The sequence below is a fragment of the Paenibacillus sanfengchensis genome (assembly GCF_036864765.1).
GTDB classification, from domain to species: Bacteria; Bacillota; Bacilli; order Paenibacillales; family Paenibacillaceae; genus Fontibacillus; species Fontibacillus sanfengchensis.
This window is the reverse complement of the sequence record NZ_JBAGJC010000001.1, coordinates 519,044-576,714: the sequence shown is the minus strand read 5'-3', so window position 1 is coordinate 576,714 and position 57,671 is coordinate 519,044. Positions and strand designations below refer to the sequence as shown.

The 57,671-nt window shown below is 51.9% G+C and carries 44 protein-coding genes and 2 pseudogenes (2 of these 46 running past the window's edge); 36 read left to right on the top strand and 10 right to left on the bottom strand.

Annotated features, from left to right (window positions below; all coding sequences use genetic code 11):
• The 10 genes from nifB to V4U84_RS02625 all read left to right on the top strand — a co-directional run.
• Nucleotides 1-1,249: the 3' portion of a nitrogenase cofactor biosynthesis protein NifB gene (gene nifB, locus V4U84_RS02670; RefSeq protein ID WP_334076734.1), read on the top strand. It extends 155 nt beyond the left edge of the window; only the last 1,249 of its 1,404 coding nucleotides appear in the window; its start codon lies off the left edge, out of view; its stop codon occupies nucleotides 1,247-1,249.
• The gene (gene nifH, locus V4U84_RS02665) at nucleotides 1,246-2,118 is read left to right on the top strand and encodes a nitrogenase iron protein (protein WP_148450257.1); all 873 of its coding nucleotides are present in this window, start codon (nucleotides 1,246-1,248) and stop codon (nucleotides 2,116-2,118) included. Before nifB ends, nifH begins: the two co-directional genes overlap by 4 nt.
• Nucleotides 2,119-2,178: 60 nt before the next feature.
• A complete protein-coding gene (gene nifD / locus V4U84_RS02660) occupies nucleotides 2,179-3,627 on the top strand; it encodes a nitrogenase molybdenum-iron protein alpha chain (RefSeq protein WP_334076733.1) in 1,449 nt (482 codons plus the stop codon).
• Entirely contained in the window at nucleotides 3,624-5,159 is a 1,536-nt protein-coding gene (gene nifK, locus V4U84_RS02655) for a nitrogenase molybdenum-iron protein subunit beta (RefSeq protein WP_334076732.1), read from the top strand. Before nifD ends, nifK begins: the two co-directional genes overlap by 4 nt.
• Before the next feature lie 54 nt (nucleotides 5,160-5,213).
• Nucleotides 5,214-6,581: a nitrogenase iron-molybdenum cofactor biosynthesis protein NifE gene (gene nifE / locus V4U84_RS02650; protein WP_334076731.1), complete on the top strand. Its 1,368-nt coding sequence runs from the start codon at nucleotides 5,214-5,216 to the stop codon at nucleotides 6,579-6,581.
• Nucleotides 6,571-7,899, top strand: coding sequence for a nitrogenase iron-molybdenum cofactor biosynthesis protein NifN (gene nifN / locus V4U84_RS02645; protein ID WP_334076730.1), 1,329 nt, complete (start codon nucleotides 6,571-6,573; stop codon nucleotides 7,897-7,899). The genes nifE and nifN overlap by 11 nt, the downstream gene beginning before the upstream one ends.
• On the top strand, nucleotides 7,877-8,290 hold the full coding sequence (gene nifX, locus V4U84_RS02640; RefSeq protein WP_334076729.1) for a nitrogen fixation protein NifX: 414 nt from the start codon (nucleotides 7,877-7,879) through the stop codon (nucleotides 8,288-8,290). The genes nifN and nifX overlap by 23 nt, the downstream gene beginning before the upstream one ends.
• Nucleotides 8,271-8,804, top strand: a complete 534-nt coding sequence (locus V4U84_RS02635) for a DUF269 domain-containing protein (protein WP_334076728.1) — start codon at nucleotides 8,271-8,273, stop codon at nucleotides 8,802-8,804. Before nifX ends, V4U84_RS02635 begins: the two co-directional genes overlap by 20 nt.
• A 38-nt stretch (nucleotides 8,805-8,842) precedes the next feature.
• Nucleotides 8,843-9,622 carry a HesA/MoeB/ThiF family protein gene (locus V4U84_RS02630; protein ID WP_334076727.1) on the top strand — a complete coding sequence of 260 codons (780 nt, stop codon included), beginning with the start codon at nucleotides 8,843-8,845 and terminating at the stop codon, nucleotides 9,620-9,622.
• 83 nt (nucleotides 9,623-9,705) lie between these two features.
• Nucleotides 9,706-10,866: a homocitrate synthase/isopropylmalate synthase family protein gene (locus V4U84_RS02625; RefSeq protein WP_334076726.1), complete on the top strand. Its 1,161-nt coding sequence runs from the start codon at nucleotides 9,706-9,708 to the stop codon at nucleotides 10,864-10,866.
• A gap of 560 nt (nucleotides 10,867-11,426) precedes the next feature.
• Here the strand turns inward: V4U84_RS02625 and V4U84_RS02620 are convergent.
• The gene (locus V4U84_RS02620) at nucleotides 11,427-12,440 is read right to left on the bottom strand and encodes an alpha/beta fold hydrolase (RefSeq protein ID WP_334076725.1); all 1,014 of its coding nucleotides are present in this window, start codon (nucleotides 12,438-12,440) and stop codon (nucleotides 11,427-11,429) included.
• A 101-nt stretch (nucleotides 12,441-12,541) separates the two neighbouring features.
• Here V4U84_RS02620 and V4U84_RS02615 point away from each other — a divergent pair, with 101 nt between their 5' ends.
• Entirely contained in the window at nucleotides 12,542-13,156 is a 615-nt protein-coding gene (locus V4U84_RS02615) for a TetR/AcrR family transcriptional regulator (protein ID WP_334076724.1), read from the top strand.
• Between the two features lie 54 nt (nucleotides 13,157-13,210).
• On the opposite strand, the gene V4U84_RS02610 is transcribed toward V4U84_RS02615, so the two are convergent.
• Nucleotides 13,211-13,918: an N-acetylmuramoyl-L-alanine amidase family protein gene (locus V4U84_RS02610; protein WP_334076723.1), complete on the bottom strand. Its 708-nt coding sequence runs from the start codon at nucleotides 13,916-13,918 to the stop codon at nucleotides 13,211-13,213.
• Nucleotides 13,919-14,101: 183 nt separating this feature from the next.
• On the opposite strand from V4U84_RS02610, the gene V4U84_RS02605 reads away from it, so the two are divergent.
• Nucleotides 14,102-14,302: a YqzE family protein gene (locus V4U84_RS02605; protein ID WP_334073212.1), complete on the top strand. Its 201-nt coding sequence runs from the start codon at nucleotides 14,102-14,104 to the stop codon at nucleotides 14,300-14,302.
• 44 nt (nucleotides 14,303-14,346) lie between these two features.
• On the opposite strand, the gene V4U84_RS02600 is transcribed toward V4U84_RS02605, so the two are convergent.
• The 3 genes from V4U84_RS02600 to V4U84_RS02590 form a co-directional block, all read right to left on the bottom strand.
• Entirely contained in the window at nucleotides 14,347-15,330 is a 984-nt protein-coding gene (locus V4U84_RS02600) for a hypothetical protein (protein WP_334076722.1), read from the bottom strand.
• Nucleotides 15,331-15,517: 187 nt separating this feature from the next.
• On the bottom strand, nucleotides 15,518-16,450 hold the full coding sequence (locus tag V4U84_RS02595; protein ID WP_334073210.1) for a YqhG family protein: 933 nt from the start codon (nucleotides 16,448-16,450) through the stop codon (nucleotides 15,518-15,520).
• A gap of 6 nt (nucleotides 16,451-16,456) precedes the next feature.
• On the bottom strand, nucleotides 16,457-18,238 hold the full coding sequence (locus tag V4U84_RS02590) for a DEAD/DEAH box helicase (RefSeq protein WP_334076721.1): 1,782 nt from the start codon (nucleotides 18,236-18,238) through the stop codon (nucleotides 16,457-16,459).
• Between the two features lie 506 nt (nucleotides 18,239-18,744).
• Here V4U84_RS02590 and V4U84_RS02585 point away from each other — a divergent pair.
• Nucleotides 18,745-21,408 carry an adenosylcobalamin-dependent ribonucleoside-diphosphate reductase gene (locus tag V4U84_RS02585; RefSeq protein WP_334076720.1) on the top strand — a complete coding sequence of 888 codons (2,664 nt, stop codon included), beginning with the start codon at nucleotides 18,745-18,747 and terminating at the stop codon, nucleotides 21,406-21,408.
• Between the two features lie 447 nt (nucleotides 21,409-21,855).
• Here the strand turns inward: V4U84_RS02585 and V4U84_RS02580 are convergent, their stop codons facing one another.
• Entirely contained in the window at nucleotides 21,856-23,211 is a 1,356-nt protein-coding gene (locus V4U84_RS02580) for a TolC family protein (protein ID WP_334076719.1), read from the bottom strand.
• 233 nt (nucleotides 23,212-23,444) lie between these two features.
• Here V4U84_RS02580 and V4U84_RS02575 point away from each other — a divergent pair, with 233 nt between their 5' ends.
• The 5 genes and pseudogenes from V4U84_RS02575 to V4U84_RS02555 all read left to right on the top strand — a co-directional run bounded on the left by V4U84_RS02575 (nucleotide 23,445) and on the right by V4U84_RS02555 (nucleotide 31,197).
• Complete coding sequence (locus V4U84_RS02575) at nucleotides 23,445-24,854, top strand: efflux RND transporter periplasmic adaptor subunit (RefSeq protein ID WP_334076718.1); 1,410 nt, start codon at nucleotides 23,445-23,447, stop codon at nucleotides 24,852-24,854.
• Nucleotides 24,851-28,015, top strand: coding sequence for an efflux RND transporter permease subunit (locus V4U84_RS02570; protein WP_334076717.1), 3,165 nt, complete (start codon nucleotides 24,851-24,853; stop codon nucleotides 28,013-28,015). Before V4U84_RS02575 ends, V4U84_RS02570 begins: the two co-directional genes overlap by 4 nt.
• Before the next feature lie 143 nt (nucleotides 28,016-28,158).
• The gene (locus V4U84_RS02565; RefSeq protein ID WP_334076716.1) at nucleotides 28,159-29,370 is read left to right on the top strand and encodes a sensor histidine kinase; all 1,212 of its coding nucleotides are present in this window, start codon (nucleotides 28,159-28,161) and stop codon (nucleotides 29,368-29,370) included.
• Nucleotides 29,371-29,372: 2 nt separating this feature from the next.
• A pseudogene (locus tag V4U84_RS02560) lies at nucleotides 29,373-30,024 on the top strand (response regulator transcription factor).
• An 87-nt stretch (nucleotides 30,025-30,111) separates the two neighbouring features.
• A complete protein-coding gene (locus V4U84_RS02555) occupies nucleotides 30,112-31,197 on the top strand; it encodes an AI-2E family transporter (RefSeq protein WP_334073202.1) in 1,086 nt (361 codons plus the stop codon).
• Nucleotides 31,198-31,688: 491 nt separating this feature from the next.
• On the opposite strand, the gene V4U84_RS02550 is transcribed toward V4U84_RS02555, so the two are convergent.
• Both V4U84_RS02550 and V4U84_RS02545 read right to left on the bottom strand, forming a co-directional pair.
• Complete coding sequence (locus V4U84_RS02550) at nucleotides 31,689-32,567, bottom strand: carbohydrate ABC transporter permease (protein ID WP_334073201.1); 879 nt, start codon at nucleotides 32,565-32,567, stop codon at nucleotides 31,689-31,691.
• Nucleotides 32,568-32,587: 20 nt separating this feature from the next.
• The gene (locus V4U84_RS02545) at nucleotides 32,588-33,445 is read right to left on the bottom strand and encodes an ABC transporter permease (protein ID WP_334076779.1); all 858 of its coding nucleotides are present in this window, start codon (nucleotides 33,443-33,445) and stop codon (nucleotides 32,588-32,590) included.
• A gap of 327 nt (nucleotides 33,446-33,772) precedes the next feature.
• On the opposite strand from V4U84_RS02545, the gene V4U84_RS02540 reads away from it, so the two are divergent.
• From V4U84_RS02540 to V4U84_RS02530, 3 genes are all read left to right on the top strand, one after another.
• A complete protein-coding gene (locus tag V4U84_RS02540) occupies nucleotides 33,773-35,449 on the top strand; it encodes an extracellular solute-binding protein (RefSeq protein ID WP_334076715.1) in 1,677 nt (558 codons plus the stop codon).
• Nucleotides 35,450-35,534: 85 nt separating this feature from the next.
• The gene (locus tag V4U84_RS02535; RefSeq protein ID WP_334076714.1) at nucleotides 35,535-37,277 is read left to right on the top strand and encodes a sensor histidine kinase; all 1,743 of its coding nucleotides are present in this window, start codon (nucleotides 35,535-35,537) and stop codon (nucleotides 37,275-37,277) included.
• Between the two features lie 22 nt (nucleotides 37,278-37,299).
• The gene (locus V4U84_RS02530) at nucleotides 37,300-38,922 is read left to right on the top strand and encodes a response regulator (RefSeq protein WP_334076713.1); all 1,623 of its coding nucleotides are present in this window, start codon (nucleotides 37,300-37,302) and stop codon (nucleotides 38,920-38,922) included.
• A gap of 90 nt (nucleotides 38,923-39,012) precedes the next feature.
• Here V4U84_RS02530 and V4U84_RS02525 read toward each other — a convergent pair whose 3' ends face one another.
• Nucleotides 39,013-39,723: a GntR family transcriptional regulator gene (locus V4U84_RS02525; protein ID WP_334076712.1), complete on the bottom strand. Its 711-nt coding sequence runs from the start codon at nucleotides 39,721-39,723 to the stop codon at nucleotides 39,013-39,015.
• 207 nt (nucleotides 39,724-39,930) lie between these two features.
• Between V4U84_RS02525 and V4U84_RS02520 the strand changes: the two genes are divergently transcribed.
• The 15 genes and pseudogenes from V4U84_RS02520 to V4U84_RS02450 all read left to right on the top strand — a co-directional run bounded on the left by V4U84_RS02520 (nucleotide 39,931) and on the right by V4U84_RS02450 (nucleotide 57,468).
• Entirely contained in the window at nucleotides 39,931-40,905 is a 975-nt protein-coding gene (locus V4U84_RS02520; protein WP_334076711.1) for an SIS domain-containing protein, read from the top strand.
• A gap of 37 nt (nucleotides 40,906-40,942) precedes the next feature.
• A complete protein-coding gene (locus V4U84_RS02515) occupies nucleotides 40,943-41,812 on the top strand; it encodes a fructoselysine 6-kinase (RefSeq protein ID WP_334076710.1) in 870 nt (289 codons plus the stop codon).
• Nucleotides 41,813-41,937: 125 nt separating this feature from the next.
• Nucleotides 41,938-43,254: an anaerobic C4-dicarboxylate transporter gene (locus tag V4U84_RS02510; protein WP_334073192.1), complete on the top strand. Its 1,317-nt coding sequence runs from the start codon at nucleotides 41,938-41,940 to the stop codon at nucleotides 43,252-43,254.
• 44 nt (nucleotides 43,255-43,298) lie between these two features.
• Nucleotides 43,299-44,129, top strand: a complete 831-nt coding sequence (locus V4U84_RS02505; protein WP_334076709.1) for a sugar phosphate isomerase/epimerase family protein — start codon at nucleotides 43,299-43,301, stop codon at nucleotides 44,127-44,129.
• 36 nt (nucleotides 44,130-44,165) lie between these two features.
• Entirely contained in the window at nucleotides 44,166-44,579 is a 414-nt protein-coding gene (locus V4U84_RS02500) for a cupin (RefSeq protein WP_334076708.1), read from the top strand.
• Nucleotides 44,580-44,735: 156 nt separating this feature from the next.
• Nucleotides 44,736-46,571: a cache domain-containing sensor histidine kinase gene (locus tag V4U84_RS02495; RefSeq protein ID WP_334076707.1), complete on the top strand. Its 1,836-nt coding sequence runs from the start codon at nucleotides 44,736-44,738 to the stop codon at nucleotides 46,569-46,571.
• Nucleotides 46,559-48,139 (top strand): response regulator, encoded by a 1,581-nt coding sequence (locus tag V4U84_RS02490; protein WP_334076706.1) that lies wholly within the window; start codon nucleotides 46,559-46,561, stop codon nucleotides 48,137-48,139. The genes V4U84_RS02495 and V4U84_RS02490 overlap by 13 nt, the downstream gene beginning before the upstream one ends.
• A gap of 116 nt (nucleotides 48,140-48,255) precedes the next feature.
• On the top strand, nucleotides 48,256-49,575 hold the full coding sequence (locus tag V4U84_RS02485; protein WP_334073187.1) for an extracellular solute-binding protein: 1,320 nt from the start codon (nucleotides 48,256-48,258) through the stop codon (nucleotides 49,573-49,575).
• A gap of 70 nt (nucleotides 49,576-49,645) precedes the next feature.
• Nucleotides 49,646-50,515: a carbohydrate ABC transporter permease gene (locus tag V4U84_RS02480; protein ID WP_334073186.1), complete on the top strand. Its 870-nt coding sequence runs from the start codon at nucleotides 49,646-49,648 to the stop codon at nucleotides 50,513-50,515.
• A gap of 68 nt (nucleotides 50,516-50,583) precedes the next feature.
• The gene (locus V4U84_RS02475; protein ID WP_334073185.1) at nucleotides 50,584-51,384 is read left to right on the top strand and encodes a carbohydrate ABC transporter permease; all 801 of its coding nucleotides are present in this window, start codon (nucleotides 50,584-50,586) and stop codon (nucleotides 51,382-51,384) included.
• Nucleotides 51,385-51,405: 21 nt separating this feature from the next.
• A pseudogene (locus tag V4U84_RS02470) lies at nucleotides 51,406-52,890 on the top strand (alpha-N-arabinofuranosidase).
• A gap of 48 nt (nucleotides 52,891-52,938) precedes the next feature.
• Nucleotides 52,939-53,568, top strand: coding sequence for a polysaccharide deacetylase family protein (locus V4U84_RS02465; protein WP_334073183.1), 630 nt, complete (start codon nucleotides 52,939-52,941; stop codon nucleotides 53,566-53,568).
• Nucleotides 53,565-55,088 (top strand): glycoside hydrolase family 43 protein, encoded by a 1,524-nt coding sequence (locus tag V4U84_RS02460; protein ID WP_334076705.1) that lies wholly within the window; start codon nucleotides 53,565-53,567, stop codon nucleotides 55,086-55,088. The genes V4U84_RS02465 and V4U84_RS02460 overlap by 4 nt, the downstream gene beginning before the upstream one ends.
• A gap of 134 nt (nucleotides 55,089-55,222) precedes the next feature.
• Nucleotides 55,223-55,999, top strand: a complete 777-nt coding sequence (locus V4U84_RS02455; RefSeq protein WP_334073181.1) for an alpha/beta hydrolase — start codon at nucleotides 55,223-55,225, stop codon at nucleotides 55,997-55,999.
• Between the two features lie 38 nt (nucleotides 56,000-56,037).
• Nucleotides 56,038-57,468: a family 43 glycosylhydrolase gene (locus V4U84_RS02450; RefSeq protein WP_334073180.1), complete on the top strand. Its 1,431-nt coding sequence runs from the start codon at nucleotides 56,038-56,040 to the stop codon at nucleotides 57,466-57,468.
• 81 nt (nucleotides 57,469-57,549) lie between these two features.
• Here V4U84_RS02450 and V4U84_RS02445 read toward each other — a convergent pair whose 3' ends face one another.
• On the bottom strand, nucleotides 57,550-57,671 hold the 3' end of the coding sequence (locus tag V4U84_RS02445) for an NmrA family NAD(P)-binding protein (protein ID WP_334076704.1). It continues 838 nt past the right edge of the window; 122 of the gene's 960 nt are visible here — the last part of the coding sequence; the start codon falls outside the window, past its right edge; it ends in the stop codon at nucleotides 57,550-57,552.

The window sequence follows — 57,671 nt, the reverse complement described above, 5'->3', positions numbered from 1 at the left end:
CTGTGTCAACGAGAGCCGCCCCGGCGTCGTAAGCGAAGTGCTGTCGCCGGAGCAGGCGGACAAAAAGGTTAAAGGAGTTGCCGCTCAACTGATGCAGCTATCCGTCGTCGGGATTGCCGGCCCCGGCGATCCGCTTGCGAACGCGGACCGGACTTTTGAAACGTTCCGCAAGGTCAAATCAAGCGTGCCCGGCGTAAACCTGTGCCTTAGCACCAACGGATTGACGCTGCTTCAGCATTTGGACGAAATCGAGGAATTAGGAATCAAGCATGTGACCCTTACCATCAACGCGATTGATCCCGAAATCGGCAGCGGGGTTTATGCCTGGGTGGTAGAGAATGGTGTCCGGTATGAAGGGAAAGAAGCCGCGGAATTGCTGATTTCCCGACAATTAGCCGGCCTGAAAGCCTTAAGCGAGCGGGGGGTATTATGCAAAATCAATTCCGTATTGATCCCGGGGATCAACGATGCCCATCTCCCGGAGGTGTCCAAAGCCGTGAAGTCGCTGGGCGCGGCCCTGCACAATGTAACGCCGCTCATCGTCGCGCCGGGCAGTCAATACGAGCAAGAGGGACAGCGGGCTCCCCGGCCCAAGGAGCTGCATGCTCTTCAGGAGAGCTGCGGACGGGCGGGAATGAAGATCATGCGGCACTGCCGTCAGTGCCGCGCCGACGCCATCGGCTTGCTTGGCCAGGACCGGAGCGCGGATTTTACCTGGGAGAGCATTGAGCAGGCGCCTCCCCTGAATTTGGAAGTGAGGGAGCAGTTGCAAGCCCAACTGGAGGAGAAAATCAGGCAGCGGCGGCTGAGGAGGGAGGAAGGGCAAGGTTCGTCCGCGGAGATATCGGAAGTTGCGGCGGCCCGGCGATTCGTTACCCGAGTTGCGGTCGCTACCCGAGGTTCGGGGAAAGTGAATTTGCATTTTGGCCATGCGCGGGAGTTTTTGGTTTACGAGTGCGATGGTCAGACCGTCAGTCTGTTGGGCGTACGGAAAGTCCAATCCTACTGTCACGGGCGCGCGGAATGCAACGGCGACAAGGAAGCAACGCTGCGGGAGATCGGCTCCATCCTGAAGGACTGCCAGATTCTGCTCTGTTCCGGCATCGGCGATCATCCCCGGAAGCAACTGCAACGAGCCGGCATCGTGCCGATCGTGCGAAGCGGGGACGCGGAGCAGCTTATTCTCGAAAGCTGCCGATACAGCTATTACTTTCAAAACAACTTATTTCGAAAGGATGATGTAACATGAGGCAAATCGCTTTTTACGGGAAAGGCGGCATCGGTAAATCGACGACTTCGCAAAACACGTTAGCCCAGTTGGCCACCAAATTCGGCCAGAAGACGATGATTGTCGGCTGCGATCCGAAGGCGGATTCGACCCGGTTGATTTTGAATACGAAGGCGCAGCAAACGGTGCTCCATCTTGCCGCGGAACGCGGGACGGTCGAAGATCTGGAGCTGGAGGATGTGGTGCAGCAAGGGTTCGGAGACATCGCTTGCGTGGAATGCGGCGGACCGGAGCCGGGCGTAGGCTGCGCGGGCAGAGGCATTATTACGGCGATCAACTTTCTGGAGCAGGAAGGGGCCTATGACGGACTGGATTTCGTATCCTATGATGTGCTCGGCGACGTCGTTTGCGGCGGGTTTGCGATGCCGATCCGCGAGAATAAGGCGCAGGAAATCTACATTGTTTGCTCCGGCGAAATGATGGCCATGTACGCCGCGAACAATATCGCCCGCGGTATTCTCAAATATGCCAATAGCGGTGGGGTTCGCCTGGGCGGATTGATCTGCAACAGCCGGAACACCGACCGGGAAGATGAGCTTATTACGGAACTGGCCCGGCGTCTGAACACGCAGATGATTCATTTCCTGCCGCGGAACAACGTCGTGCAGCATGCCGAGCTTCGCCGAATGACGGTGGCTCAATATGCACCGGAGCATGCGCAGGCGAATGAATATGAAATTTTGGCGGGGAAAATTTTGCACAATGACATGCTGACGATTCCGACCCCCATTTCCATGGAGGAGCTGGAGGATCTGCTTATCAACTTCGGCGTGATCGAGGATGAAGAGACCCAGCTCAAAAAACTGAACGGCCAGCAAAAAGCGGTTTAAACCGAAATAACGGAAGCCGGATACGAATTCATTGGCACACTGAATAGGGGAGGGGAAAAGATGAGTACGGACCTCGGCGGCAGACAGAGCCTGATCGACGACATCCTGGAAGCCTATCCCGATAAGGCGAGGAAGGATCGAAGCAGGCATTACGAAATCAATGACGAGAATTTGATCAACTGCGGCAAATGCGCCATCAAATCCAATATGAAATCCCGCCCGGGGGTCATGACGGTCCGGGGCTGCGCTTATGCCGGTTCCAAAGGCGTGGTGTGGGGGCCGATCAAGGACATGGTTCATATCAGCCATGGACCGGTCGGCTGCGGTCAATACAGTTGGGGCACCAGGCGGAATTACGCCGGCGGGGCGCTGGGGATCGACAATTTTACGGCCATGCAAATCACGAGCGACTTTCAGGAGAAGGATATCGTGTTCGGCGGAGACAAAAAGCTGGAGGAGATCTGCCGGGAGATCAAGGAGATGTTCCCCTTGGCGAAAGGCATCTCGATCCAGTCGGAATGCCCGGTGGGGCTGATTGGAGACGACATCGAGGCGGTGGCCAAAAAGATGTCCGCGGAAATCGGGATTCCGATCATCCCTGTCCGCTGCGAAGGCTTTCGCGGGGTGAGCCAGTCGCTGGGACATCACATCGCCAACGATGCGATCCGCGATTTCCTGATGGGACGCCGGGAACTTGAGGAGAGTGGGCCCTACGATGTCAGCATTATCGGCGATTACAATATCGGCGGGGACGCCTGGGCGTCCCGGATTTTGCTGGAGGAGATGGGCCTTCGGGTGATCGCCCAGTGGTCCGGAGACGGGTCCCTCAACGAGCTGGCGATCGCCCATAAATCGAAGCTGAATCTGATTCATTGTTTCCGTTCGATGAACTACATGTGCACGACCATGGAGCGCGAGTATGGCGTACCGTGGATGGAGTACAATTTCTTCGGACCGTCCAAAACGATCGAGAGTCTGCGGGCGATCGCGGACCGGTTCGACGATCAAATCCGCGACAATTGCGAGAAAATGATCTCCAAATACCAGGTTCAGATGGACGCGATCATCCGCAAATACAGGCCTCGTCTGGAAGGCAAAAAAGTGATGCTCCTGATCGGCGGACTCCGTCCGCGCCATACGATCGGAGCTTATGAGGACCTCGGGATGGAAATCGTGGCGGCCGGGTATGAATTCGCCCACAAGGACGATTATGTCCGGACTTTTCCCGAGTTAACGGAAGGCACGATCATTTACGACGATCCGTCCGCTTATGAACTGGAGGAGCTGGCTCAGAAGCTGGACATCGATCTGATGGGAGCCGGCGTCAAAGAGAAATACGTCTATCACAAAATGGGCATCCCGTTCCGTCAGATGCACTCCTGGGATTACAGCGGCCCGTATCACGGCTTCGACGGTTTTAAAGTGTTTGCGAGAGATATGGATATGACCGTAAACAGCCCGGTGTGGAAACTGCTGGAGCATCCGCAAGAAGAGGCGGTGGGCGTATGAGTGTGGAGCGAGAAATTCAAGATTTCAACGATCTGTTTCGAAAAGAGGAATATAAGGACCTCCTGGAGCGGAAAAAAGCGTTCGAAGCTCCATGCACCCAGGCCGAGGTGGCAGAGGCGGCCGCTTACTCCAGAACCGACGCCTATAAGGACAAAAATTTCGCGAGAAATTCCCTGGTCGTGAATCCGGCCAAGGCGTGCCAGCCGCTCGGCGCGGTGATGGCCGCGCTCGGATTCGAGAAGACGCTGCCTTTCCTGCACGGCTCGCAAGGCTGCACGGCGTATTTCCGCAGCCATCTGTCGCGGCATTTTAAGGAGCCGGTGCCGGCGGTGTCCTCTTCCATGACCGAGGACGGCGCGGTGTTCGGCGGCATGAGAAACCTGATCGAAGGCCTGGAGAACAGCATGGCGCTGTATAGGCCCGGGATGATCGCCGTGTCCACGACCTGCATGGCGGAAGTCATCGGCGACGACCTGAACGCCTTCATCGAAACCGCACGGCAGGAAGGCGCGGTCGCCATGGATATCCCCGTTCCCTATGCGAATACGCCAAGCTTTGTCGGTTCGCATATTACGGGATATGACGCGATGTTGAAGTCGATTCTGAGCTACTTGTACGATCGCAGCGAAGGGGACCCGGATATACCTCAGGCGAACTCCCCCACATTGAATGTGTTGCTCGGCTTTGAACCGTACACCGGCAATTTTGCCGAACTGAGGAGGATTCTCGGTTTTTTTGGCGGCGGGTATACGATCCTTGGCGATCACAGCGGCAATTTCGATTCGCCGGCGGCGGGGGAATACAGCTATTACTATGGTGGGACCAAACTGTCCGATGTGCCGAAGGCGGCCAAGGCCGTAGGAACCCTTTCGCTGCAAAAATATGCGGTAAAGAAAAGTCTGGAATATATCGAAAGCGGCTGGGGGCAGCGGGTCGTCTCCATGCCGACACCGATCGGCATCTCTGCCACGGACCGGCTCATCCGGGCGATTTCCGGGCTCACGGGCTTGGAGGTGCCGAAGGAGCTCGTCAACGAACGCGGGCGAATCGTCGATGCCATGACCGATTCCCATAATTATTTGCACGGAAAAAGGGTGGCCATGGCCGGAGATCCCGATCTGCTGCTCGGACTGATCGGTTTTTGCCTGGAGGTGGGGATGGAACCGGTACACATCGTCTGTACCAACGGGGACAAGGAATTCCAACAGGAAGCGGAGCAATTGCTGGCGTCCAGTCCGTACGGAGAAGAGGGGACTGTGTATATCGGACGTGATTTATGGCACATGCGGTCTCTGCTGATCAGCGATCCGGTGGATTTGGCGATCGGAAGCTCGCACTTGAAATACGCGGCCAAAGATGCGGATATCCCGCTGGTGCGGCTGGGATTTCCGGTCTTTGACCGGCACCATATGCACCGCTACCCGATCATCGGGTATCAGGGAACCCTCAACGTACTAAGTCTGATCGTGAATACGGTGCTTCAGCGATTGGATGACCGTGCGCCGGAATACGGCTTTGATTTGGTGAGATAAAGGTTCGTTAGGCAAACAAGTTTGACCAACATGGAGTCAGGGGAGTGGTGAAGGATGGAGGCGGCCCCAAAAATAATTGCGCACGATACGGATTGTTTGAACCTTTGCCCGAAATCCCAAGCCTGTCCGCGCCCGAAACCGGGAGAGTCCGCCGGAGGCTGCGCTTTTGACGGGGCACAAATCACGCTGCTGCCGATTGCCGATGCCGCCCATTTGGTCCACGGGCCCGCGTCTTGCATCGCAAACAGCTGGGAGAGCCGGGGGAGCTTGTCCAGCGGTCCCCGGCTGTCGGATTACGGATTCGGCACGGCGCTCAGCGAGCGGGAAATAATCTTCGGCGCCGAAGGCAAGCTGGCGGCGGGCATCGATTATATCGCGGGGCGGTTCGCTCCGCCCGCCATATTTGTGTATGCGACCTGCGTTACAGCGCTGATCGGCGAAGATCTGGACGCCGTTTGCGGCGAGGCGGCAAGCCGGCTGGGGCTGCCGGTCGTCCCCGTCAACAGTCCCGGATTTGTCGGGAGCAAAAATCTGGGGAACCGGCTGGCGGGAGAAGCGCTGATGCAGTACGTGATCGGCCGAAGCGACCCGGATGACACGTCGCCGCCATCCGGCATCAATTTGCTCGGCGAGTATAACATCGCCGGTGAAATGTGGGAGATCGAAAAGCTGATGAACCGCGCGGGACTATCGATCCGGTCCAGAATTACGGGCGACGGCCGGTTCGAAGAAATCGGCCGGGCTCACCGGGCCAGGGTCAATATGGTCGTTTGCAGCCGGGCTTTGCTGGGCCTGGCGAAGCGAATGGAACAAACGTATGGTATTCCATTTTTTGAGGGCTCTTTCTATGGTGCCAAGGAAACCAGTTATTCACTGCGCCAAATGGCTTATTTGCTGAACGACAGGGACACGGAGCTGAAGGTGGACCGCCTCGTGGAACGCGAGGAAGCGAGGGTGGCGGAGGAGTTAAAGCCATACCGCAGGCTTTTCAAGGGGAAGAAGGCGGTATTGTATACGGGCGGCGTAAAAAGCTGGTCCGTGATTTCGGCATTAAACGAGCTCGGCATTTCAGTCGTCGGCGTGGGAACGAATAAAAGCACGGCCGAGGATGTGGGACGGATCGTGGACCGGATCGGGGAGAACGCGGAGTTCATCGCGGAGGGCGGAGCCAAGCGGATTTTGAAAGCGGTCAAGGACCGGAAAGCGGACATGATCATCGCGGGCGGGCGAAATATGTATGTCTCGCTGAAGGAACGGATTCCGTTCGTGGACATCAATCAGGAACGGCATACAGCCTATGCGGGATATGACGGATTATTGCGGCTCGCCGAGCAAATCCGGCACGCTTTGCAGCATCCGGTGTGGAAGCTGGCGGAGCGAGCGGCACCTTGGGAGGAGGCGGGGAAGGCTTATGGGCGTTAAGCGAACGGCAAAACCGGTCGCGGTGAATCCTTTGACGATCGGTCCGTCTCTCGGCGGAGTGCTGGCCGTGCAAGGCTGCTACCGCGCGATCGCGCTTCTTCATGGGGCCCAAGGCTGTTCGGCGTTTTCCAAATCGCTGCTTACGCGCCATTTTCGCGAACCTATCGCGGTTCAGACGTCGGCGCTCCAGGAGATGGATGTCATCTTCGACGCGGACCGCAACCTGGAAGAGGCGCTGAACACCGTAATTGCCAAGCATCGTCCCGATCTGATCGCAGTCATCGGTACGGAGCTTACGGATGTATCGGGAACCGACTACACGGCGTGCGTGAAAAAATATATCCGCGAGCGCGCTCCCCGCGATTGCCTCATTGTTCCCGTGACGCTGCCCGATTTCGGAGGAGGATCGCTGGAGACGGGATATAGCGCGGTCGTCGAAGGTATCATCGACGCGGTCATCCAGGGACACAGCGGCAAACCTCCCGGCAAACCCATCACCGGTCAGGTCAACTTGCTTCCGGGGCCATGCCTGACTCCAGGCGATGTGATGGAGTTAAAGGAAATCCTTGGCGATTTCGGGTTTGAAGTCATTACGCTTCCGGATCTGTCGACCTCGCTGTCCGGCCATCTGCTGACAGGTTTCTCCCCGCTGACCCGGGGTGGCGTGCCGCTGGATGCTTTAAAGCAGATGCTTCGTTCCCGTTATACGATCGCCATGGGAGCCAGTATGGAGCGTCCGGCAAGAAGACTGCAACATGCCGCCGGTATTCCCTATAAAGTAATTCCCGGAATGCACGGGCTCGCTGCCGCCGACGAGCTGATTTCATTCCTGCAGCAACTAAGCGGGATACCGGTACCACTGCGGTATCGATGGCAGCGTGAGAACCTGCTCGACTGCATGCTGGACGCTCATTTCCATTATGCGGGAGTTTCGGCGGTCGTCGCGCTGGAGCCGGACCACGCGCTGTCGATGGCGGCTTGGCTCGGAGAGATGGGCGTGAAGATCAAGGGGCTGGTCGCGCCGTGCGAATCCCCCTTGTTGAAGGAAGCGGAGCAAGAGGTGTGGATCGGCGATCTGGACGATGCCGAAACCTTGGGCCGGGGGGCCGACCTCTGGATCAGCAACGGCCACGGAAGAAAGGGGGCCAGGCGTATGAAGTCCGCTTTCATGGCCGCCGGATTCCCGGTCGTCGACGAGCTGGGATCCTATATGAGCGTAAGTGTCGGCTACCGGGGCGCGATGGACCTGGTGAACCGGGCCGGCAATTTGCTGATTCGAAGGGAGGAGGATCGTCATGAAGATCGCTTTCGCCAGTGATGACGGCTTGACGGTGAATGCCCATTTCGGCCAAAGCAGGCAGTTTGCGATTTACAAACTGACCAAGTCGGGAGCGGCAGAGCTACTGGAGATTCGGCGAATCCCCACGGATAGCGGACAGGATGAACACGGCAAGATCGCGGCGCGGATCGCGGCTGTGGAGGATTGTGTTCTAGTGTTCCTGATGCAAATCGGCGCTTCGGCGGCAGCCCGCGTAACCCGCAAGAAGATTATGCCGGTCAAGGTGCCTGGAGGGAGCAGCATCGAGGCGCAACTCAGGCGTTTACAGGAAATGCTGCGGGGCACTCCCCCGCTGTGGCTGGCCAAAATTTTTAATGAAGAAGAACCTCAGGAGGAAGGAGAGAAGCAAAATGGCGGAACGGGCTGCTAATTCAGGGCATGTCATGGCGGAATACGAGAAGGCCGCAGCTCGGGAGGGAGCCCGGAGCGGATGGGACGAGGAAAGTCTAGGGGACTTGTTTATATCGAACCTGGACCGGTCTCTTCAATTATCTGATCCGTGGGGAAAAGATGCGGATTTGCCCCGGGGTGAGCGAATCGGCAGGCATTTTCTCTGTACCCCCGAACAAAAAACGGAGATGATGTCCGGCTGCCGCGCCTTACCTGTCTTGCGGACTCAGGTTCCGGTATTCTTTCAAGCGGTCGCCGCCTCCTTGGAGAAGGTAAGCGGGGATCTTGTTCAAAGCATGGTGGAAATGAATGAGGAAGGTTTTGGCCGTGCGCTCGTTTATTCCGGGCGGACGGTGCTGGTGGTCCACAGCTTTCGCGGAGGCGTTCCGTTTCCGTTTGCGGAGCCTGACAAGCTGCGGCTCTACGGTATTTCCTGTATCCGCGAAGGGCTGAAAAACCGGGAGAGATTCAGGCAATTGCCTCTGTTTTCTTAAAAGAGCCGAACCGCAGCGAAGGACGGTGATTCCATACCATGACGGAGAAAATGTTGGCCGGGTCCGAAAAAGAACGGTTTGCCCGGCAGCTTGAATTGCTGGGGACAGGAGGACAGCGGAAACTGGGGCTGGCGACGGTGATGATCGCGGGCATCGGCGGGCTGGGAGGAACAGCGGCTGTCTATCTGGCGGCCGCCGGCGTCGGGAAGCTGATTCTCGCGCACGAAGGGGTCATCCGGCCGCCGGATATGAACCGGCAAATTCTGATGGATTCCTTCCGGATCGGCGAATCGAGGATCGATACGGCGCTGGAGCAGCTCCGCCGGGTAAATCCGCATGTGAGGCTCGAAGGTTATCCGGTAAAGATCGAGTACGACACCGCAAAGCCTTGGGTCGAAGCGGCGGATATCGTGATCGATGCCCGCTACGATTTCCCGGAGCGGTATGAATTGAACCGGCTTTGCGTCAACTATGGCAAACCGATGGTGGAGGCGGCCATGTATGGCTTTGAGGTGTCGCTGACGACGATAGTTCCGGGGATAACGCCGTGTCTTGCCTGCATTTATCCCGAAGGTTGCCCGGAATGGGAGCCTTTCGGGTTTCCGGTGCTGGGGGCAACCTCCGGCATCGCCGGCTGCCTGGCCGCGATAGAAGCAATAAAGTGGATCACAGGGATCGGAGAACCGGCGCTTGGCGTCATGCACCGCATAAATACGCTGAATCTGCGGAGCTTCTGTTTTAAGGTGAAGCGAAGAGCAGGGTGCGAATGCTGCGGAAATGCGACGCGTGAGCGATGCGCTAATTCGGATAAGGGTTGATGCCATTGATGCCAGGGTAAGAAAGCCAGAAAGATACAGGGGAGCGGCGGTTAAACCGGCTTTCGGAGAAAGGAGGGGAGATCGTGAGAAAACTGCGCATTTGTGATACGACGCTCCGGGATGGGGAACAATCGGCCGGGGTGTCCTTTACGCTCAGAGAGAAGCTGAACATCCTTACCCTCCTGGCCGAATGCGGCGTTGAGCAGGCAGAAGTGGGCATCCCGGCCATGGGCAAGGAAGAACAGCGTCATATCGCCGCGATGGCGGAACTTGAGCTGCCGGTCAAGCTGATGACCTGGAACCGGGCTCTGCCGCAGGATATCGACAAAGCCCGGGAGACCGGCGTTTCCTGGTGCCATCTCTCCATCCCGGTCTCCCCGGTGCAGTTGAACTCCAAGCTGGGCTGGTCCGGCCGGGAAGCTTTGTGCCGGGTTCTGAAGGCCGCGGAATACGCCAGGAACATGAATATGACCGTATCGGTCGGCTTGGAGGACGCATCGCGCGGGGACCCCCTTTTTTTGCGGGAACTGATTTTTCTCTTGTACCGGGAACTTGGCATTACCCGGTTCCGGTATGCGGACACGCTCTCCTTGCATCATCCGGCGAGCATGGGGAATGCGATAGCGGGGTTAAGGGCCGATATACCGCCGGATGTGGAACTGGAGGTGCACTGCCACAATGATTTCGGATTGGCTACGGCGAATACATTATGCGGTCTGGCAGCGGGAGCGGTGTGGGCAAGCACGACGGCAACGGGGCTTGGCGAACGCGCCGGCAATGCTCCGCTGGAGGAAGTGGTGATGGCCTGGCGCCATCTTTACGGGGGAGAGTGCGGGGTGAAGACGGATCGTCTTCAAGCGCTGGGAGAAACCGTGGCTTTGGCGTCCGGCCGGCGTCTCCCGGAGGGTAAACCGATCCTGGGAACGATGATCTTTTCGCATGAATCCGGAATACACGTCGACGGGCTGGCCAAAAACCCCGAAACCTATCAAAGTTTCGATCCGCTGGAACTTGGGCGGGAACACCGGATCGTCCTCGGCACCCACTCGGGGAAAAGCTCCCTCCGGCATGTGCTGGCGGGCAAAGGGATCGTCGCCGATGCCCTTACATCGGAAAAGCTGCTGCGCCGAGTCCATCGGCAGGCCCGGGAACAAAAACGGAACGTGGAGCCGGAGGAACTGCTGCAATGGTGGGAAGAATTCCGGAACGAGGAGCTCATGCAGAGCATGAAAACCCGATCGTAACCGCAGAATCAAAAAAGGTTGTCTCTTTTTGCCCCGTCTGGCTTATCCTTCGTGAGTTCCTTGTTAGGATTGTCGTGTGGATATCAACAGTTTGGTCTGCCTGATATAGAGATTCAAAACGCCACCGAGGGTAACGAGTCTGCACACCTTACCACTTTTTAACGGGAGGAATTCCCGTTAATTGGGTGCCTCGCCTTCTCCAGCGTATATCGCGACAAAGGGTGACCTTTTATGACGGGGAGCCGTTTAACGCGGAGGCGGTAACGCGGAATATCGATGCAGTGCAAAGAAACGCAAGCCAGCATTCCTGGATTAAGCTGTCAACCCATGTCGTGAGCACGAAGGCATCGATGAACACTTGTTCGAATTGGTTAGTACTTCCTCAACGGGGAGGCCAAGGACGCGTGAACGGTTACAACGGAACGGTACGGGGCCTTACAAGCTCAGCGAGCACAAACCGATCAATACGCCATTTTCGATGCCAATGAGAATTATTGTTTACGGCCGACGAGAATAAAAACGCGGCTCCGGGAGATATCTCCCGGAGCCGCGTTTTCCATTTACTTCAATAAACTGCGGACCGTTTCAACCACCAGCTCGGGCTGGTCATGGATGACCATGTGACCGCTTCGCTCCGCGACGATGAGCTGGCTGTCCGTGGAAATGTCCAGCATTTTCCGTTGGCCCTCCTGCCAAATGGCCTCAAGCTTCCGGCCGCTCTCCTCCGAAATGCCTGCCTGGGCATAGTTCTGCGGCAACCCCCGGGCGATCACCCGCACCGGCAAGTTCCCCAAGCGCTGGCCACGCAGGGCTTCCTCCGTCGTCCAGGCCAAATTTCCTTCTTCATCTTTTGCCTCGAAATAACTGTCCTTGGCGATCACGTTAAGAAACCGGTCCCGGTCCTCCTTGGGGACTTGGCCTTCCAACAATGTGTCTCTAAATAAACGCAGCAGACCCGAGTGCTTGATCAGCTTGAGCGTCGAAGCCTGGGGATTACCGGTAAATCCTCCTTGTTTCAATATTTCCGCGGTATCGCGAGCGTCGTCTTCCGGTCTTGCATCGATAAGAACCAGGCCGACGACCTCGTCCCGGTAGGTTTCGGTAAAGAGTCGGGCGTACATGCCGCCCAGCGAGTGGCCGACCATAAGATAGGGGCCATGGATCCCTTCTTTCTCTAAAGCGGTATGAAGTTCCCGGACGATATTCTCGCCGGTGCGTTCCGTGTTGGCCGGCTCGCTCCAGGCATAACCCGCGCGGTCGTATGTTACGACGGTGGCGAATTTGGACAGTTCCTCAGGGATTTGGCGCCAAGACAGGCTGGTTTCACCGCTTCCCGCTTCCATTAGAATTGTGGGGGAGCCGGTGCCGGCCTTGACGAGATGAAGCTTATAGCCGCCCGCATCCACCAGTTTGCCCGGAGGCGGATAATTCCGGGCGGCTTGTTTCGAAGCGATGGCTTCGTAAGTGAATCCGGAGCCGATCGACAGCCCGATCAAGGCCAAGATAATCAGCAGCGACCATTTTAATTTCCGCCACTTGGATGGTTTTCTGTGACTTTTTGCAGTTTTGTTCATGTTGGTTTTCCTCTCCACATCGTTTGTTTATTTAGCACAACGTACTACGAAAATCATTTTAGCACGTTGTACCAAAAAAGAAAAGAGAGTATAATAGGCCCATGCCAAAAATTGTGGATCATGACAAACAAAAGCGTATCGTCGCCGAGGCGGCTCTAAAAGTCATTCGGGAATCGGGGCTGGAGCGGGCTACCGTTCGCAGAATTGCGGAGGAGGCGGGCCTTTCCGTCGGTTCCATGCGCCATTATTTTGCCTCGCAGGAAGAATTGTTCGCCTTTTGCATGAATTTGTTTGTGGAACGGGTGGAGGAAAGGCTCGCCAAGTTCGAAATCGAAGGGCCGATTGTGTATGACTTGAAACGGATGCTGCTGCAGTTTTTACCCGTGGATGAAGAGAGAACATTGGAAATGGAGGTTTGGTTTTCTTTTAACGCCAAGACGCTGGTCTACCCGGAGTTGAAAAAATTGAGCGCCAGCATGCAGGACGGATTGCTTACAGCGTCCCAATACGCGCTCCAGGAATTGGTTGCAAGCGGGATGGCCAGAAACGGGCTGGATGTTGAGCTGGAGACCGAGAAGCTGTACGCGTTGATCGACGGGCTGGCCGTACACCGGCTCATGCAGCCCGAGAGACTGCCCGTGGACCGGCTCGAGGATATCGTTGAACAGTATCTCCAGTCGCTTTGCATTCCCGCCGATGACAAAACATTTGCATAAGATGGAGCTGGCTTAAGAACAAATCAGCCCCGGAGCGGGTCCGGGGCCTTTCGTTTACATCACCGTAAAGTATTCCGCGATCCCGGCGTAGATCGACTCCGCCAGCTTCTGTTGACCGCGCTTGCTCGTAAGCATGGCGCGGTCTTCGGCGTTGCTGATAAAGCCCGTCTCCACGATCACGGCCGGGGCTTTAACATGATTGAGCAAATAGAAAGGCTTGCCGAGTTCCGGAAGCCGCGAGCCGGGCATGTCAAACAGATCTTCGAGTGCGTGCTGCAGACATCCCGCCAGCATGGCGCTTCGCCCGTCCTTCTGGTGCAGGACGAGCGGTCCCCGCCTCGCCGTGTTTCTGGCCCAGTTGACGTGCAGGCTGACTACAATCGCGGCGGGGAGCTGCTCGCTTAAGCCTCTTCGCTGGGCCAGATCCCGCATATGTCGGGAACGGCTGTTCAGCCAGCGGTTCTCGTCACTGAGGGCGTAGTCGCCGGTGCGGTTCAGGATCGCCCGATATCCGTGACTGCGCAGAACCATGTATAGTCTGCGGCCGACTTCCAGATTGATGTCTTTTTCCAAGGTGTCGCCGTATGCGGTGCCGCCGTCGATGCCTCCGTGCCCGACATCGATCAGGATCACGGGTACCGGGAAGGCGTGACGCAGGTCCTTGGTTTTTTCGGTTAGCGGGTCGGCCGAGCACGCGGGGCTGCCCAGGTTGACGGCCAGGGCGAATCCCGTGAACAGAAGCCCGATTTTTCTTATCAGCATGTTCTCACCCTTCGATCGAGAATGAAGCTTGCTTCGCGCCTTCCTTCTTTTCTGCGTTTAGCTTGATCACATCCCCGGAAAAACATGCATGCTCAGGAGGCTTATACGGTGTGCGCCTGTTTATGTTCCGGCGGTTCGGTGCACAATAGGGATAGAGATCTTGCTTGCCGGGAGGGAAGTATCATGGCCAAAGGCGACGAATTGGTGAAATACATTACCGAGCGGTTTGTCGACTATGTCGAGACGCCGCGCGACGTACGGCGGGAGCGGGCTAAGGAGCGGGAGCCGTGGACCAATCGGTGGTTCGGGATGATCCCCTTTTCGATCTCGCTATGGATGGAACAATTGCCGTGGAAACGAAACAAACAAGAAAGGCAGCGGTAGAACAACTCTACTCGCTGCCTTTTTGCATATAAAGGGAAAACGGATTAATCGGGCATCGCCAGAAAGCTGCCGCTCGCGAGCAAGGCATCCAGGGCAATCCATCTGGGGGAATCTTCGGTTCCCGTTAACATGTACGCCGCCGCGCTGCCGGAGGAAGGAGGAGAAGGACTCCAGATTTGATAGCCGATAACGGGCAATGGAACGGAATAAGTGCGCTTGGGACCGGTGGCGGCAAATACGAAACGGCGTTGCTGAGCGAAGGCATTTTCCAGATTACCGGTGTTAAGATGAATCTTGTCTTTCCCGGTGATCCACAACAGATTATCGTAAGGATCAAACGGATCGGCCAGCCGGATCGCTTTCCCCGGCGTCCAGCCCTGCTTCGCGCTTCCGACCGCCGAGGCGGGGGGAGTGTACTTGGCGGACTGTCTGGCCCAGCTCTCCCGGCTCTCCGGCAGCAGTTCTCCGGTCAAGGCATCCAGGAACCGGACCTTCCCCGCTTTGCCGGCTTGGGAGGAAATCATCCAGGCCGCCAGAACCGGGCCGCCGTAGACGGGAGTGATCCCGGAAGCCGATTTGCTTCCTTTGGACAACCCGAGGCCGGAAAGGCCGGAATGGAGAGCTCCGCTCCCGTAAAGGGATTCCGCGCCGCAGCCGTATTCGATCAATTTGTATTCGCCGTCCGGCGTGGCGCTAATAATCATATACCCAAGGGGCTGAATGGCTTTGCCCTGTCCCTTTGTTAACGTTATCAGCCAGCTGCGGGTCCCCGGACCGAGCGGCTCGATCACCATCGCGGCTCCGGCCCAAGCGGTAAACGGCTCGCTTCCCGCCAAAAGGGCGGATGCTTCTTCGGCAAATTTTCGCAGTCCGGCGGGGGCTGGATTGTCAGAGCGGCCTTCTTCGGCGGCCGCGTTCACCGCCGCTTGAAAACCGGGAAGAAGCTGGCTGCTTCCGGCGAAAATTAGGCCGAGGCAGAGCAAAAGTTTGATGAAGCGGTTGCGTTTTGTACAATTTTGCGAAAGCATATCAACGGATCACCCGCTATTCCTTAGAATGCGGGACGCCGGGTCCGCGCCCCTGCTGTCAAATATCCCAGGTGCTTGTCCCATTGTACTTGGGACGGCTTGAAAAGGTTGCTGCAATCTGTCGCGCGGCTAAAGCGCGGACAGCTTCTATTTTTGCTTTTTTTTAGCGAGGGAGGTCAATGTCTGGCTAACCCGGCGAACGCAGATGAAAGATGCCGCTGCCGATCGCCGAAACGACAATTCTCGGCTCGTACTGCCAGCGGATTTCTCCTCGCCGGGCCTCGTACTGTTCCGCGACGGCCTTTTTTCGTTCTTCATCCGGGTCGGCCAGCAGATCTTTATAATATGCATCGATGAGCGACAATTCCTCGCTTAGCCTTTCCCGGGCTTCGTCCGCCCAGGCGCTGTCGCAGCGGCCCAGCCTTTCGCCGATCACGTTCTCCAGCGCCTGAAGCCCCTGAGCCAGCGTCAACTGGCTGGGCAGCACGTGCATATTCTCGGGGACGCGCGGAACGAAAGCTTTCCCCGCCAGCCGGGGGGAGAAGGGATCCGCAATCTGTCCCGTCCGCAAGGATACCCCGAGAAAATGCAGCTCCTCCCGCTTCATGTCGCAGCAGAACTCGAGCTTGAAGCGGACGCCCAGCCAAGGCTCGTAGGCGGCGGAGAGCAAGGTGTCCCGCTGGAGGGGGCCGGGGTCCTCAAACAGATAGATGCTGCGTCCGCCTTGCTTGACCGCGGCAAAAATCTGTTTGAGGCGGGGGCTGCCAAAATGTAGCTCCTCCCGCTGAATCCGGCCCGGCCCGAGAATGGGCAGCGGGCGGACGGCGCCGAAGTGGCGGGACATTAGGGAATCCTCCCCGGCGTCCGCGGCCCCGCCCGATTCCTCCTGGGTTTCCCGGTGGCGTTCGGGATCGAAAATAAACGAGAAGGTCATCGTTTCCGGCTCGGTCCCCGTGCGTTCGATGAAACCCCAGTAGTACGGCCGGTTGGTCAAATCGCGGTCCGCCCGGGGAGACAGTTTGACGGTGACGTGGTACGGCGATTTTTCCAGAAACCGGCATTCCGTCGTCTCCAGATAAGTCATCACAAAATCGCGAATCTGTTCCTTGGTCATGGCCATATCCGCTCAACCTCCCAGCAGCCGCTGGATCGCCATGTTTTTGCCGGCTGGATCCCCTTCGGCCCCCAGATCGTGACGGAGCGAATGAAGCGACTGGCCCAGGGAATCGACTTTGCTGGCGATTTCCTCCTGGCTGCCGGACTCCAGCAGAATCTTATATAAGCTTTTTTCCAGGGAATCGTTCTTTTCAAAACGCTCCAAAATGACGTCGAGCTCCCCGATGACCATTTCGAACATGTTAATTTTTTCGTGCAAAAGATTCAGGATATGCTCCTCGATCGTTCCCTTGGTTGACAGGTTGTAAATTTGAACGTCGTTTTTTTGTCCGAGCCGGTGCACCCGTCCGATCCGCTGCTCCACACGCATCGGGTTCCAGGGTAGGTCGAAGTTGATCATTTGATGGCAGAATTGGAGATTGATCCCCTCGCCGCCGGCTTCGGTCGCGATCATAACCTGGGCCCGGCCGCGGAACAGGTCCATCATCCAGTCTTTTTTGCCACGGTTCATACCCCCGCGATAGGGGACGGCACTCATGTTCCGGTCGCGGAAATATTTGAGCAGATATTCCTGGGTGGCCCGGTATTCGGTGAAAACGATGACCTTGTCGTCCATTTGCCCGATCAGTTCCATCGCTTTTTCGGCCTTGCTGTTGGCCTGGATCTTTTTGATAATGCCGACGAGGTCCCATATTTTATCGCGCAGGGGCGAATCGGGAGCGAGCTTCTTGGACAGATTGACGAGTGTGACGAACACGGCGTCCCGGCTGCTGCATACTTCCCGCTGCAAGGTCACCAGGGAGAGCATGCTGTTCAGGTCGCCGCCGGCTGCATGATATTGGTCTTTGACAAAGGAAGTAACACCATCGTATAATTCCATTTCTTCGGGTGAGAGATGGACATCGATATTTTTGACATTGCGTTTCGTAAATTCCAACTGTCCGTCTCCACGGCGGTTGCGGATCATAATTTTGGCGAGCTCGCTTTTGAGCTGGCCCTCGTTTTTGGGGACCCGTTTGTCGTAGACGAAATTGGACGCAAAATCGGTTTGTCCTCCGAGTTGGCCGGGCTTGAGCAGCGTGATCAGGTTAAACAGCTCGCCCATGTCGTTCTGAACCGGGGTCGCGGTTAGAAGCAGGCAGTATTTTTTTCGCAGTTGCACCATGAATTGATAGTTGGTTGTCTTCTTGTTCTTCAGTTTATGCGCTTCGTCCACGATCACCATGTCATACTCGCTGCCCAGCAGGATTTCGCGATGTGGTTCGCGCTTGGCCGTGTCTATGGAGGCGACGACGACGTCGTTTTGCCAGGAATGCGCCTTTTTCTGTGCGACGGCGGGAATGCCAAATTTCTGATTCAGCTCGCGCACCCATTGCAGCACAAGCGAGGCCGGGACGAGAATGAGCGCTTTCCGGACCAGTCCGCGGATGATATATTCCTTCAGAATAAGGCCGGCTTCGATCGTTTTTCCCAAGCCTACTTCGTCCGCCAGGATGGCCCGTCCGCGCATCTCGAACAGTACTTTGCGGGCGGTTTCGGTTTGATGCGGGAGCGGCGTAACCTCCTGAAGATGCTTCAGACAGAGCATTTCTTCAAAAGTGGTGACGAGCGAAGCTTCTTCGGCCTGACCGGCGAGGTTGAACAGCTTCCAATCGTCCCAAGGGCCGCCTTTGTCCAGCCGTGCTTCCAGGTCTTCGTACCAACTGCGGTCAAACTCGACCGTTATGTTGCCAGGAACGGCGGTTGTCGAAGCGGCAGCGGCGGTGACGGAACCCGGGGCATGAGGATTCATGATGTAAAACCTCCCTTTGCGTGTCGGCTGACCGGGGCCAGCGTCTGGTGAATGCTCACATTAAGGAGTAGTATGGACGAAATCGGGATACTTCATAACCTTACGGCTGAGCGGCCGGTTTTCAGGGCAATTTTCATAGAAGGCGGCTCGAAAAAAAGAGGATGGGGGAGGAATTCGGCGATCGGTCGGGCTTGACCCATTTTCTTGGCTAAAATTTCATGCTGAATTCCCGTGACAACGAGATATTGTATAGTATAATGGTATTCGCACACAATATGTTGTGATTTTTACATATGATATACCGTTTCTATCGTGTGCATTCCGGTTATAGGTTGGTAGGGAAAAGCCCGGATTTCACGTTTTTTAAGGGAATTGCGGGGCGTTTCGAGAGCCTGTGGCCGCTATTTTTTTGCGATCATCGACAAAGCGTAACCTTCGAGCCTTTGCACTCGATCATTTTAGATTCCGAAGCTTGCGCCGACCATATTTAGAGGAGGGTGTTTTCTTTGAAAACAGAACATAAGCAACGCCTGGAAGGGCTTAGCGAAAAAATCTTTTTGGACCGGTATGCCTGGAAGGACGCGGACCCGAGTCATGCCGAGGTAGGCGACGTGGTATTGGTTCTGACCAAAGACGATCCGAAGTTTCCGACCAAAGAAGTCGGTGAAGTCGTGGCCCGGAACGGGCGGACCGTGACGGTCAAGACGCGTAAGGGCGAACTGGTGGAGTCCGATGTGGAGAAGCTGACGCTCAACATCGAGAAAACGCCGGAAGAAATGTGGGACCGGCTTGCTGGCGCGATGGCTTCGGTCGAGAAAACGCCGGAGCTGCAAGAGGAATGGCGCGAGAAGTTCCGCTATATTCTGGACGACTGGAAGCTGGTGCCGGGCGGACGGATCGCTGCCGGGGCGGGCGCGAGCGAGGAACTGACGCTGTTCAACTGCTATGTGATCCCTTCACCGAAAGACAGCCGCGGCGGGATCATGGAAACCTTGTCGGAAATGACGGAGATTATGGCCAGAGGCGGCGGAGTCGGCATTAACCTCAGCTCGCTGCGTCCCCGCCGCGCCGTGGTTAAAGGCGTCAACGGATCTTCGAGCGGTGCCGTGTCCTGGGGCGGACTGTTCAGTTACACGACCGGCCTGATCGAACAAGGGGGAAGCCGCCGCGGCGCCCTGATGCTGATGATCAACGACTGGCATCCCGATGTGCTCGATTTTATTACCGTCAAACAAACGATGGGCCAAGTAACGAACGCCAACCTGTCGGTATGCGTGAGCAACGCCTTTATGAAAGCCGTCAAGGAAGATCTGGACTGGGAACTCGTGTTCCCGGACACGACGTATGATGATTACACCGAGGTCTGGGACGGCGATCTGGAGAAATGGAAAGCGGCCGGGCGCAACGTGGTGCACTACCGGACCGTCAAAGCCCGCGACATTTGGCATACGATCATCGAATCGGCGTGGAAATCCGCCGAGCCGGGCGTTGTATTTATGGAATATTACAATCAGATGTCGAATAGCTGGTATTTTAACCCGATCATCTGTACGAATCCGTGCGGTGAGCAAGGGCTGCCGGGTTGGGGCGTATGCAACCTGTCGGCCATGAACCTGTCCAAATTCTACGATGAAGAAAACCATGATGTCGCTTGGGACGAGCTCGCGACCACAACCCGCTATTCGGTGCGTTTCCTGGATAACGTCATCGACAAAACGCCGTACCATTTTGAAGAAAACGAGAAAAACCAGAAGAAAGAGCGCCGCGTCGGGCTGGGAACGATGGGTCTTGCCGAACTGATGATCAAGCTGAACATCCGCTACGGCAGCCCGGAATCGCTGAAGTTTCTCGATAAATTGTACGGCTTCATCGCCAAGGAAGCTTACCTCGCTTCCGCCGAGATTGCGGCGGAGAAGGGCTCCTTCCCGGCGTTTGAAGCGGATAAATATCTGCAAAGCGGGTTTATGAAAGTGATGACGGGGGTATATCCGGAAGTCGGGGCAGCCGTCCGCGAAAAAGGCGTCCGCAATGTCACGATCATCACCCAGGCGCCGACGGGCAGCACGGGGACGATGGTCGGAACGTCGACCGGGATCGAGCCGTACTTTGCCTTTAAATACTACCGTCAAAGCCGCTTGGGCTTCGACGAGCAATTCGTGCCGATCGCCCAGGAATGGATGGACGCCCATCCGGGCGAACCGCTGCCGGACTACTTCGTCACCGCCATGGATTTGTCGGCCGAGGATCATATCCGTGCGCAAGCCGCCATCCAGCGCTGGGTGGACAGCTCGATTTCGAAAACGGCCAATTGTCCGGCCGATTTCACGGTGGAAGAGACGAAGCGCCTGTATGAATTGGCGTTCGACCTTGGCTGCAAAGGCGTGACGATTTACCGCGACGGAAGCCGCGATGTTCAGGTGCTGCAGACGGAGAAGAAAGAAGAGAAAGACGCCGACGCGAAGAATGAGGCATCGGGGGCCGATGAGGCGGCGATTGCGGCCAAAACCGGATCCGAAGGCGAGGCTTTGGAAACGGAAGCGAAGGCGCTGAACGGATTGAACCAAAGCCTGGCCGTTTCCGAGGGGACCTCGAAACAGGAGTTGCTCGACAAGCAGTACAAGAAACGCCCGCAAGTGCTGCACGGGGCGACCTACAAAATCAATACGCCGTTCGGTATGGCGTACATTACGATCAATGATTTGAACGGCGTACCAAGCGAGATCTTCCTGAACGTCGGCAAAGCGGGCTCCGATGTGTTCGCGATGGCGGAAGCGTTGGGCCGCGTGTGCTCCCTGTTCCTGCGCTACGGAGATCACGGTCACAAGGTGGAACTGCTGATCAAGCACCTGAAAGGCATCGGCGGCTCCGGAGCCATCGGGTTCGGCCCGAACCGCGTCGAATCGATCGCGGACGCCGTGGCCAAGGCGCTGGAAACCCATGTGCAGAACGGGCCTTACGGGGACCACGATCCCGCTCCGGTAGCGGCCACGATCGCACATCATGAAGAGCATGCCGAGCATGCGCACGCGGATAACGGCTCCGCTTCCCATACCCATGCTGGCGCGGTTGCCACCTCGCGAGACCTGTGTCCGTCCTGCGGCTCCGCCTCGTTGATCAACATCGAGGGCTGCAAAACTTGCAGCAATTGCGGGTACAGCAAGTGCTCGTGAGGTTTTAAAGTATGGAGGCATTGGGCAAGGATTGAAATGATTTCGGAGATACGCTGCCAGCAGTCACAATTGTAGATATAAAGCCCTACCGTCGGAGTCTACATCATTAACGGGAAAATCTCCCGTTAATGTACCGCTCTTGGCTCCTCGATCGGATTTAGCTGGAAAAGCTCCATCTATTTCACGGCCCTATGGCCGATATACACAAATTCAGGCGAATTAGCGGGAGGTTTTCCAGCTAATTCGCCTCTGAAGCCGCATACGCACCAAATTAACGGGAGGAATTCCCTTTAATTTGAACCTAACAATTAGTTGCTGGTAAACTATATAGAAGAAATAAACAGACAGAAATAGTATTAGATATGAAAAAGGTAATATAGGTTGGATTCGGAAAATGAAAAGAACCGTCCCACGTTTTATACATGGGGCGGTTCTTTTGCGTTTAACCTACATAATAAACCCGTCTTCCAGCGCGTCAACGGCACGTTGTGCGACATAAAGCTGCAGTCTGGCCAGTTCCAGCTGAGCCTCCTGCTGGGTCAGACTGAAGCTGGATTTTTCATAATCATGACGCGATACAAGCGCATTGTTGTAACGGACTGTTATATGTTGAACATCCAGTTGCGCATTATTCAAGTCTTTTAACGCGTTTTGATAAGCCTGGTAGGCGGTTTCCTGATTGCTATATAACTGGTCGATTTTTTTATTGAGATCGATGCGCGATTTCTCCGCCTGCTGCTCCGCGATCCGAACATTTGTCTCTAGATAATCCCCCTGGTCCTCGTTCGCGGCGTCGGTGTGACTTTTTTGCTGCTCCGCCAATATAATGGAGTTCCATTGTCTTTTCATCTCAAATGATTTCTCCAAAATCCGCTCCCGGCTCATTTGGGTAACGGGCTGCGCGGAGAATTCCCTCAAATCCCCCAGCTCAATGTCCGGGTCGTAAGCTACGCCGAGGTCAAAGCAGAGCTGAACCAGGGCAAGAAGGTACTTGTTTCTTAATTGATTCAGTTGCTGCTCCTGTTTCTCCACCTCCCTTTGCGCTTCGGTGACTTTTGCCGCCGATGTCATCCCCTGCTCCTGCATCAACTCGGCCCGCTTCACATCCGTTTTTAGAACATCCAAATAGGCTTCGTTCGTACGAACCTGCTTCTTTAGCGATAGCAAATCTACATACTGCGAAGTCATTTGCAATTGAATCCCTATTCTGGCTTCCTCCAGATCGAGCAATGTATTGGCCTGTTCGATGTCGATTTGTTTTAGAGAAAGGATCAACTGGTCACGCTGACCCTGCAATTGTTTGTTCATGGCATCGGCAATGTTGCCGAGTCCGTTGATCAACTGATTGACCACGGCGTTGGTCTCCAGAACCGGATATAGGGACGGAAGCAGTTCCTCAGGGAAGTCCTCATACTTTTTTTGAATTTCCTCCAGTGATTCCGGCAAAGTGTAGGAGCCCCCCGTTCCGCCGGAAGTGGATTCATCAAGCTTTTTCTTTTGTTCTTTGAGGTTTCCTTCATTTTCTTTAAGGGCGGTTATTTTAAAAGTCAATAGCTTGTAATTTTGAGAATAGTCCAGCGCGAGTTTCAAAACCGTATCCAGATCCAAGCGTTTTAACGGCGCCAAGGTACCCGAATCGATAAAGTGCTCCTTTAATACCCCGCTGCTCGTGGCCTCCTTCCCTGAACGAATGGAATTATCGTTTTCATTACTGTCCGCATAGGCCGAAATCGGTCCAGCCGCCAAAAGGGCCATGCTCAGCAAGGACGACATCATTACCGACAAACTTCGCTTCATAGCCATTCTACCTTTCCCTCCCAAGCCTTACATGTGACATTGGTGTTTGTTTTGCTTTCCATGCTATCATCCGCAAATTCATCCGCGCAATTTGTACTTTCGTACATGCCCTTTTGCCCTTAGGTACATGTACTAAAGCACGATTTTATTCGGGGATGGAACGCCTATAATAAGCCGCAGAGATCAGGAAGACAACAACAAAATATCATGAACAAAACGGATCAGGGGGGAAGAACCAGATGAAAGGACGCGGGACGACGGTTTTATGTTCAATACTTATTATTATGATTCTGGCAGCGTGCGGTTCGAATAAAGAGAAAGCTGCAAATGGAGAAGATGCCACTTCCGCCGTACAAGTTATCACGGTCAAAAAGGAACCGTTGGCTGCAACGTATCATTTATCCGGAACTTTAAAGCCAAATCAGGAGGCTAGTATTTCTTTTCAAGCAGCCGGCGAAATCAAAAAAACATGGGTAGAGGAAGGAGACGAGGTAAAGGCAGGACAGGTATTGGCTGTCGTTGATGACGCGGCCGCGCAGTTGCAGCTGAAGCAAACGCAAAAGGGCGTGAAGCAAGCCGAAGGTCAATTAAACGCTGCGAAAGCGGGAGTCGCTGCCGCGGAGGCCCAAGTGGATGGTGCGGCCGCCCAGTTGGAAACAGCGGAAGCTAACTTGGCAACCGTAAAGAAAGGAGCGTCTGCACAAAAGCTTGCCCAGGCCCAAAATGCCGTCACCCAAGCACAAAAAGCTTATGATAAATTAAAGACGGATGCGGACCGGTATTTAAATTTGTATGCTAATGGACTCATATCGCTGGATGAATACGAGAAATTTCAAGTCCAATTTAAGGATGCGGAAACCGCACTCGATAACGCCAAGCAGTCGCTATCCGAGTTAACCGAGGGCGCGACGCCGGAGCAGATCAGAACGGCTAATGCCACGGTAAGCCAAGCCAAAGCCGGAAAGAGCTCGGCAGAGGCCGCAGTTGCTCAAGCAAGAGGGTCATTAACGCAAGCGCAAGCTGCTTATGATCAAGTGGTCGCCAAGCAGCAGCAGGCTGAATTAGCTCTGTCCCAAACCAAACTGATCGCGCCTGTTGGCGGGGCTGTTTTGAATAAAAAGGTTGTTGTTGGGCAGACGGTTTCAGCAGGAGCGGAAGGGTTTGTCATCGGATCTATTGATACATTAAAGGTATTGATTCCTGTTCCAAATGATCAAGCTTCAGAATGGATAGTGGGACAATCCCTTACCTTGGAACAGAACGGAGTTGCGTTGCAGGGTACCGTAAAGCGGATTTCCCCGGTAACCAATCAGGGGACCGGAACAATAAGCGTGGAGGCCAATGTCCCCAATCCCAAGCATCAGTGGATTCCTGGGCAAGTGGTCCGGGCCGGCAGGTCGGTTTCGGAGCAGGAAGGTATCTTCGTTCCAGTCGGAGCAGTAATCAGCAATGGCCAGGAGCCTTATGTGTTCAGATATGTTAACGGCAAGGCCGTAAAGACGATCGTTAAACTTGGCACTCATTTAAGCGAAGACAATCGACAAAGTATCGCATCGGGGCTGAAAGAAGGAGATGTGGTTGTCAGCTCCGGGGCGGATAGCTTGTTTAACGGGGATGCAATAACGATTTTGGAGGAAAACGCCAAATGATTGAGTACTCCGTTAAAAAACGCAAAATTACATTACTGCTGTTTGTGATGTTCATTGTTTTCGGGATATTTAGCGCTACCCGGTTACCGCGTCAAGATATGCCGGATGTGGTGATAAAAAACGCGGTAGTTACGACGGTTTTTCCTGGAGCGACCCCGGAGCGGGTGGAGCAGTCGGTAACAAAGGTGTTGGAACAGGCTATTAAAAAGGTAGAGACCATTGAAAAAATAGAATCTACCAGTTCGAGCGGTGTTTCGAACATTACAGTCACCGCTTATCCCGACGCGGATGCCAAAGCGACTTGGGATGAATTGCGGAAAGCGGTGGAAGATGCCTCAGCAGACTTGCCGGACGGCACTATACAGCCCATGGTTAATGACGATTTGTTCTCTTCTTTTATCGGCTCCTATGTAATTTACGCGGATAAGATAGATGCGCTGTATGCCTTAAACGACCAGATGATCGATTGGCGGGACAAGATACGCCAAGTTGGCGGTGTAGCGGATGTACAGATCAGTGGGATCCCGGAAAAGGAAGTGCGCATTCAAATCGATTTGCAGAAACTGGAGCAATACGGCATCGCCTGGGAGCAGATTGTACAGGCAGTCAAGAATATGAACAACCGTACTCCACTGGGGGCGCTGGAATTTCAATCGCGCAGCTACGAATTGGTAGTTCCCGACATGAAACAGGCCGAAGAGTTGAATGAAGTGCTGATTTCCAGAAGCGAGAGCGGGTTCCCTATATATTTGAAAGATGTGGGTCAAGTTCAAACGGCGGATAAAGCCTCAACTTATCTGGCGTATTACAACGGAAAACCGGCCATATCGATCAATGTTTCCGCGCAGACCGGCTCCGATGTTCCGAAGATGGATAAGCGGATCTCGGCCAAGTTGGATGACCTCAAGAAGGGCTTGCCAAGTAACGTGCATTTTAGCCGAGCTTTCGGCCAAGAAGAGGTTGTCAGCAAAATGTTCGGCGAGCTAATTCGTGAAATGCTGATCGCAATCGCTTCCGTCATTCTAATCTGCACACTGGGGCTCAATCTGGTGACATCGCTGGTTGTGGCCATGGCCATACCGATATCAATTGCAATAGGTATGATTGCAATGCCATTTACTGGCATTTCCCTGAATGAAATTTCCATCGTCGGTCTGATCATCGTGCTGGGTATCCTTGTCGATGATGCGGTAGTCGTGAACGATAATATCGAACGCCGGCTTCACGTCTTGGGGGAAAGTCCCGACGTTGCGGCGGTAAAAGGCGCGAAGGAAGTATCGGTGTCCATTCTGACCGCTACGTTATCGACGATTTTCGCTTTTGCCCCGTTATTGTTCCTGACGGGGGATATCGGTTCCTTCATCAGCCCGATCCCTATCGTCATTTCCTGCTCCATGCTCGCGTCCATGATTATGTCGCTGACCATTATACCGATTTTCCGTCAATGGCACGAGAAGCGCCGGAGAATAAAATCAGCGGCCAAGCACAAATTGCTTCATAATGAAAATGAAAACGATCAAAACAGCGAATCTTGGGAACAAAAACCCGCCGGTTTGCTCGGCAAACAAATTCAGGCTGCGACCCAGTGGTATTCCGGCACCTTAATTCCGAAGGTGCTGAAACGGCCAAAAATGTTCGCGACTGTTGGGCTTCTCATCGGTACCGCCTCATTCGGGTTGGCACTGATTACACCGATTGATCTGTTTCCCGAGGCCGAGGAACCGCATGCCAGCATTAATGTAGAGATGCCTGTTGGCACAACCTTCCGGGAAACTCAACGGATGGTGGATAATATCACCAAGTGGGTCGAGAAACAGCCTGAGACCGAGTTCATTAGTGTCGGTATTGGCGGCAAGGCACCAACCATCTATTCCGATATCACCAATTCTCTCCCTTCTGCAACGAATGTCGGGCAAATTACGGTTATGGGCAAGTCGGATAGCTTTAAATTGGATAAGACCGTGCCGGCTTGGGGGGCGGAATTAACAAAACGGTTCCCGGGTGCGACCCTATCCATACACGTTCCCCGGCTTGGCATACCGGTCGGTTCGGCCGTCTCCATCCGAATCGCCGGTGATGAACTGGATACGCTGCAAAAACTGTCCCAACAAGTCAAAGAAAAAATCGCCAAAATCGATGGCGCTACCGGTATTAAAGATAACTTTGGAAATCAGAGCTATACGTTGGAATTCGAAATGAATAAGCCGGCTATGGATGAGTATATGATCGATTACAGCACGCTGACTCAGACGCTGCGCCTTATGGGGGACGGACTGGATATCGGGGACTTTGATACCGGAAAACAGATCGTTGACCTTAATTTACACGTTTCTAATCAGGAAGCAAGTCCTAACCAGTTGTTCCAGCAAATTTACATTACCAATAAACAAGGGGTGCAAGTGCCCCTAGCGCAGTTGGCTGAAATGAAAACGTCATTCACGACTCAAAAAATCCAACATTATAACCTTGAGCGTATGGTAACGGTGGAAGCGAACGCGGCAGGGAAGACGGCAACGGAGCTAACCGCCGAAGTCCGCGGCATGCTCAAAGATCTGCCTGTTCCGGAAGGATACACCCTCCAATTTGGCGGCGAAACTTCAGAGCAATCGGATATTTTCGCGGATTTGGCAACCTTGTTCATTGTAGTTATCTTTTTAATCTTTATTTTGATCACGGTTCAGTTCTATTCCTTGTCGGCACCGATTATCGTCATGACCACGGTGTATTTGGCGGCCGCCGGCGGAATCATCGGCATCTTTGTCTCCGGTTCTTCCATTGGCTTCATGAGTATGATGGGGATTATTTCGCTCGCCGGGATCGTCGTGCGAAACGGGATCGTCCTGATCGAATTTATCGAGGAATCAAGACGCGAAGGTATCGGATTGTATGAGTCGGTCATTGCAGCCACAGGTGCGCGATTCCGCCCGATTGTACTCACTTCGCTTACGGCCATGATCGGAATGCTGCCCCTGGCGATTGCCGGCAGCATATTGTTCAGACCGATGGCCTACACAATTATATTCGGCTTAATGTTCTCGACGGTTTTAACGTTGTTTGTGGTGCCTTCGATTTACATGGTGGTAGCCGGGTGGAAAGAAAAGCGTCAAATGCGCAAACATAAACCCGCTCAACCGGTCTCATCCGGTTCTGTATCGATGTAAGTAAGTGTCCCCTCTGCTTAAACGCAGAGGGGATTAATTATTCGCGAATCGAACTTATTTTCCAAGCTGTACTTTGGTATATGGGCTGAAGTATGATTTAAACCGGGGGGAAATACCTATCATGTGCCTATGGAGGTGATCTGGTGAAGGCGTTGAATTTACATCAAAGACAAGAAACGACTCCAGTTCAAGCAACAGACCAACTGGTTATCTCTCGGTTTCCGATTCTTCTCTGGATATCTCTGGTTTATGTGGCTTCCATTATACTGCAAAGCATTGAAGAGCTACTTATCTTTAACAGCTTGATCTTTACATTTATCTTCGGCGTTCACGCTTTTCTTCACTGGAACGCCTACCGTCTCACCGTTACAAAGTCTTGGCTGTACTTTTTCATTCAGGGCTTTCTCATTTATACAAGCGCTTTGTTGGTGCCGGGAGGCTCTCCTGCTATATTAATCGGTTTTCTTCCAGTATTAATCGGTCAGAGCATCGGACTTTATTATCACAAAAAGAATATACTCTTCGTGGTACTTTGCTGCTTTTCATTTTTTTTCGCGGCTCAATTCTATTTAGGCCAACTTTATGATCTTGTACTACTGGTCCCGATATTTCTTTTTATGGTGATCCTTACCGGTGCCTATGCTTTGTTGTATTTTCAGCAAGTGCACGCTAGGATACGAACACAACTCTATGTAAAAGATTTGGAAACCGCACACCGAAAGGTCGAAGAGTTGACACTCATGACTGAACGACAGCGTATGGCTCGCGATCTTCATGATACGTTGGCCCAAGGTTTGGCCGGTTTGATCATGCAGCTCGAGGCTGCAGATGCCTTCATATCTCAAGGGAACACCCCGCGGTCCCAGGAGATCATTCAAAGGTCCATGAGCCAAGCACGTAAAACTTTAGCCGACGCACGGCGCGCTATTGATAATTTGCGCATCAAATCAGTAGAAGGAATGAGCTTTCAAGAAGCACTGACCTACGAGATCCGCCGTTTTATTCAGGCCACCGGCATCGAGGTTGTTGATCATGTCCAGATTTCCAGCCATTTATCCCGAACTCTGATTGAGCATAGTATGCAAATCATCAGCGAGTGTTTTACAAATATAGCAAAACATGCCCAAGCTAATAAGTTATGGGTTTCGATCATCGAACAAAACGATAGGGTGCAAATCAAGATTAGGGACAATGGGATAGGTTTCAATACAGAACGTATTGGCAAAGAACCAGGGCATTATGGCATACTGGGGATACAAGAACGTGCGCGGTTGATCGAGGGGGAAGTCAGAATTAACAGTTATCCGGAAGGTACACAAATTTTCTTGGAATTCCCTGTTCACAAAGGAGCCTAAATATGAATCCGTACAAAGTGCTGATAGTTGATGACCATTCCATCGTCCGTGAAGGACTGAGGCTGATTCTTGAAACGGACGACCGCTTCGCCATTGTCGCTGAAGCCGAAAACGGCAGGGTCGCGCTTCAACGGATTAAGGAGCTTAACCCTGACGTCGTGCTAATGGATTTGAATATGCCCGTAATGAGCGGGCTGGAAGCTATGGAAATTTTGAAGAATCATCAAAATCAGGTTCCGGTCATCATTTTGACAACCTATAACGAAGATGAACTGATGGTTAACGGACTGGCTTTGGGGGCAAAAGGCTATTTGCTTAAAGATACAAATCGCGAAAACTTGTTTCGTACCATTGAATCGGCGGTGCGTGGCGAAGCGCTTTTCCAGGCCGACATATTGGCGAAAGTGTTTGAAGCCAAAGACCGAGCAGAGCCTGCTGGCAACAAGAACGGAGGAGCCTTCACTGACGGAGCGTGAACTTCTGATTCTTCAATTCGTAGCCAGAGGGTATAAAAGTAAAGAGATCGGCTTTGATATTGGAATTTCGGAACGCACCGTAAAGGCGCATTTGACCAATATCTATAATAAGCTCGGCGTGGATTCACGATCTCAAGCTGTCGCGATCGCCATGGAACGTGGGATTCTACTTATGTAACCACCTGACGATTTTATTTTCGGGCCCATCCGATTATATAATGTAGGTATAGTTATTGTATTCCGATTATTTGAAAGTTAGGTGCTGATGAGAATGAAGCTGTTGGAAAGATGGACGCGCATCGCGAAATTCGTTTTGATTTTGCTGGCTATCGTCTACGTATTTTCTTTGGTGAGGCCCTTTTTTCTCCCGATGCAAGCTGTGATTGGAGCCATTTTAATTCCGATCCTGCTGGCCGGTTTTTTTTACTATTTGCTTCGTCCGGTCGTCCTTTACATGGAGCGGCATAAGATCAGGCGGTCTTTGGCGATCCTGATCCTTTATGTCATCATGGTCATTTTGGCTATCGGATTTATTGCCGGGGTATGGCCGCTTTTGCAAGCCCAATTAATCAATTTGGTGCAGAACATTCCCCAATTCGTGAATCTGCTGGATGCTCAACTGAGAGAGTGGGGAGAAACGCCTTTCCTTTCGTCCATTATTCCTTCCGATTCCGGTTTGGCAGCTAATTTTTCGGAGTACCTGAGCAAGGGGATTTCCTTCTTAACGAATTATGTGACCGGTTTCGTCTCTTTCCTGTCCCAATTCGCCATTGTGTTGTTTACTTTCCCGATCCTGCTCTATTACATGTTGAAGGAAGGATATCGCTTCAAACGCAGTTTGGTCAAGCTCTCTCCCATTCGTTATCGGAAAGAGGTGTTTCGCGCGGCCGGGGACATGGACAAGGCGCTGAATGACTATATTATCGGCCGGGTCATCGTGAATGCGGCCCTTGGCGTTCTGATGTTTGTCGGCTTTTTGGCGATCGGGCTGCCTTATGCACTCCTGCTGACGACGATCGCGGTCATTTTAAACTTCATCCCCTTGTTCGGGGCAATTATATCCGCCATTCCCATTGTCATCATCGGCTTGATTCAGTCCCCGTCGACCGGCGTCTGGGCGTTGGTCATAATTTTGCTGGCGCAGCAGATTCAGGATAATGTCATATCTCCTTATGTTTTCGGAAAAAAACTGGACATCCATCCGGTCACCACGATTCTTCTTGTATTGGGTAGCGGCAACTGGTTTGGCATCATCGGCATGCTGGTCGTGATCCCGGTGTACATGTTGTTGAAAATCGCTTGGAAGCGGCTGTACAAGTTGTTCTTTAGGACTCATTGGGAAGCTTTATAATCAGGAGGGCTACGGCCGCGTGATCTATGAAAAGGCAGTATAGGTTAAAGCGGATGATGGTCAAAAGAAAACCGTCCCTATTTTTTACGGGGACGGTTTTTTGTGTTTAAATGTTTACGGCTATATAGGTTGAACTATTGATTTGCATATTAGACAGCGGTGTGAAGGGTTCTTTTCACACTCTTGGCCTACAGCTAATTCTTTGGTTCAAATTAAAGGGAATTCCTCCCGTTAATTTGGTACTTATGCGGCTGCAGAGGCGAATTAGCTGGAAAACCTCCCGCTAATTCGCCCGAAATTGTGTATATCGGTAATTGGGCCGCGAAATAGATGGAGCTTTTCCAGCTAAATCCGATCCAAGGGCCAAGAGCGATACATTAACGGGAGGTTTTCCCGTTAGTGGCAACGTATCTCCGAAACCATTTCATATCCTTGCCTAACGCCAATTCTTTAGTTCAACCTATATAGCCGAAAAAACATAGTATATGACTCTATTCTTTAACCGCTCCCAGGACAATGCCTTTGACAAAATACTTTTGGAGAAAAGGATAAATCAGCAGGACCGGTACGGCGCCGATAAATATTTGGGCGGCCTTGACCGTGCGCTGGGAGATGTTTTCCAGCATTTTCGGGTCCACATTCATTTTGCTCATATCCTGCTGTACGAGAATCGTCTGCAGGAAGGTCGCAAGCGGATACTTCTTGTAATCCGACATATAGAGGAGGCCCGAGAACCAGTCGTTCCACTGACCGACCAAGGTGAAAAGAGACAAGGTGGCGATCGCCGGCATGGAAAGCGGCAGGTAGATACGGAACAGGGTTGTCAAGTGACCGGCCCCGTCGATCAAGGAAGCCTCTTCGAGTTCCTTCGGGACACCCCTGAAGAAGTTAAGCAGCAGGATCATGTTCCATACGCTGACCAGCCCCGGAATGATCAAAGCCCAGATGGTGTTCATCAAATGGATTTTTTGAATCAGGATGTACATGGGAACCATGCCGCCGGAGAACAACATCGTGAACACGAAGAACCAGGAATACAGGTTTCTTCCGCGAAAGACTTTTTCATCCTTGGATAAAGCGTAGGCGGCCAGGAATACGACTAACATGCTGAGGGATGTTCCCACAACGACTCTCTCCACGGAAATGATCAAGGATTGAATAAAGTTTTCGTTACCCAGTGTTTTTTCATAAGCGTCGAGGGTGAAGTCGACCGGCCATAAGCCGACCCGATTTGCGCTCGCCGCAGCCTTTCCGCTGAAAGAAACGGCCAGGACGTGAATCAGGGGAATGACGCAAAGCAGGGACAGGAGCGCCAGAAAAACATGGTTGAATACATTGAATATGCGATAGGATAGCGTTTTGTGATACATACATCCTCACCTCCGGGATTTTAAAAAATTCGGTAATTGGCATATTTGTAAGCCAAGCGATAGGCGGTAATAATCATGACCGCGCCGATGACGGATTTGAACAAGCCGACGGCCGTTCCAAAGCTCATTTCTCCGTTCAAGATGGCCATGCGGTAGACGAAAGTATCGATAATGTCGCCTTTGTCGTAGACGAGCGGATTATACAGGTTGAAAATCTGGTCAAAGCCCGCATTTAGAATGTTGCCTAACGCGAGCGTTCCGACGACGATCGTAATCGGCAATAGGGCCGGAATTGTAATGTGCAGGGTTTGCTTCCAGCGTGAAGCTCCGTCGATTTCCGCCGCTTCATAGAGCGACGGGTTTATGCCCGACAGGGCGGCCAGGTATACGATGGTGGAGAAACCAAACTCCTTCCATATATCTGAAACCACAATCGTGACCCGGAACCAGTTTCCATCTCCCAAAAAGAAAATCGGCTTGATCCCCAACACACCGAGTGCCTGATTCACCAGGCCGCCTTCAGGGGACAGAAGATCAATCAGAATTCCCCCTAAGATGACCCATGACAGGAAATGAGGAAGATAGACCAACGTCTGTACCACCCGTTTGAAGGCTATTTTGCGGATTTCATTGAGCAGGATGGCAAATAGAATAGGGATAATCATCCCTATCGTGATCTTGAGGACGGAAATAATAAGAGTGTTTATAATTACTTGGATACTGTCTTCTCTCTCGAACATGAATCTGAAATGTTCCAGGCCAACCCAGGGAGAGCCGGAAAAACCAAGCCAAGGTTTGAAATCCTGGAAGGCCATAATCACGCCGAACATGGGAACATAAGAAAAAATAATGGTTAAAATTACTGCCGGTAGCAGCATGAAATGAAAGACAAAACTGCTTTTACTGCGCTTTGTACGCGAACCCGAAACGTCCGTACGCCGGGGATTTTGCGTTGCCGTTTCACTAACAGGCGCCATAATCATTCTCCTCTCAAATTGTCAGGCTTACGCTTGTGGCCTTATTATACTTGAGGGCTAAAATGTGAGATATGGCAGCCTGTTTACCCAAAGGGCACGAATTTTACAAAGAGGGGCGAAATCTAAAAATTGTTCCATCCAGGTAAAAAAGCAGCCATTTTAAGTTCAAGGGAGCTCATCTACAATAAACGTTGTATTTACAAGATTTCCTTACAGGGGGATGAAAAAATGAAAGCGATTAAACAGTGCGCGGCGGTCTTGTTGACATCGGCATTGACCTTCACGCTTGTGAGCGGTTGCTCCGGAGGCAAAAACAACGGAAGTGAAGCGTCTAGCCCGCCGGTTCAGGAAACGTTGAAGCTGGTCAACGGAAAGTACGATCCGCCGGTAACGATTAGCACCATTCGCGGCGTAAATGCGGATGTGACGTTCAAGAACGGCGAGACCATTGAAAACAACGTGCACACCCGGTGGGCGGAAGAAAAGTTAGGTATCAAGATCAAATACGATTGGACGGTGACGAACACGAACGATGCGTTCGCTACCAAGCTTCGCCTGGCGCTGGCCTCCGATGAGCAAATGCCGGACATTATCGCCATGCGCGAGGATTCGGACATTCTAGATGCGCTCCTTGACTCCGGCAAGTTTATGGAAGTCGGAGAATTGTTCGACAAGTATGCCTCCGAAACCTGGAAAAAAGCCATGAATGAGGACCCAACGGTATGGTATCGTTATATGAGGGACGGGAAAAAATACGGCATTCCTATTTTGGACTACGCTTATAATTCGGATCCGGTGCTGTGGATTCGCGAGGACTGGATGAAAAAGCTCAATCTCCAGGCTCCGAAAACGATCGAAGATGTCGAGAAAATCATGGACGCCTTCGTCAATCAAGATCCGGACGGAAACGGTCAAAAAGATACCTGGGGACTGACGCTTGGAACGAAGAACGCGTTTAACACATGGATGTCCGATGTCAGCTGGCTCTTCGGCGCTTACGGCGCCATGCCGAACCAATGGAATCTGAACAGCGAGGGGAATCTGGAATTTGGTTCCGTTCAGCCCGGCGTTAAGGAAGGGCTCGTTAAGCTGAAAGAATGGAAAGAGAAAGGGTACATTCCAACGGAGTTTTCGCTATGGGATGAAAGCAAGGCAACCGAGGCGTTTGTATCCGGAAAAGCGGGGATGATCGCCGGCCCGCACTGGATGGTTTCGTGGCCGCTTGGAGATTTGAACAAAAACGTAAAGGGTGCGGAGTTTAAGGCCTACCCGCTGCCAACTGGCCCTGACGGCAAAGGCGGCCGCCACACCACTTTCGTTCGGAACGGAGTAGTCCTGATCAACAAAAATATGAAACATCCGGAAGCCTTTTTCACATACCAAAATTACTGGTTTGACAATTACGCCGAAAGGAAAGCCGGCAGCGAGTTTGAATTCGGAACATTTAAAGGTTACGACTACGATTTCGTGGACGGTAAATGGGTGGACGAAACGAAGGTGCCGGGCGGCGGTGCTCCAGCGTACAAATATACCCTAACTTTTGACGGAGCCCGAATTCCGTCCTTGAACATGAAGGCCATGTCCAAATTGGCTGACGGCGAGCCGCCGACGACCCCGTTCGAGAAGATCATTGCGGAGGGCACGCCGAAGGCGATGCTCGACGCGGCCAAAATCGTAATGGATCAAAAGGATTTGGCCGTTCCGAGTATGTTCCAAACGCGCCAAACGCCAACGATGAAGAAGAGACAGGAATATCTCAACAAGTTGGAGAAGGACGTGTTCTCGAAGATTATCTACGGAAAAGTTGGCCCCGAACAATTCGACAAATTCGTAGCGGAATGGAAGTCGTCCGGTGGAGACGACATGACCAAAGAGGTTAATGATTGGTATCAGTCGGTAAAGTAAATATCGAGGGAGATTGAGGTTTAAACCATAGGGCCGAATTTGCCCTATGGTTTCCTTTATTCTCGAGGCCGAGAGGAGAAACGAAATGACTAGCAAATGGAATTTTTTTAATAAATTTATTATATTGTTTTTCCTCTTCCTGATCCCCGTCGTGTATTTGTATTCCAACAGCCATCGCAATACGATGGCATTACTGAAGGAGCAGATTACGAACTATAATTTGAACCAACTGTCCTTTCTGGTGAATGAAATCGACACCAACGCCAGCAAACTCGCCACCTTTCCCATTATGTTGAACCAGGACCCCGATATCCGGGAGTTTCAAAGTATCTACCTGTCCAGCAAGCTGTTGGACCTTGACCAGATCAACATTATCCACCGAGTGGAAACGAAGCTGGTTCTTCAAAGCACTTCCAGCGTTTGGCCTAATGAATTGAGCTTGTATTCAACAAGCCTTGATCTGTTGGTATCGACCAATACGATGAATAATAAACAGGCATTTCTTAAAGAAGTGCTGACGCACGGCCAAGGTTGGAATTTTATCGGCAAAGGCAAACAAAGAGCCGTCTTCTCCTACACACTATTCGACCCTTTTCATAAAGCGGGCGGCACCGAGGAAACGGATTTCATTTTGGAAATGCAATTTCCAGTCTCCAATATTGAACATATGCTGAATCGCTACAAGGTTGAGGACGGGAATCAGGATCCCTTTTTCTACAGCCCGTCTCCCGGCGGTGATTCGATTTTATATAACGCCACATCGGACCGGGGCAAAGTGCGGGCACTGATTGGCGACATCACCATCCCGCAGAACCGGGAGAAAGGCGAACTGACAAAGACGCTGGACGGAAAGAAATACAAAGTCTTTTACGTGAAGTCCAAGCAGTTGGGCTGGTATTTGGTCGATTACATCCCGGAAGCGGAAGTGCTGGGGCCCATCATTAAAAACCGGGACATCTTTTACAGCTCGACCGGGCTGCTGTTGCTGCTGGTTATCGTGGCGATCACTTTTATGTACCGGCAGGTCAAGCTGCCGATTCAGCAGTTGATTTATGCGGTAAACCGGATCAAGATCGGAGATTTCTCCTATCGGATCTCCATTCGGCCCAAGAGCGAATTCCGATTTTTGCTTGAGCGGTACAACTATATGGCCATGCAGATTGAACAGTTGATCGAGAATGTATACAAGGAGAAGATCCATTCCAGAGAGGCCGTTCTAAAGCAATTGCAATCCCAGATCAACCCGCATTTTTTGTACAATTGTCTCGCGTATATTAACAGCATGGCAAAGCTGCAGGACCACGACTCCGTCATCGCGATGTCCTACCATTTAAGCAAATATTACCGGAAAACCACACGAGTCGAGAACCAGACGATCCAATTGCAAGAGGAGCTTGACTTGATACACAGTTACCTGGAAATATACAAACTGCGGATGAACAGGCTGGAGTATCGGATTGACATTCCCGCGGCTATGGAGCAGTTATCGATTCCTAGGCTTATCCTTCAACCTATCGTAGAAAATGCCATCGTTCACGGGATTGAGCAGAAGAAAAATTCCTCAATGCTCCGGATAAGAGGGGAAATGAAGGGAGGGATCTGCCTGATTCATGTCGAGGAGGATGGATTCGGTCTGACTGACGACGAGATGGAGCGACTTGCCGAAAAGCTAAGGACTCCGCTGAACGAAGAGATGGGCTGCGGTCTGTGGAATGTGCATCAGCGGCTGATTATCAAATACGGAGAAAGCAGCGGGCTGAGCTTCTCGCGTTCGGAGCTGGGAGGTCTCCACGTTGTAATCAGATGGGACGAGCCTAGCGAAAGTTAATTTACAGCAGGAGGAGTTACGTATGTATTGCGTGTTGATTGTCGATGATGAGGAGCATTTAGTGGAGAGTTTGGCGGAAACGACGGATTGGAGCAGGATGTCCGTGTCGACCGTGCACAAGGCTTATTCGGGAGAGCAAGCGCTGGACATTTTGAAATCGTCCCAGGTCGATATTGTCATTACGGATATCAAAATGCCGGAGATGACGGGAATCGAATTGATCGAAATCATTCACGAAAGATGGAAAAAGGTCAAGTGTATTTTGCTGACCGGTTTTTCGGATTTCAATTTCGCCAAACAGGCGATTAAATTCAAGGCTATGGATTACTTGCTGAAGCCGGTCGAGACCGAGGAATTGGAGGCTTCCGTCACGCAAATTATCGCCGGTTTGAGGGAGGAATGGGGGAGGATCGCCTCCTATCAACAAGCGGTTTCCGCCATCAAAGAGAACCTTCCGCTCTTGAAAAGCAATCTGCTGCAAGACTTGCTGCAAGGGAAGAAAATCGACTTCCAGTCGTTGGAGGAAAAGATGGCACTTCTTGAAATGCCGTTTTACACGGGGGATTCTCTCGCTCTGCTGTTGATCCGTATGGAAGGGACCTTTGCCGAATATGATTACCACACACTTTCCCTAATGGAATACGCTGTTGGAAATATCGCGGCAGAGGTTTTTGCCGACCAGTTTTGGATTTGGATCGGAAAAGACCCGCACGACTACTTGACGATGGTGGTCAAGCCGAAATACAAATCGGACGCGCAAAATAAGAACAATTTATTGGAACTCAAGGCAGGGGAATTGCAGCGCAGTGTGCAGATGTATTTGAAGGGCAGAATATCCGTTCTGGTCAGCCCCTGGTTTGGTTTCCCGGAGGAACTCACCGCCACTTACCGGAACAGTATCGGGACCTTGAGACAACTGGCCGGCAACGAGGATGAACTGGTCATCACCATGAATTCGCTCACCTTTGCGGAGTCGAGCATCGTGGAACGCTTATATGAGCCTCCGCTGCCGATCGTACTGCTGGAGTCGGCCCGCTGGGACGCTTTTCGGGAGAAGGTCAGCCGGGTGATTGATGAGCTTGAGGCCCGCTGGTCCGATTCCTATGAACACATCATGGAGGCATTCTTCGTGATATCCGGGGCTTTTACTTATATTGTGCACAAAAACGGCTGGCGCTTTTTTGAGTTGATGGGCCATGATCACCGCATCCTGGATACGAGCCGAATGACTACGGTGAAGGCGCTGCGGGAGTGGACCGATAGAGTGTTGGATAAAATTATCGAGGAGAGTGAGAAGGGCCGGAAGGACAACCGGCAAATGCTGATCGATAAAATTCAGGCCTTCATCCAGGAACACTTATACGCCGACCTCACTTCACACATGATTGCGGAGTGCGTCAATCTGAATCCCGCCTACGTATCGAGAGTGTACAAGCTGGAAACCGGAGAGAGCATCACGGAGTATATTTTCCGGCTGAAAATGGAGGAGGCGGCCTACTTGCTGAAATATTCGGACAAAAAAATCTATGAAATTTCCGGTGAGCTGCGATATCAAAATCCTCAGTACTTCAGCAAGTTGTTCCGTAGACAGTACAATATATCTCCACAGGAGTATCGCGATGCGATGCATCGTTGTAGTAGTTGAAGCGGCAAGGCGGTTGTTAAGGTGTTCCCGGAACTGACCCGAAGGGAAGTATATGAAAATGCCAACCAGTTACGGTTGGCATTTTTTGCGTTAAACAATCAGTTCAAACCGGTCCCCTAAGATCAACTGCTTGGAGCGGTGGATTTTTTTGCCGTCCGGGCTGCTGACGGTACTTCGGATACAAAGCAAAGGATGGCCCTCCTCGATATCCAAGTAAGTGGCCACATCGAAGGAAGCGTATTCCAGGACGATGTATTTACGGGAAATGCCAAAGGTAATATTGTGTTTATTCCTTAAAAGCTCGTACAGTGATTTATGATTTAAATCCTCATGCAGCAAAAAGGAGTAGGACGAAGGAAGACGGGTGTATTCCACGGATACGGGAACATCGTCGGCATATCTGATTCTTTCGATGTTGATGATTTTATCCCCGGGGTTTAAACCCAAGTGCTCCTGATCCGCAGCGGTAGCTTCTTCAATCACGCATTTGATGACTTTGGCCCCGGGAACTTTATTCTGCAATCTGCAAGTATCGCTAAATCCAATCGTCTCCGTGACATTCTTCCTGATCTTCTCTTTCGTGATAAATGTGCCTTTTCCGGGAATGCGCACCAAATACCCATCAGAGGTGAGGGAGTCAAGAGCGGCGCGGACGGTTACGCGGCTCACATTGTTGGTTTCGCTTAATTCCAATTCCGTAGGGAGTTTGTCTCCCGGCTTTAGCGTGCCGTTATGGATGGAGTCCAAAATTTTGTCCTGCAGCTGCTTATATAACGGTGCGGATTCCGTATGATCGACCATGGTTTTACCTCCAAAAAAACTTTGTATTATATTGTTATGTTGCCTTGCTTCTATATTATAACAATATGTGTAGGCTGTGTACAAAAAAAATGGCAAAGTGCACTTGTTTAATGTATTACTATGTGTTATCCTTCAGTTAAGACATTCCAATACATTACACCGGTGGGGAATGTAGAGAAACTAAATGTATCATACAAGGAGAAGGCCATGGATATAAAACAAATTATTGCAGAAATTGTGGCGGAGAAACAAGAGGTCGGAGGTATTAAACAAGTTTATTATGTAGCTTGCGGCGGTTCTTATGGCGCTTTTTATCCGGCGAAGACGTTTCTGGAAAAAGAGGCCAAGGACATTAAAGTAGGCTTGTACAACAGCAATGAGTTCGTACACAACACACCTAAGGCGTTTGGCGAAAATTCGGTACTGGTCGTAGCCTCCCATAAAGGCAATACGCCGGAGACCGTGAAAGCGGCGGAGATCGGCAAAAAGGCGGGCGTTCCGGTCATCGCGCTAACCTGGATTACGGATTCGCCGATTACGGAGCATGCCGATTATGTGGTGAAGTACACCTTTGGCGAGGGCAAGGATATTGCTGGGGAAAAAACCATAAAAGCCCTGTTGACGGCGGTAGAGGCATTGAATCAGACTGAGGGATACGAGCACTACAATTCATTCCTCGATGGAGTGGCCAAAATCGATCATATTGTTAAAAGCGCTTGCAAACACGTGGCTAAACGCGCTCTGACGTTCGCGAAAAACCACAAGGATGATAACGTGATTTATACGATGGCCAGCGGGGCCGGTTACGGGGCCGCTTATATGGAGAGTATTTGTATCTTTATGGAAATGCAGTGGATCAACTCCTCCAGCATTCATTCGGGCGAATTCTTCCACGGTCCGTTCGAGATCACGGATGCGGAAATTCCGTTCGTCATTCAGATTTCCGAAGGAAGCACCCGGCCGCTGGATGAAAGAGCCCTGGAGTTCCTGAACCGGTATGCCAAGCGAGTGGAAGTACTGGATGCCAAGGATCTGGGCCTTTCCACCATCGACGCTTCCGTAGTCGATTATTTCAACCATTCCCTGTTTAACAACGTTTACCCCGTTTACAATCAAGCTTTGGCGGTGGAAAGACAGCATCCGCTTACAACCCGCAGATATATGTGGAAGGTTGAGTATTAATTTTACCTACATTAGCAGCTTTAGAGGGGATTATTTTATGGAACAATATAAGGTTATCGGGATCGGCGACAACGTAGTAGACAAGTATGTCCACCAGGGTGTGATGTATCCTGGTGGAAACGCCTTGAATTTTAGCGCCTATGCCCGCATGTGCGGAATGAACTCGTCTTATTTGGGGAAATTCGGCAACGATCAAGTCGCTCACTATATCCAGCGGGTCATGGATGAATTGGAGATTGAACATAGCCGTTGCCGGATATTTGAGGGAGAGAACGGATACGCGCGGGTAACGCTGGAAAACGGGGACCGTGTATTTCTGGGTTCGAACAAAGGCGGAATCGCGAAAGAAAAGCCTTGGAATTTTACGGAAGACGACTTGGATTATATTAAACAGTTCTCCGTGATCCATACCAGCCTGAACAGCTATATCGAGGGAGATCTGGCGATCTTAAAAACAAGCCATGTACCGGTCTCCTTTGACTTTTCGGTGCGCTGGAATGACGAGTACTTGGAGCGAGTATGCCGGTATGCGGACATTTCCTTTCTGTCCTGCAGCCATATAACGGAAAGCGAACGGGAACGAGAGATGCGGAAAGCTCAGGCATTCGGCTCCAAATTGGTTATCGGAACGGTGGGAGAGAACGGCTCATTCGCGCTTTATAAAGATCAATGGATCTACCAACCGGCCGTATTAACGGAAACGGTAGACACGATGGGAGCGGGCGATTCCTATTTAACCGCTTTTCTTATAGGGATGATAAGAAGCTCGGAAAACGGCACCATATTTTTGGATTCGGATGAGGAGATGCTGCGAAAAATCAAAGCAAGCATGGAGCAAGGAGCCGCCTTTGCCGCAAAGATTTGCCGGTTTAACGGCGCATTTGGCCATGGAACGGCAATCCTGTAAAGCAACCCTCCGACTCAAAAGAGACACCTTTAATCGGGGATTTGTAAGCGTATTCAGAAATAGCGCAGCAGATGCCGCGATAGTTTAGACAAGTCGGCAAAATCACATAAGGAGGGTGAACCTTCATGTTTTGGTTACAGCTGTTCATCATCATTTTGCTCATCTTCTTTGGCGCCAGAAAAGGCGACGTATTTATGGGCTTGCTCGGCGGCGTGGGCGTGGCTATATTTATATTCATCTTTCACGTCCAGCCGGCGGCTCCTCCCATCGATGTCATGTTGATTATTTTGGCGGTCGTGCTCGCGGCCTCCGCGCTGCAATCTTCGGGCGGGCTTAATTTTCTCGTCCATCTTGCGGAAAAAATGCTAAGTAAGTCGCCTAAAAATATTACGATTATAGCCCCGATTATCTCCTGGTTATTTACGTTCATGTCGGGAACGGGACATGTCGTCTACAGTTTACTTCCGATTATCAATGAACTGGCCATCGATAACAAAATCAGGCCGGAACGGCCGATTTCAAACAGTATCATCGCGTCCCAGCAGGCCATCACCTGCTCGCCGGTATCGGCGGCGACCGCGGCCATGATCGGATTTATGGCCCCCCTTGGAGTGGGCTTGGGAACCATCTTGACCATTGCTATACCGGCTACCTTACTGGGCGTTGTGGTTAGTGCGGTGTTGACGATTCGCAAGGGCAAGGAGTTGGCGGAAGACCCGGAATATTTGCGGAGGCTCGCGGAAGGATTAATTGTCAAACCGGAACAGAAGGCTGAGAAACAAGCCGTACCAAAAGGAGCGAAAGCTTCGGTTGTGCTCTTTTTGCTGGGTGTTCTGGCGATTGTCATCATGGGTCTGTTTAATAACCTGCGTCCATCCTGGGTGCAAGGTGGCGAGACTACGATCTTATCCATGCCGAATACGATTGAAATTATTATGCTGGTTTGCGCCACGCTCATCATTATCTTTGGCCGTCCGGCGATTGAAACGATCCTTAACGGCCCCATCTTCAGGGCCGGGGCGCTGGCGATGGTTTGCGCTTTTGGACTCGCGTGGATGAGCAGCACCTTTATCAACGGACAAACCGCCTTTATCCAAGAACATGTCGCTACGATCGTAAATAGTTATCCCTGGATGCTCGCCGTAATCATGTTTATTGTCGCCGCCCTGACGACAAGTCAAGGCGCCACGACATTGATTATGGTCCCGATCGCCATCGCGCTTGATTTACCTCCTTACATCATCATTGGAGCGTGGATGGCCGTAAATGCCAACTACTTTTTGCCGGTTGCGTCGCAGTGCCTTGCCGCCATCTCGTTTGATACCGCGGGTACGACCAAAATCGGCAGGTTTGTGCTCAATCACAGCTTTATGATACCGGGATTAATCAATACCCTGACCTCCGTCATTGTTGCTACATTAATTGGAAGCGTTTTAATTTAGAAGTCAGTATTTATTGCAGGATAAGATAAGGAGGGGTTTGGACTATGATACAACTCTCGCAAGTGGCTGCCGCGAATTATCATTACAAAAGGTATTCCGTGGATTATTTTTTGGACTCCGTTGCCGGGTTGGGCTTCCGGAATATCGAGTTATGGGCATCGGGACCGCATTTTCATCTGGACTATTTCACGTTGGAAGATATCAAACAGTTAAATAAAAAAATCAAAGAACGTGAGCTAAAGGTCATCTGTCTGACCCCCGAGCAGTTTGTTTATCCGATCAGTATCAGCCACCCCGATCCGGACTACCGCAAGCAAAGCGTGGAGTTTTTCCGTCGGCATATTGAAGCCGCGTCGCTTCTGGAATGCGACAGAGTGCTGGTGACGACAGGGATCGCTTATTTGGACGCCGATGAGACGGAAACGTGGAAATGGATCCGGGAATCTTTGGGCGAAATCTGCAAAACGGCGGAAAAAGAAGGAGTCTACCTTCCCGTGGAGGCGTTTACCTCCTTTACCACACACGTGTTTAACAGCGCGGCCCACATTGCCCAGATGATCCAAGAAGTCGGAAGCCCCAATTTGAAAGGGCTGGCGGATACGGACGTCATGGCGACGACAGGCAAAGATACGATTCACGACTTCATCGGGGAGCTTGGAGATGATTTGAACCATGTGCATTTCGTCGACGGCAATCCCGGGGGACATTTGGTTCCCGGAGAAGGCAAACTCGACATGGCCGGGGCGTTAAAGGCGCTGAACGATATCGATTACAAGGGATATCTGGGCCTGGAACTGCTGGATCGAAGATATATTTTGGACCCGGAAAAAGCGATGCGGGATTCGCTGACCTGGTTTGAAAAGCACTTATCCTAATACCCATCTGCGAAATGTGAAAGGAATGGTAGAACGATGAAAGCAGATATATTTATTCATGAAGGCGAAGGCATTCAATGTGTGTACAAAAACGAGAAATGGCTGGTATGCATCAAAAACTGGAAACCGGATAACGATATCGACGGCATTCATCGCCTCGAAGTCCATCGCGAAACCGACGAACAATTCATTTTGGTACGCGGCAAAGCGATTCTGCTGGCTGCGGACCGAAGGGACGACCAGTTCGACATTGAACTGATCGAGATGGAACCGGGGAAGGTCTACAATATTCCTCAGGATACCTGGTTTTATACGATTATGCAAAAGGATACGGTAATGACGTATGTCCAAGACGCCAACACCACCAATGAAAACAGCGAATATTGCGAAATGAGCGAAGCCGAGTTGGCTTTGGTCAGTAAAAAGGCCCGTGAAATATTGAATAAGTAAGATGGATCTCAAAAAGAGACGTTCGTTGCCGGAACGTCTCTTTTTGGCATGCAAAATTATTTTTGACGCAGTACGGGAAACTATTTTTCATTGTCTGAAACAAAGGGCTGTCGCTATAATGGAATTTATTACATCATAAAGCGGGGGGCCGAAACGGTGATCGAGAGGATAAAGAGGAACCACTTCATTTACGGCAAGCCGAAAAAATTAGCTTTTAAAATACCGTTTGCCTATTTCCTGGTCATTTTGTTTACGGTCGGACTCAGCTATCTGGTACTTACTCAAATATCAACGAATTCGGCTCAAAAAAAAATCAATGAGGCGTCTTTGCAAACGATTACCTCCATCCGGACAAACGTCGATTTGATGATCGAAAACGTAAACAACTATTCCAAAATGATATTTTCCGATCCTAATTTGCAAAACTTACTTAGGCAAGGGGATGTGTATTCCAACTTGCAAACCCAGTCCAAGGTCAGCGCGTACTTGTACAATTTAATGCAAGCGGTTCCAATCATTGATTCGGTATATATCTATGACAACTCGGGCCACCGTTTTTCCGTCGGTACCCAGGAATTGCCGACTTACATGGAGGCGAATATTGAGGATGCTCCGTGGTATGAGCGGGTTGTTAGCAATAAAGGACGGTATATTCTGACACTAAACCAAGGCCAGTCTTTTTCGGGGGGAAAAGCCGAGAATGAGGGCGACGGCAATACCGTATCTTTTATCCGATTAATTCGGGACATTGACAATACGTCTCCTCTCGGGGTCCTGGTCATGAACATCAAGGATGAAGCGTTTGTGCAGGCGTATTCCAATCTGCTGGATCAAAATTCCTTGGACATTACGATTTTGGATGAAAACAATCAGACCATCGTAGCCGACTCCGCCGACGAACCCAATGGAGCGGTGTATCAAGAGATTCTGACCGACAATAAAGTCAAATTGGAACAATTGTTTCAGCAAAGCGATTCCGGGTTTCTGTCCGCGAACATCGGTTCACAGAAATATACGGTTACATATCTTGCCAGCGGGGAGTCTGATTGGAAATTCGTGAGTATCTCGCCGCACGATACCTTTCAGGAGAGAAATAAATCGCTGGTGCTTCTGGCGCTGGTGTTGCTTATTGTCAATGGAGCTATCTTTTTTGTGAGCTCCTTCGTGATCTCGCGCAGCATTATCAAACCGATTCAAAAGCTGCTGCGGTCGATGAACAAAGCCCCTAGCGGAAATTTCATGAAAGTGATCGCAGAGCAGAACAGCTATGAATTCGAACAGTTGTATAACGGATACAATCATATGATTGAGCAGATTGACCAACTTCTGAAGCGCATGATCGAAGAGCAGAAGACGATCCGCAAGGCCGAATTGAATACGCTGCAATCGCAAATCAAACCTCATTTTCTGTATAACACGCTGGACTCTATCAACTCGTTGGCGTTGTCCGGGCTAAACGACCAGGTATGTTACCTGATCGAGGCGTTGGGGAGTTATTATCGCATGAGCGTCAGCAAAGGAAAAGACGTGATCACGGTGGGCGAAGAAATCGAGATGGTCCGCAATTATTTGAAAATCCAGAAGGTGCGTTACCACGATGTGTTCGAGGCTCAATTCGAGGTGGACGAAGATTGCTGCCAGACCCCGATTCCCAAACTGGTCTTGCAGCCGTTGGTGGAAAATTCGCTGTATCACGGCATACGCCCCAAAGGAACGAAAGGTATTATACGGATCAGCGCGAAAACTACGGATGGCAGCGTGAGAATAACCATTTCCGACGATGGTGTCGGCATGTCGCAAGAAGAGATCGAGCAAATTTTGCAGACGGAAAGAAGAGGCCAGATCAAGAGCTTTGGATTATGGGGAACCATGGAACGGCTGCGCATATTTTACGGGGACAAGGATTGTATCACCGTGGATAGCGAACCGGGAAAAGGAACGACGATTACGTTAATTATACCGAATGGAGCAGATGCATCATGGGACAATTAAAGGTTTTGATTGTGGACGACGAATATCTGATTCGGAATCTACTTAAAATGCGCATCGATTGGGAACAACAAGGCATGATGATCGTCGGCGAAGCGTCCCACGCTCAAGAAGCGCTTGATATGGTGGAGCAACAGCAGCCGGATATTATTTTTACGGATATCTACATGCCGAATATCAATGGAATCGAGTTTAGCCGGAGGGTATTGGAGAAATACCCGGAGATGAAAATCGTGGTCGTTACGGGTCATGACGAGTTTGAATATGCGCAGCAGAGTATCAAAATCGGAGTTTTCGATTTCCTCCTCAAACCGATTCGGGCCGCGGACCTGCTGCATGTCACCGACAAGCTCAAACGGAAAATGAATGAGGAACGTACGCGTGAGAACGAATTGAAGCGGCTAAAGGAAGAGCTGGAACGGAACCTCCCTTATTTGCGGGAGAAGTTTTTATTCCAATGGATTCAGGGTGCCCTGTCCCTGGAAGAAATCCTGGATAAGGCGGCTTATTTCAACATGCCCATGCTCCTTCACGATGGAGCCTATCAAATCGCTGTTGTCGAAATCGCTCCGGCATCCCAGAAGCACACCGAGGAACAGTTGATTTTATTGGGGATGGAGGGCAAGAACAACATAGAGGCGTTTTTCTGGGATGACGACCGGGTTCTCATTTTGTCGGACACCCGGAACCAATTTGTGCTTGTTTCCTTTAACGAGGAAGCGGATCTCGTGAGCGACGGCGAATCGCTGATTACCAAGCTGCTTGAGTCCTCCCCCTGCCTGGTAAACATCGGGGTAGGGCGCAAGCGCGGGAATCTGCAAGAAGCCCACCTGGGATATCAGGAGGCATGCCGTGCGATTCGATACAAGGCATTCGCCGGAAACAATCAGGTCGTCTGTTTTGAAGATATGGTTGACAGTAGGGAGCAGTCTTATCAGTCAAATCCGGAACTACTCCAGCAGTTGCAATTTTATGTCAGCGTAGGTTCGTCCGAACGCGCGGCAGAGATGCTGCCCCGCATATTCGCTGTTCCTTTTTCCGGTGTGGCGCAGTTTCGGCTGGCGGCGATGGATGTGATTGCCGCATGCCAGCGCGCGGCCATGGAACAACAGATCGAGGAGGAACACGCGTTGAATAAAGCAACGCTGGTTTCGATCATCACGGCGGACAATCTGCCGGAATTAACCACTATTTTGGAGCGATACGTCCTTAGCACTTCACGAACCATTTTCTCGAAAAAACAAGCCAAGGAAGGCAACCTGATCGGTCAAGTCAAAGCGTATCTTGAAAAGAACATGAGCGACCCCCAGGTGGGGTTGGCAAGTACCGCCGCGGCGTTTTTCGTCAGTCCGGGCCATTTGGGACGGCTGATGAAGAAAGAGACGGGCCAGACCTTTGTGGAGTACTTGACCCATTTACGTATGAAAAGAGCTGAAAATCTGCTGAAAACGACCGATTTGAAAGGATACGAGATTGGCGAACGAGTTGGAATCCCGGATCCGCATTATTTCAGTATCTTGTTCAAAAAGACGACCGGCAGGTCCATGAATGAGTATAGGAACGTGAAATGATTAACGAAGAGATGCTCGAATTTTACAAGGGAATGTGCTTATTTTGAATGGAGTATATCTGGCGGCTTCCCTAAAATAACGATAGATGCATCAAACTTTATCAGGGAGGTCAAAAGATGAAAGCGTTACTAAAAAAATCGATGAGTATCGTATTGGCGTTGGGGCTTGCAGGCAGCTTGGCCGCATGTTCATCCGAATCTTCCGGGGGGAAATCCTCGGGTGAAAGTGGAAGCGGTTCCATTAAGTTGACCCTATGGGATCAATCCGTAGGCAATACGGACCCGTCGGCCAAATTGCTGCCGCAAATCATTGAGAAGTGGAACAGCGAGCATCCCGATATCCAAGTCGAACGGACAGGTACGACCGGCGAACAGTATAAAACCAAAATCAAAACATCGCTCGCCGCCGGCGAAGCGCCCGACATTTTTTACGGCATGGGCGGCGGCAGTTTCATGCAGCCTTATATCGAATCCGGAAACGTGCTTGATATCTCCGGCTATCTGACAGATGAAATCAAGTCGAGAATGGCACCGGGCATGTTAGAAGCCATCGAAACGGACGGGAAAATCTATACGCTTCCGGTGTTCACCCATATTGCCAACCTTTATGTAAATACCGAATTGTTTGAAAAAGCGGGAGCGAAAATCCCGACGACATATACGGAACTGCTCGATGCGGTAGAGAAATTGAAGGCGGCGGGAATTACTCCGGCACTCATCGGCGAGAAAGACCGCTGGCCGGGCATGTATTGGTACGACATGATTGCGATGCGCCAAGCCGGACGCGACGCCGTAATCGAGGCGTTTAAGGATCCTTCCAAATGGGATTCGCCGGACTTTGTTGCGGCAGCGACCAAATTGCAGGAGTTGGCAAAAGCGGGCGCATTCAACAGCAGCATGCTGAGCATGAGCTACGATGAAATGCTGGGCGCGTTCAATGCGGGCAGCGGCGCTATGATGTTCCAAGCCAACTGGGTAAATGCCGGGATCGAAGATCCGTCGGCGGCGACGAAAGGAAAGGTTCAAGTTATTCCTTTCCCGGTCTTTGAAGACGGTAAGGGCAAAGCCAGCGAAATTTTCGGCGTAGCCGTTGACGGGAACTATATCAACAGCACGACGAAGCATCCGAAAGAAGCGGCTGAGTTCCTGATTTATTTGAGTGAGCAGCTTGGTACCCAGGGTTATTTAGCCGGTGCCGGACTTCCAACCTGGAACACGGAAGGGCTGGATACATCAACCCTTTCCACACTGGATAAATCGGCTGCCGAAATTTTGAAAACGGCAACATCGTTCATTTCATGGTGGGATAACATTCTTCCCGCCGAGTCTGCGGAAACGCATAAGAACCTGATTGCCACGCTCCTGGCAGGCGATATTACGCCTGAAGAGTTCTGCAAACAGATGGCGCAGCTTAAACCGACGGAACTCGATCTTTGATCCTTGAATAATCTCAAACCGGATGTGGCCAGAGGAATCCCTGGCCACATCTTTGAGAGGAGAACTCACGATGAATTCAGTATTTTCGAATAAGGCAGCGATTGCGATATTTGTTCTTCCTACCTTACTTATTTTTTGCGGGATTGTATTAGTTCCGATTTTCGTCTCGAGTTATTATAGCGTATTGGATTGGAACGGCGTCGGTAAAGGTGTTTTTATCGGACTGGATAACTATGTAGAGATGTTCACGGATGCCAGGGCCTTGCATTCCATCCGGAACTCCTTCCTGTTCGCCGCGGCTTCCATCTTCATTCAGTTGCCGATTTCCCTGCTGCTTGCCTTGGTCCTGGCTTCTTCGGTGAAAGGCGAAGGCTTTTATCGGACGGTGTATTTTATCCCGGTGTTGATTTCCACCGTTGTTATCGCGCAATTATGGTCCAAAATCTACAATGCGGATTACGGCCTTTTAAATACATTGCTCGAGAACTTAGGCCTTTCCGGGTTGGCCCAGGACTGGCTTGGACAGAAGAAAACCGCGCTTGTTGCCTCTTTTATTCCGACCTTATGGCAGTACGTCGGTTACCATATGCTGCTGATGTATGCCGGGGCGAAGTCGATTTCGCAGGATATTTTCGAAGCGGCCAAAATTGACGGGGCTTCCCGCATCCGGACGGCATTCGCCATTACCATCCCGCTCATGAAACCCATCCTTAAAGTCTGTCTCGTCTTCTCGGTCATTGGAGCCTTCAAGGTATTCGATCTGGTGTATGTCCTTACGGGCGGCGGCCCCTTGTTCGCCACCGAGGTGCCGAGCACTTTGATGTACACGACGATTTTCAATACGTACAGATATGGCTACGGCAGTGCGGTATCCGTCTTTATTATCCTGGAATGCTTGATATTTACGGTAATGATCAATAAATTCTTCAAGACCGAATAGGGGTGAACATGTTGAGTACTGCAGAAGCAAGGTTGCCCAAGAAGCCGTCATTCATAGGGAAGTTCCTGTTGCAAGCCTTTTTAGTCATCGTGGCGATTGTACAGATTTATCCCCTTATTTGGCTGGCGTTCTTCTCGCTGAAAGACAATAGCGAAATCTTCAGCGGCGATGTGGCGGGATTTCCGAAGAAGCTCCTCTGGAGCAACTATGCCAAGGCGTTGTCGGACGGCAACGTAATGAATTACTTCAATAACAGCGTGTTGGTGACCGCGGCCTCCATTATTCTGGTTTTGATTTTGTCCTCGATGGCGGCCTATGCCATCACGAGAATGAACTGGAAGCTTAACAATTTGACGATGACGCTGATCCTCCTCGGGATGATGGTTCCGATTCACGCGGCGCTGCTGCCGTTGTTTATGGTTCTGAAAAATCTGCATTTGCTGAACACCTACTGGTCGTTGATTATTCCTTACGTGGCTTTTGGGATTCCGATGGCCGTGTTTATCCTAGGCAGCTTCTTCAAGGGTGTCCCCCGCGAGATGGAGGAATCCGCGGTTATTGACGGATGCGGCATCTACAAAACCTTCTTTCACATTATTCTGCCGTTGATTCGTCCTGCGATCGCTACAGTTGCGATCTTTACCTTCCTCTCCTGCTGGAACGAGTTGATGTTTGCGGTGACCTTCATCAATGACGCTCACTATCAGACGCTGACGGTCGGGATGATGTCGATGGTCGGAACTTATATTACGCAGTGGGGAATTATCGGGGCCGGGCTGATGATTACGACCGTCCCTACGGTAGTTATTTATTTGCTGCTGAATAAGCAAGTCCAAAATAGCATGATTGCGGGCGCAGTCAAAGGATAAGACGTGAAGGGAGAACATGCGATGAAAGCAAGGATCACGGTCAATGTCGATCAACCGGTCGGAACGATCAGCCGCCATATTTACGGGCACTTCGCCGAGCATCTCGGCCGCTGCATTTACGAAGGCATCTGGGTGGGCGAGGATTCGCCGATTCCGAACACCCGCGGCATACGAAACGACGTATTGGAGGCTTTGCGGGGCCTGAACATCCCGGTGCTACGCTGGCCGGGCGGCTGTTTTGCCGATGAGTACCACTGGAAGGACGGCGTCGGTCCGCGGGAGCAGCGCAAGCGCATGGTGAATACCCACTGGGGCGGCGTCGTGGAGAACAACCACTTCGGCACGCATGAATTTTTCGATCTGTGCGAGCTGCTGAGCGCGGAGCCGTACATTTGCGGCAACGTTGGCAGCGGTACCGTACAGGAGATGCAGGAATGGGTCGAGTACATGACCTTTGACGGGGAATCGCCGATGGCCAACTGGCGGCAGGCGAACGGACGGGAGAAGCCATGGAAGCTGAAGTATTTCGGCGTTGGCAACGAGAACTGGGGTTGCGGCGGGAACATGCGGGCGGAGTATTACGCCGACGAATACCGCCGGTTCCAGACGTATGTCCGCAATTACGGCGAAAACCGGATTTACAAAATCGCCGGCGGGGCCAATGTGGACGATTATCACTGGACGGAGACGCTGATGCGCGAAGCCGGCGCATACATGGACGGTCTTAGCCTGCACAACTACACGGTGCCCGGCGGATTCGAGGTCAAGCGTCCGGCGCTGGGCTTCGACGAAGCGGAATGGTTCGAGACCCTGCAACTGACACTTCATATGGACGAGTTGATTACGCGCCATTCGGCGATCATGGACCAGTACGATCCGAAAAAACGCGTCGGCCTGATCGTCGACGAGTGGGGTACCTGGTTCCAGGTGGAGCCGGGCACGAATCCGGGCTTCCTGTATCAGCAAAACTCGCTCCGAGATGCGCTTGTCGCCGGACTGCATTTCCATGTATTTCATCGTCATTGCGACCGCGTGCACATGGCGAATATCGCGCAGACGGTTAACGTCCTGCAGGCGATGATTCTGACGGAAGGCGCCAGGATGGTGCTGACGCCGACATATCATGTGTTTGAGATGTTCAAGGTACACCAGGATGCGGAGGCATTGGCGCTTCATCTGGTGAGAGGCGAGTACGAATTGGAAGGCGAGTCGATTCCACAAGTTAGCGCATCGGCTTCGAAGCGGCCTGACGGTACGATCGACATCAGCCTATGCAATGTCGATCCGCATCGCGAGGCCGCGGTATCGCTTTAGTTGCGCGGACTGGCGGGAATCGCGAATGTCTCCGGCCGAGTGCTGACGCATGCCGACATGACCGCGCACAATACGTTCGAGCAGCCGGAGACGGTGAAGCCGCGGGCGTTTGACGGGATTGCGAACGTAAGTGTGGACGGCTTGACGGCAATGCTGCCGCCGATGTCTGTCGTCATGCTGTCATTTTCCTAAGGGAGGGAATGACCCATGGAATATCCTATGAATCGGAGGAATGGTATCGTGGGCGAATTATCATTGGTCCATCAAGTCTCCACCCAGAAAAAGGCCGTCGCCTTTACGTTTGACGATGGACCGGATCCGTTGTACACGAAACAACTGCTGGACATTTTCCGCAAGGCCAACGGCAAAGCGACCTTTTTCATGATCGGCCAGGAGATCGAAGCGTTCGAAGACATTGCAAAGGAAGTTCATGCCGCCGGGCATGAACTTGCCAATCATTCTTACTCGCATCCTGATTTGACAAAGATTACGCTTGAGGAAGCGCGTGAGGAAATAAAGCGGGCGGACGAGATCATTCGCCGGGTAACGGGGCAGTCTCCGTCGAATTTCAGGCCCCCGTATTTTGCCGTGAATGATGAACTTCTTTCGCTTGCCGCGAAGCTCGGGTACCGCTCGATCGGATGTGTTAACGGCCAAGCCAAAGATTGGGAGCAGCCCGGTGTCGATTTTATACTGGAGCAGACGAGGGCAGCATGCAGGGAAGGCAGTATATTTATATTTCATGACGGGTATGGCGAACGGGCTCAAACGATTGAAGCCGTCCGGGTATTGGTCGATGAGCTGGCTGCTGACGGTTATCGGTTTTTGACCGTCAGCGAGCTGCTTGGGCTTGGGGATCTCATCGTATGAACAAGACGTTGATCATCAACCCGATTATATGGGCGGACGTGCCGGACGTGGATCCCATCCGGGTCGAGAACGCCTATTACTTGGTCAGCACCAGCATGCATTCGATGCCGGGCTGTCCCATTATGAGATCCGAAGATTTGCTGCACTGGGAGATCGTCGGTTACGTATACGAGACGTTCGAAGACAACGACGCGCATCGACTGGAAAACGGTAAAAACATATACGCGCGAGGCTCCTGGGCTGCCAGCCTGCGGCATCATCGGGGCAAATTCTATGTTTGCTTTTCAAGCAATGATACGGATCGTTTTTATGTGTACAGCACGGCCGATGTGGTTCAGGGGCCTTGGCGGCGCTCGGTCATCGACGGACTGCGGCATGATCCAGGCCTGCTCTTCGATAATGACCGGGTGTTCGTTATATACGGCAACGGGGACATTCACATCACCGAGCTGACCGCCGATGCAATGGCACTCAAGCCTGACGGAATCCATCAACTTCTGTTCGAAACGGAGCGGGAGGGTATCGGATTGCGTTGCGAAGGTTGCCATGCCTATCGGATCAACGGTTATTATTATTTGCTGTTCATTGAATGGCCAAAGCCTGGGATCGGTAACGGCCAGCGCAGGCAAATCTGTTACCGCTCCCGGGAACTGCTTGGACCCTATGAACGGAGGATCGTGTTGGACGACGATCTCGGTTACCATAACAAAGGAATCGCTCAAGGAGGCATATTCGATACGCCGGATGGCAAGTGGTACGCGATGTTGTTCCAAGATCATGATGCTGTCGGCAGAATCCCGTACCTGGTCCCGGTAGCTTGGAAAGAGGATTGGCCTGTGTTCGGCATGGAAGGAGGCAAGGTGCCGGAACGACTTGAGGTCGAATTGCCTTCCGTGCCTACGATGCCGCTCGTGATCAGCGATGAATTTGAATACGAGAAGGATAAGCTGGTTCTGAATTGGCAGTGGAACCATAACCCGAATAACCTGCTGTGGTCGGTGACGGAACGCCCCGGTTTCTTGAGACTTACGACGGGCAGCCTGGCAACAGGCGTCCTTCAAGCCCGTAACACGTTAACCCAGCGCACGGAAGGTCCATCATGCAAGGGGGTCACCTTGTTGGACACGGCCGGCATGAAGCCCGGCGATCATGCGGGACTTGTTGCCCTGCAAAGCCGTTTTGGCACCATCGGCGTCAAGGTGGGGCAGAGTGGCGACAAGTTCATAACCATGAGCGTGAACGGGGGGGACGGCAAAGAAAAGGAACTGGAAACCGTGCGAATTTACGGCAACGAGGTGTATTTGAAGATTCATTTTAATTTTGAGAACAGCGTGGACTTGGCAACCTTTTATTACTCCGTCGACGGGTCGGAATGGAAGAGGATCGGCGGCCCGCTGAACATGCGGTATACCCTGGATCATTTTATGGGTTATCGCATCGGGTTGTATTACTATGCGACCGGGGAAATCGGCGGCATTGCCGACTTCGATTATTTCCATTACGAGAAAGGCGTACGATGAACGGGAGTCTGCCAAACACACGGTGGAGATTGAAATGGCGGAAGGACAAAAGAATAAGCGGTTTACGATCCTGGGATTCGGCTATTCACCGTAATGAATTCATTTTGGAGGAAAATACGAAAGGAGAGGACGGAATGAGAACAACAGCTCCAGAAGGCTACGATCAGTACAGGGAAAATATTGCCCGTGGAAACGTGGAGATGGTGGAGTATTTCTCCGAAACCGTAGGGAATCCCCGTAAAACGAGGATATATATGCCCCCAGGATATTCCCGAAACCAAACTTATAACGTATTGTACCTTTTGCACGGTATTGGAGGGGATGAAAACGAATGGTTCAACCATGGGCAGCCCCAGATCATCCTGGATAACCTTTACGCCGACGACATGCTGGAGCCCATGATCGTCGTGTTTCCTAACGGCCGAGCCATGCCGGACGACCGTCCCGTTGGAGATATTTTCGACCCGGAGAAGATCCGGGCGTTCGAAAGATTCGAATCCGACCTGCTCCAGGATCTGATTCCGTGGATCGAGTCGAAATACTCGGTATCGACAGACCGGGAGAGCCGCGCGATCGCAGGCTTGTCCATGGGCGGCGGGCAGTCCCTGAACATCGGCTCGAACCATCTCGACCGGTTTGCCTGGATCGGAGCCTTTTCCCCGGCGCCTAATACCAAAGCTCCCGATCAGCTATTTCCCGATCCGCGGGAAGCTGCGGCTCTTCTCCGACTGCTGTGGCTTTCCTGTGGAGATCAGGATGATCTCAAGCATCTCAGCGAACGGACGCATGCTTATTTGGCGGATCATGGTGTACCTCACATATGGTTTGAGGAAAGCGGAGGCCACGATTGGTCCGTGTGGAAAAACGATTTGTATCATTTCTCCCAGCGGTTATTCAAAGTTACAAAATGAGAAGAGAGTGCTTCAGTTGATGAGGAGGACGTCATGAAATGAAAAAGCAAGGATTAAATCCCTACCTGCCGTCATGGGAATATGTACCTGACGGAGAACCCTATGTTTTTAACGGCAGGGTTTATGTGTACGGCTCGCACGATCGTTTCAACGGAGATGTGTTTTGTATTAACGATTATGTGTGCTGGTCGGCACCCGTGGACGATTTGGGCGACTGGCGATATGAAGGTGTGATTTACAAGAAAACGGATGACCCGCTTAATCCGGACGGCAGAATGTGCCTTTATGCGCCTGACGTTACCGTCGGCCCGGATGGTCGGTATTATCTCTACTACGTTCTGGATAAGGTTTCTATTGTTTCGGTAGCCGTTTGCGATACACCGGCCGGCAAATATGAATTTTACGGTTACGTCAGGTATGCGGACGGAACACGCCTGGGAGAAAGAGAAGGCGACGAGCCCCAGTTTGATCCGGGCGTGTTGACGGAAGGAGAGAAGACCTATCTGTATACCGGTTTCTGTGCAATTGGAGACAAATCCAGACACGGGGCCATGGCCACGGTGCTTGGTCCCGATATGCTGACGATCGTGGAAGAACCTGTCTTTGTCGCGCCGAGCGAACCTTACAGCAAGGGCAGCGGGTTTGAAGGACATGAGTTTTTTGAGGCTCCTTCCATAAGGAAGAAGGGCGATACCTATTATCTTGTCTATTCCTCGATCGCCATGCATGAATTGTGTTATGCCACCAGCCAATTTCCGACAAAAGGATTTGTCTACCAAGGGGTTGTCGTAAGCAACAACGACCTTCATATGGATTCCTACAAGCCGGCGGACAAACCGATGAATTACGGCGGCAATAATCATGGCAGCATCGTTCAAATCAACGGGAATTGGTTTGTTTTTTACCATAGACATACCAACGGCACAGCTTTCTGTCGGCAAGGCTGTCTCGAGCCGATCGCTTTCCGGGAGGACGGAACGATCCCTCAGGTGGAGATGACCTCCTGCGGTCCGAATGGCGGACCGCTTGCGGGGCGCGGGGAATATCCCGCTTACCTGGCATGTAATCTGTTTTGCAAAGACGAGGCGCTGTATACCGGCGGTTTCGGCTCGGGGGCATGGCTGGATAGCCGATTCCCGAAAATATCCCAGGATGGAAAAGACGGGGATGAAGAAATCGGGTACATCGCCAATATGACGGATTCCGCTACGGCCGGTTTCAAGTATTTTGACTGCCATGGAATCCGGAAGATTAAAATCAAGGTGCGCGGCTATTGCCACGGTGTCTTTGAGGTGAAAACAGCTTGGGACGGCCCGGCTCTCGGAAATATACCGGTTAATTTTACGAATATCTGGACGGAGTATTCTGCCGATCTCGCCATACCGGACGGCATACAAGCGTTATATTTTACATATAGAGGCTCGGGAGGCGCAAGCCTGTCCTCGTTTACGTTACTTGGAGATGAATAGGAACGCCAATTCAAAAAGCGGTCTCAGTTCGCAGGGTTTGCGAAGAGGCCGCTTGTTGTTCTTTTCTATTTGACCGAGTTTCTATTTCATATCCCGCCAGTTTTGGATATTGTTCTCCCAAATATATTTATATTTTCCGATAATATCTCTTGCTGTTTTTGGCTTTTGTCCAGTCAAAGCTTCAATGGCATCGGATTGAACGT

Coding starts and splice junctions, on each gene's coding strand:
- nifD (WP_334076733.1), top strand. CDS start 2,179: ATGAGTACGGACCTCGGCGGCAGACAGAGCCTGATCGACGACATCCTG.
- V4U84_RS02635 (WP_334076728.1), top strand. CDS start 8,271: ATGGCGGAACGGGCTGCTAATTCAGGGCATGTCATGGCGGAATACGAG.
- V4U84_RS02490 (WP_334076706.1), top strand. CDS start 46,559: ATGGGACAATTAAAGGTTTTGATTGTGGACGACGAATATCTGATTCGG.
- V4U84_RS02600 (WP_334076722.1), bottom strand. CDS start 15,330: ATGCTTTCGCAAAATTGTACAAAACGCAACCGCTTCATCAAACTTTTG.
- V4U84_RS02520 (WP_334076711.1), top strand. CDS start 39,931: ATGGATATAAAACAAATTATTGCAGAAATTGTGGCGGAGAAACAAGAG.
- V4U84_RS02525 (WP_334076712.1), bottom strand. CDS start 39,723: ATGGTCGATCATACGGAATCCGCACCGTTATATAAGCAGCTGCAGGAC.
- V4U84_RS02575 (WP_334076718.1), top strand. CDS start 23,445: ATGAAAGGACGCGGGACGACGGTTTTATGTTCAATACTTATTATTATG.
- V4U84_RS02545 (WP_334076779.1), bottom strand. CDS start 33,445: ATGCTGCTACCGGCAGTAATTTTAACCATTATTTTTTCTTATGTTCCC.
- V4U84_RS02535 (WP_334076714.1), top strand. CDS start 35,535: ATGACTAGCAAATGGAATTTTTTTAATAAATTTATTATATTGTTTTTC.
- V4U84_RS02630 (WP_334076727.1), top strand. CDS start 8,843: ATGACGGAGAAAATGTTGGCCGGGTCCGAAAAAGAACGGTTTGCCCGG.
- nifX (WP_334076729.1), top strand. CDS start 7,877: ATGAAGATCGCTTTCGCCAGTGATGACGGCTTGACGGTGAATGCCCAT.
- V4U84_RS02610 (WP_334076723.1), bottom strand. CDS start 13,918: ATGCTGATAAGAAAAATCGGGCTTCTGTTCACGGGATTCGCCCTGGCC.
- V4U84_RS02450 (WP_334073180.1), top strand. CDS start 56,038: ATGAAAAAGCAAGGATTAAATCCCTACCTGCCGTCATGGGAATATGTA.
- V4U84_RS02555 (WP_334073202.1), top strand. CDS start 30,112: ATGAGAATGAAGCTGTTGGAAAGATGGACGCGCATCGCGAAATTCGTT.
- V4U84_RS02455 (WP_334073181.1), top strand. CDS start 55,223: ATGAGAACAACAGCTCCAGAAGGCTACGATCAGTACAGGGAAAATATT.
- V4U84_RS02540 (WP_334076715.1), top strand. CDS start 33,773: ATGAAAGCGATTAAACAGTGCGCGGCGGTCTTGTTGACATCGGCATTG.
- V4U84_RS02615 (WP_334076724.1), top strand. CDS start 12,542: ATGCCAAAAATTGTGGATCATGACAAACAAAAGCGTATCGTCGCCGAG.
- nifE (WP_334076731.1), top strand. CDS start 5,214: ATGGAGGCGGCCCCAAAAATAATTGCGCACGATACGGATTGTTTGAAC.
- V4U84_RS02595 (WP_334073210.1), bottom strand. CDS start 16,450: ATGGCCATGACCAAGGAACAGATTCGCGATTTTGTGATGACTTATCTG.
- V4U84_RS02480 (WP_334073186.1), top strand. CDS start 49,646: ATGAATTCAGTATTTTCGAATAAGGCAGCGATTGCGATATTTGTTCTT.
- V4U84_RS02570 (WP_334076717.1), top strand. CDS start 24,851: ATGATTGAGTACTCCGTTAAAAAACGCAAAATTACATTACTGCTGTTT.
- V4U84_RS02605 (WP_334073212.1), top strand. CDS start 14,102: ATGGCCAAAGGCGACGAATTGGTGAAATACATTACCGAGCGGTTTGTC.
- nifK (WP_334076732.1), top strand. CDS start 3,624: ATGAGTGTGGAGCGAGAAATTCAAGATTTCAACGATCTGTTTCGAAAA.
- nifN (WP_334076730.1), top strand. CDS start 6,571: ATGGGCGTTAAGCGAACGGCAAAACCGGTCGCGGTGAATCCTTTGACG.
- V4U84_RS02485 (WP_334073187.1), top strand. CDS start 48,256: ATGAAAGCGTTACTAAAAAAATCGATGAGTATCGTATTGGCGTTGGGG.
- V4U84_RS02515 (WP_334076710.1), top strand. CDS start 40,943: ATGGAACAATATAAGGTTATCGGGATCGGCGACAACGTAGTAGACAAG.
- V4U84_RS02505 (WP_334076709.1), top strand. CDS start 43,299: ATGATACAACTCTCGCAAGTGGCTGCCGCGAATTATCATTACAAAAGG.
- V4U84_RS02530 (WP_334076713.1), top strand. CDS start 37,300: ATGTATTGCGTGTTGATTGTCGATGATGAGGAGCATTTAGTGGAGAGT.
- V4U84_RS02550 (WP_334073201.1), bottom strand. CDS start 32,567: ATGTATCACAAAACGCTATCCTATCGCATATTCAATGTATTCAACCAT.
- V4U84_RS02620 (WP_334076725.1), bottom strand. CDS start 12,440: ATGAACAAAACTGCAAAAAGTCACAGAAAACCATCCAAGTGGCGGAAA.
- V4U84_RS02460 (WP_334076705.1), top strand. CDS start 53,565: ATGAACAAGACGTTGATCATCAACCCGATTATATGGGCGGACGTGCCG.
- V4U84_RS02590 (WP_334076721.1), bottom strand. CDS start 18,238: ATGAATCCTCATGCCCCGGGTTCCGTCACCGCCGCTGCCGCTTCGACA.
- V4U84_RS02510 (WP_334073192.1), top strand. CDS start 41,938: ATGTTTTGGTTACAGCTGTTCATCATCATTTTGCTCATCTTCTTTGGC.
- V4U84_RS02500 (WP_334076708.1), top strand. CDS start 44,166: ATGAAAGCAGATATATTTATTCATGAAGGCGAAGGCATTCAATGTGTG.
- V4U84_RS02580 (WP_334076719.1), bottom strand. CDS start 23,211: ATGGCTATGAAGCGAAGTTTGTCGGTAATGATGTCGTCCTTGCTGAGC.
- nifH (WP_148450257.1), top strand. CDS start 1,246: ATGAGGCAAATCGCTTTTTACGGGAAAGGCGGCATCGGTAAATCGACG.